Here is a 56634-nt window from a genome sequence, read left to right as displayed (position 1 = left end):
TGCCTGAGCTCGATCATGCGCTGGAATGGTGCGAGAACGAGATCATCGCCAGGCACCGGGGGCAGACGGAGGAACAGGCGGACCTGCGCGACTGGTTCACGCAGATGCTCGGCAACGAACACGATGCCGAGGAGCTGATGCACCGTTGCGAGCGGCTCGAGGTCGCGGAGGGCGACGTCGTCGTAAGTGCGGGCGCGGCGGCCGATTCCATGCACTTCATCCTCGACGGCCGCGTCGGCGTGATGATCCCGGGCGAGAGGGGTAGGCTGACGCGGGTGCGCAGCCTCGGCCGCTACACCACGATCGGCGAGATGGGGCTCGTCTCCGGCGCGCCGCGCAGCGCCACCATCCAGGCCGAGGTGGCGAGCGTGCTCTATGTACTGAGTACGCCCCATTTCGAGGCGATAAAGACCGAGCAGCCGCAGCTCAGCCAGAAGCTGCTGACTTATTTCATGAGCGTGATGGCGGAGCGGCTGACCTTCGCCAACCGGATGATCGCCGTGTTACGGAGATAGCCGCGTTCAAACAATTGACGGGCTGTGGTTATGGATCCCGGATCGCGCTCGCTACGCTCGCTTGTCCGGGACGACAGTTGAGAGTGCCGCGATGACGGAGCTACACCCCCGCCATCATCACGTATTTGATCTCGACGTATTCTTCCATGCCGTGATGCGAGCCTTCGCGCCCCAAGCCCGATTCCTTGACGCCGCCGAACGGGGCGACTTCGGTGGTGATGAGGCCGGTGTTGACGCCGACCATGCCGGTCTCCAGCGCTTCCGCCACGCGCCAGACGCGGCCGAGGTCGCGGGAGTAGAAGTAGGACGCAAGCCCGAACGGCGAATTGTTGCACATCGCGATCACGTCGGCCTCGTCCTTGAAGCGGAACACCGGCGCGAGCGGGCCGAAGGTCTCTTCATGCGCGACCAGCGCGTCCGCCTTGACGTTGGCCAGCACCGTCGGCTCGAAGAAGCTGCCGCCGAGCGCATGGCGCTTGCCGCCGGTGACGATCTTCGCGCCGCCCTTCACGGCGTTATCGATGTGCTTCTCGACTTTCAGCACCGCATCCATGTTGATCAGCGGGCCCTGCACGACGCCGGCCTCGGTGCCGTCGCCGATCTTCATCGCCGCGACCTTCTTCGAAAGCTTCTCCACAAACTCGTCGTAGATCTTGTCCTGCGCATAGAGGCGGTTGGCGCAGACGCAGGTCTGGCCCATGTTGCGATATTTCGAGACCATGGCGCCTTCCACCGCGGCATCGATGTCGGCATCGTCGAACACCACGAAGGGCGCGTTGCCGCCGAGTTCCAGCCCAAGCTTCTTCACGCCGACGGAGGCCTGCTGATACAGGATCTTGCCGACCTCGGTGGAGCCGGTGAAGCCGACGAAACGCACGGCGGGATGCTCGCACAGCACCTTGCCGATCGCGGACGAATTGCCGGTCAGGATGTTGAACACGCCCTTGGGCACGCCGGCCTTTTCGGCGAGCGCAGCCAGCGCCAGCGCGGTGAGCGGCGTTTCGTTGGCGGGCTTGATCACCACGGGGCAGCCGGCGGCGAGCGCGGGCGACACCTTTCGGGTGATCATCGAGCAGGGGAAGTTCCACGGCGTGATGGCGCCGCAGACGCCGATCGGCTGCTTGATCGCCAGGAGGCGCGCGTCCGGCCGCTGCGTCGGGATGGTCTCGCCATAGACGCGTCGGGCTTCCTCGGCAAAGAACTCGACATAGGCGCCGCCGATGTCGACTTCGCCGAGCGCCTCCGCCAGCGGCTTGCCCTGCTCGGAGGTGAGGATCAGCGCGAGGTCCTCGCGGTTGGCGGCGATCAGCTCGAACCATTTGCGCAGGATATTGGAGCGCTGCTTGGCGGTGAGCTTGGCCCATGCCGGGAAGGCGCGCTCGGCGGCTTCGACGGCGTGGGTCGTCTCGGCCGTGCTCATGACCGGCACTTTTGCCAGTTCGACGCCGTTGACGGGATTGGTGACGGGGCGCGAGGGCGTGCCGACCCAGGCGCCATCGATGTAGCAGCGGTCTTTCAGGAGCGAGGGGTCCTTCAACCGGTCGCGCAGCGAGGGGGCGGAGGTGCGGGCGCGGGCGGCGGTCGGGGTCATGGGCTTCTCCTCGGATTTTCTTGAAGGTTGGTCCGAGTATAGGCGCAAACGGCCGGCAGCGCATCGGCCGCCAAGGGGCGGCCATTTCAAGCATTTTTGAAATTTGTCGCTGTCATTCCGGGATGGTCCGAAGGACCAGACCCGGAATCTCGAGATTCCGGGTTCTCGCTTCGCGAGCCCCGGAATGACGGCCTACGCCGCGCCGCTCATATACGTTTCGCGGCGGCCGATCATGCGCTCGGCGGCGGCCTTGGCGTCGGCGCGGGTCGAAGTGGCGCAGGTGCGGTATTCGAGCTCGGGGAGCGAGGCGGGATCGCGGCGGCCGAACCAGGAGCGCGAGCCGACCTGCAGCATCGCGAGCGCCATGGCGACGTTGTCGACCGCATCGAACGAATGCAGCGCGCCAGAGCCGGCGATGCGGACTTCGTAGATGCCCGGCGTGATCGGGGCTTCGATATTCTCACCGCGGCCGGGCCGCGGGTAGCGCTTCCATTCGCTCCACTTCGAGATCATGGCCTAACCCCTGTAACAAAAAAATCATTGCCGCTGAACGCGCGCGCCGGGCGTTCGCGCCTCGGCGTTATTTGCACTGCAATTGTAATGCTTTACGCAACAAACTCTGGCCGGTTTTCGGTACGCTGAAGATACCGCCTCGGAAAAGCCGATGTCACCGATCTTGCCCGCCATCCACCGCAGATTGTGGCGAAGTGTTGCAGATTGGTCTCGCTTCGGCCCACCCCGGCCCGTCCTTCCCGTCGGCTCATCACGAAATCGCGACCTTGGGCCCGCGCGAATGGCGCGCGCTTGCCGGACGAAAGAAGCGGGAGGAGGATCGCCGCGCTCTAAAACAATAGTCTTACGGAGGCGACCCCATGCAGACTAAGTCCGAAATCGACCAGCTGTTGCGCCAGAAATGCGACGCCAGGGAAATCCCCGGCGTCGTTGCGATGGCGGCCACCGCAAGCGAGACCATCTACCAGGGCGCGTTCGGCAAGCGCGACCTCGGCAAGGACGATGCCATGACCGCCGACAGCGTGTTCTGGATCGCCTCGATGACCAAGGCGATCACGACGGCCGCCGGCATGCAGCTGGTCGAGCAGGGCAAGCTCGCCCTCGACGAGCCGATCGGCAAATTGCTGCCCGATCTCGCCTCGCCGCAGGTGCTGGAGGGATTCGATGCCAGCGGCAACCCGAAACTGCGGCCGGCCAAGGGCGCGATCACGCTGCGCCAGCTGATGACGCACACCGCGGGCTTCGTCTACGACATGTGGAACGGCAACATGGCGATGTATCTGGAGAAGACGGGAACGCCGGGGATCATCACCTGCCAGAACGCCGCACTGAAGACGCCGCTCGCGTACGATCCCGGCACACGCTGGGATTACGGTACCAACATCGACTTCGTCGGCAAGGCAGTAGAAGCAGTATCCGGCAAGAAGCTCGATGCCTATCTGCGTGACAATCTGCTCGCGCCGCTCGGCATGAACGACACCGCCTTCAAGATCAGCGATTCCATGCGCAAGCGTCTGGTCGGCATGCATGCGCGCGCCCCGGAAGGACTGGGACCGATTCCGTTCGAGCTGGAGCAGAATCCGGAATTCCACATGGGCGGCGGCGGCCTGTACGGTACGGCAGCCGACTACATCAAGTTCACCCAGATGATCCTGGACAAGGGCAAGGGTAACGGCAACCAGGTGCTGAAGCCCGAGACCGTGGCGCTGATGAGCCAGAACCACATCGGCGCGATCGAGGTGGGCAAGATGACGACGGTGGCGCCGGTCTACACCAACGACGTCGACCTCTATCCCGGCATGTCGAAGAAGTGGGGCCTGAGCTTCCTGATCAACACCGCGCAGACGCCGGAAGGCCGCAGTCCGAACAGCCTCGCCTGGGCGGGCCTCGCCAACACCTATTTCTGGATCGATCCGTCGCGCAACGTCGCCGGCGTGATCCTGATGCAGCTGTTGCCATTCGCCGACAAGGCGTGCCTGGAAGCCTTCGCCGGATTCGAGCGCGGCATCTATGCCGGGCTCGGCGCCGGCAGCGGACAGAAGGCGGCGTAATTTGCTTTTCCCTCTCCCCGCTCTTTCGCGGGGAGAGGGTTAGGGTGAGGGGAGGTGCGGCATCGGCGGTGATTTCGGATACTTGCACGCACCGGCTTTGCGGATGCTCCCCTCACCCGAAATTCGCTTCCGCGAATTTCGACCCTCCCCGCAAGCGGCAGGGCTATCGCATATGCGCTTGGCGGCCGCGAAGGTCCTCGGCCTCCTTGGTTCGCCGCGAGCGGCGCTCCTCACCATGAGGGTCTAAGATCTCGCCGCGAAAAAGGCCTCATCCTGCGGAGCCCGCCAAAGGCGGGCGTCTCGAAGGATGGGCCGCAAAGGCACCGCCCGTCGCGTTCTCTTTCATATGCGATTGCCCTGCCGCACGCGGAGCGAGGTAAACAGATAGCGCCGGGACTTCTTTTGAACATGGGGTATAGTGGTTCCCGAGCCACGAGGCAGGGAGAAACGACGGTGCCAGATACAGCCGACAGCTATGTTTGCGGCATCTCCGACGCTCCGCTGCTGGGCGAAACCATCGGGCGCAGCCTGGACAGGGCGGTATCGCGCTGGGGCGACCGGGAGGCGCTGGTGTCGCCGAGCCATGGCGTGCGCTGGACATGGAAGGAATTTGCCGGGCGCGTCGATGCGCTCGCCGCCGGCTTCCTCGCGCTCGGGCTGGAGCGCGGGGCGCGGATCGGCATCTGGTCGCTGAACCGCCCGGAATGGGCGCTGACGCAATTCGCGGCCGCCCGTGCCGGGCTGATCCTCGTCACCATCAATCCCGCCTACCGTCTCAGCGAGCTCGAATTCGCGCTGGCCAAGGTCGGTTGCTCGGCGATCGTGGCGGCGACCGCCTTCAAGACCAGCAACTACATGGAGATGCTCAACACGCTGCTGCCTGAGCTTGCAGCGTCGCAGCCCGGAAACCTGCGCGCTGCAAGGCTGCCGAACCTGCGCGCGGTGATCCAGATCGGCGGGCCGCTCTGTCCCGGCGCGCTGGCCTTTGACGAGGTCGCCGCCATGGGCGGCGCGCGGCACCGCGAGCAGCTTGCCGCGCTCGGCAAGGCGCTGCAATTCGACGATCCCGTCAACATTCAGTTCACCAGCGGCACGACGGGCTCGCCCAAGGGCGTGACGCTGACCCACCACAATATCCTCAACAACGGCTATTTCGTCGGCCGCGCGATGCGCCTGACCGAACGCGACCGCATCTGCATCCCGGTGCCGCTCTATCATTGCTTCGGCATGGTGATGGGCAATCTCGCATCCGTTACGCTCGGCGCCGCCATGGTCTATCCCGGCGAGGGCTTCGATCCCCTGGTCACGCTGCAGACCATCGAGCAGGAGAAGTGCACGGCGCTCTACGGCGTGCCGACCATGTTCATCGCCGAGCTCGATCATCCCGAGTTCTCGCGCTTCGACCTGAAATCGCTGCGCACCGGCATCATGGCGGGAGCCCCCTGCCCGGTCGAGGTGATGAAGCGCGTCAACAACGAGATGAACATGGGCGAGGTGACGATCGCCTACGGTATGACCGAGACCAGCCCGGTGAGCTTCCAGAGCGCGGTGGACGATCCGCTGCAGCGCCGCGTCTCCACCGTCGGGCGCGTGCATCCCCATGTCGAGGTCAAGGTCGTCGACCTCGAGGGCCGGATCGTGCCGCGCGGCGAGCGCGGCGAGCTCTGCACCCGCGGCTACAGCATCATGCTGGGTTATTGGGACGAGCGCGAGAAGACCGCCGACGTGCTGGACGCCAACGGCTGGATGCACACCGGCGATCTCGCCGTCATCGACGCGGAGGGCTATTGCAACATCGTCGGCCGCATCAAGGACATGGTGATCCGCGGCGGCGAGAATCTCTACCCGCGCGAGATCGAGGAATTCCTCTATCGCCATCCGAAGATCCAGGACGTGCAGATTTTCGGCGTCGCCGACGACCGCTATGGCGAGGAGCTGTGCGCCTGGATCAGGACGCGGCCGGGCGAGAGCCTGACGGCGGAAGAGGTCCGCGCGTTCTGCCAGGGCCAGATCGCGCACAACAAGATCCCGCGCTATGTCGAATTCGTCGACGAATTCCCGATGACGGTGACCGGAAAGATCCAGAAATTCATGATGCGCGATGCCGTCGAGGCGCGGCTCGGCCTGAAGGCGGCGAAGACGGCGTGAGAGATTGTTCGTCATGCCCGGGCTTGACCCGGGCATCCACGCCTTAACTTCCTTGCCGCCGCAAAAGACGTGGATGGCCGGGCATAGGCGAGCGGAAGCGACGCCGTCCTTCGGACGGCTATGCCCGGCCATGACGAGTTGAGAGAGCGCGCGCTCGGCAATCCTACACCGGCAATCCCTGCTGCTGCGCCAGCTCCTTCAACGAGACCAGCGGCCGGGCGCCGATGTGCTGGATCACTTCGGCAGCGGCGAGCGCGCCGAGCCGGCCGGCCTTGTGATGGCCGGCGTTGCGGACGAGGCCGAACAGGAAACCGGCCGCGAAGAGATCGCCGGCGCCGGTGGTGTCGACCATCTCCTCGATCGGGAAGGCGGGCACGGCGACGACGCCGTCGGCTGACACAACCACGCAGCCCTTTTCGCTGCGGGTGACGACGGCGAGTTTGGTGTCGGCACCGAGCTGCTTCAGCGCCGTATCGAAGTCCGACGTCTGATAGAGCGAATGCAATTCCGATTCGTTGGCGAAGATCAGGTCGACCGTGCCCTTGCGCATCAGGTCGAGGAATTCTTCGCGATAGCGATCGACGCAGAAGGAATCCGACAGCGTCAATGCAACCTGGCGGCCGGCACCATGCGCAATCGTCGCCGCCTTCACGAAGGCTTCCTTGGCGCTCTTCGGATCCCACAGATAGCCTTCGAGATAGACGATGCGCGAAGCCTCGATCTGCGCCGCGTCGATGTCGGCGGGCGTCAGGTCCTGCGCGGCGCCGAGATAGGTGTTCATGGTGCGCTCGCCGTCCGGCGTCACCAGGATGTAGGAGCAGCCGGTGGCGGCACCATCGGCAGCCGGCTTCGTCTCATAGGCGACGCCGGCGGCGCGGATGTCGTGGGTATAGAGTTTGCCGATCTGGTCGTCCTTGACCTTGCCAACATAGGCGGCGCGCGCGCCGAGATTGGCGACGCCGACGATGGTGTTGGCAGCCGAGCCGCCGGACATTTCGGTGGCCGGGCCCATGTCGCGGTAGATTGAGGCCGCCCGCGCCTCGTCGATCAGCGCCATGCCGCCCTTGGTCATACCGTGGTCGGCCAGAAACTTCTCGTCGGTGCGCACCAGCACGTCGAAGATCGCATTGCCGATCCCCAGCACGTCGTACTTCGCCTCAGCCATTAACCGTATCCCGCTTTGAAATGGTGGCCCGCGGTTATCACGTTCCCCCGCGTGGCATCAAGGCAAGCGGCCTCGTTTGCGCATGATCCGGTCGGAAAACCGGTGCCCACTTTTCCGGACATGCCGGCGCGGCAGCAGGCTATTGGCGCCGAGCGCACCTGACCGTGAAGAGATAAACCAGAAACAGCGGCGCCAATCGCGGCGCGATCCTAAGCAGTCCGCGCCGGATCGCGTTCTTGACCGTTCCTCGCACATGGCCATAGAGGTGCCGCTCATAGGCTGACGAAGAGGTCGTGATCAAATCCTGCACCGGCTGGAGACCGGCCGTTTCCAGCAGGAATAGAAATCCCCTCGGCGTGTAGTGATTGATGTGCCCATACCTGGCGGTTTGGCGGATGCTCTTGGCGATGTTGAAGCCGCCCTCCAGCGGCACCTCCAGGATGACCTCCCTGGCGACGCGAGCCAGTTCACGCAGCAGTATGCGCTCGTGCTCGACGTGTTCAAGAACGTGAATGCAAATTGCCAGATCGAAAAACCCGTCCGGGTATGGAATATGATAACCGTCAAACACCGTGGCCTGTTTGAGACGTTCAAGGCCAAGCCTGGAGATCGCCTCTACGCCGCTTTCCGATATCTCAACTGCATGTAGCTCATCGGCCAGATCTGCTTTCTCGAGACCGGACAGAACCGAGCCGTTGCCGGCTCCAACATCCAGGACAACACGCCAGCGGGCATTGTTCGCGACCGACCTGATGTGCTCTACGGTCGACTCTGCCGAAAGGTTGCGCTTGTGCTCGAGCGCACTGTCCTTGCGGTAATAGCCTGAATACAGGTCCTTGTACTCTTGGTTGAGCAGAGACATATCAACACCGGATCGCGCGCGGCGCCTTCCTGATCGTCCACAATCAAACCGAGCAGCGGGGCGAGCATAACAAGGGGCGACTTCTGGCGCAATTCTCCCCGGGATTGCGGGTCGGCGACCCCGGCAGCGACCTCGTTGACGGCAAGACCTGGGAGCCGTTGCGTCGGCGTCAAACACACCCTCCCGAAACGTTAGCCTCCAAGGACGCTGTCCCGATAGGCATGAAGCGCAACGATCTCTATAGAGATCGGAATGATTCGCGCTTTCCTCACGGTCTCCACGGGCACGCTGGCCTCGCGGCTGCTCGGCTTCGCACGCGATTCCATGGTTGCGGCGCTGCTCGGCGCCGGCCCCGTGGCGGATGCCTTCCTGGTGGCGTTTCAGCTCGTCAACGTGGTGCGGCGGCTACTGACCGAGGGCGCGCTGAACGCGGCGCTGGTGCCGGCCTGGCTGCGGCTGCGGGAGACCGAGGGCGCCCTCGCCGCGGCCGCCTTTGCCGGGAAACTGCTGGGCACGGTGAGCGCGGTGCTGATCGCGGCGACCGCGTTGATCGCGCTTGTCATGCCGCTGATCATCACGGCGCTGGCGCCGGGGTTTGCCGGCAGCGAGGCGCTCACGATGGCCGTCGCCGATGCCCGGCTGATGCTGCCTTATCTCGCTTTCGCGGGACCGGTGACCGTGCTGATGGCCATCACGAACGCGCAAGGCCGCTTTGCGCTCACCGCCTTCTCGCCACTGCTGTTCAACATCGCGCTGCTCGCGGTGATGGTGGCGCTGCTGTTGTGGCGACAGGATGCGGCGCGCGCGGCGCCGATCCTCGCCGCCGTCGTCGGCCTTGCCGGGCTGCTGCAACTGTCGATCCTCGTGCTGCGCCGGGGCGAGGCCGCCGCCACGCCCTTGCGCGTGTCGTTCGATGCACAGATGCGCGGCTTCTTCGCCAATGCCGTCCCCGGCATGATCGCCAGCAGCGGGCCGCAGCTCCTGATGGTGGCGGCGGCGGTGATTGCGTCGTCCGCGCCGTCGGCGGTGTCGCGGCTCTATTTCGCGGGTCGGCTGATCGAGCTGCCGCTGGGACTTGTCGGCGTCGCCATGGGCACGGTGCTGGTGGGAGAATTGACGCGCGCGGAGAGAAGCGGCGATGCGGCCGCCGTGGCGCATGCGCAATCGCGCGCGATCGAGCTGGCAGCAGGCCTCGCGCTGCCGGCCACGCTGGGGCTGATGGTGCTTGCCGAGCCGATCGTGCGGCTGTTGTTCGAGCATGGCGCCTTCACCGCGGGCGACGCGACTGCCACCGCCCGCGCGCTGACCTGGCTGGCGCTGGGCCTGCCGGCGCAGGTGCTGTTCAAGGCGCTGGCGCCGGCCTTCTTCGCGCGCGGAAACACGGCCACGCCGCTGCTCGCCGTGCTCAAGGGCATTTTGCTGGCGCTGGCGACCGCCTACCTGTTCGGCCGCTTCTTCGGCGCGGAAGGCATCGCCGCCGGCATTGCGCTCGGCGCCTGGGGCAGCGCGCTCTCCCTGATCCGCGAGGGCGCCACCCGGTTCGGATTTTCGGTCGACGCCGCCGCGCGCCGCCGGCTGCCGCGCATTGCGGCGGCGGCGCTGGCGATGGGCGCGGCGCTCTGGCTGGTGCCGATCGCAAGGCTGAACGGCGCCGTCCAGGCGGCTTGCCTCCTCGGCCTGATCGCCGCCGACGTCGTGCTCTACGGCCTGCTCTTGCAGCTTTTCGGCGTCACCTCCTGGCGCGAGACGGTTAACGCGCTCAAAGGCTCCCGGCCCGACTTGCGCGGCTGAAATCCCCGTGGCAAACGACGCGGCGAATACAGACGGGAACGAGAACCATGGCGTTCGCACAACGGGTTTTTTCAGGCGTCCAGCCGACGGGCAATCTGCATCTCGGCAACTATCTCGGCGCGATCGTCAACTTCGTGAAGCTGCAGGAAACCCATAACTGCATCTATTGCGTCGTCGACATGCACGCGATCACCCAAGGCGTCGAGGTCTGGGGCGGGCCGGCGGAACTGGCGCGCAGCACCCGCGAGGTCACCGCGGCGTTCATCGCGGCCGGCATCGACCCGAAGAAGCACATCGTGTTCAACCAGAGCCAGGTCTCGGGCCATGCGGAGCTTGCCTGGATATTCAACTGCGTCGCCCGCGTCGGCTGGCTCAGCCGCATGACCCAGTTCAAGGAGAAGGCCGGCAAGGACCGCGAGAACGCTTCCGTCGGGCTCTACGACTATCCGGTGCTGATGGCCGCGGACATCCTGCTGTATCGCGCCACGCATGTGCCCGTCGGCGAGGACCAGAAGCAGCATCTGGAGCTTTCGCGCGACATCGCGCAGAAGTTCAACAACGACTTCGCCGATTCGATCCGCAGCCAGGGCTTCAACGACGGATTGTACTTTCCGCAGCCGGAGCCGCTGATCACGGGGCCGGCGACGCGGGTGATGAGCCTGCGCGACGGCACCAAGAAGATGTCGAAGTCGGATGCGTCGGACAATTCGCGCATCAACCTCACCGACGACGCCGACCTCATCGCGCAGAAGATCCGCAAGGCCAAGACCGATCCGGAGCCGCTGCCGACGGAGGAAGATGGTCTCGGTCCCCGTCCCGAAGCCGACAATCTCGTCGGCATCTATGCGGCGCTCGCCGGCGTCTCCAAGCAGGCGGTGCTGAAGGATTTCGGCGGCGGGCAGTTTTCCAGCTTCAAGAACGCGCTGGTCGAGCTGTGCGTCGCAAAATTGTCGCCGATCGCCGGCGAGATGAAGCGCCTGGTCGCCGATCCCGGCCATGTCGATGCGATCCTGATCGACGGCGCCGGCCGCGCCCGCGCCATCGCCGACGAGACCATGCGCAAGACCAAGGATATCGTCGGCTTCATCCACCAGCGCTGACTTCGCCGGAGCCGGGAACTCCGAAACAGTCATTCTTGCCTTGATGGTAGAATTCGTGTATGGTTCTACCACGAGGCAGCGATGCACTTGAACATCAAGAACGACGAAGCCCACAAGCTGGCAACCGAGCTCGCCGAATTGACCGGCGAAAGCCTGACCTCGGCCGTGACGCTGGCCTTGCGGGAGCGCCTGGCGCGCGAGCGCCGCCGTCGGCAAACGGACCGCATCGCGGCCCGATTGATGACGATCGGAAGCCGGTTTGCCGCTCTCCCCGATACCGGGCGCAGCCCAGACGAAATCCTCGGCTACGATGACGATGGCCTGCCGACATGATCGTGATCGATAGTTCGGCGATCATCGCCATCTTCCGCCAGGAGGAGGACGCCGAACACTATGCCCGAAGCATCGCCGGCGACGACGATCCGGTCATATCCGCCGCCAATCTGGTGGAGACGTCAATTGTATTGCGCGGGCTGAAAAAGATCGCGCCGGAAAAGGCCGAGCGATGGCTCGACGATTTCCTAAAGACCGCGGGCATTCGCATAGAACCGGTGACACCCGATCAGGCACAAGCGGCTCGCTCGGCACACCTGCGATTCGGCAAGGGAACCGGGCATGGCGCGTCGCTGAACTATGGGGATTGCTTCGCCTACGCACTGGCAAAGGCGATGGACGCGCCGCTGCTATGCAAGGGGGACGACTTTCCGTTGACCGACATCGGCATTGCGCAGGGCGCCTAGTCTCCGAAACTCCACGCTCCCCCTACCCAAAGCCGCAGCGAGTATGGCAGCATGCGCCGGTTTGGCAGCACCGGGACATGCATGACCAGTCAGCGACACGCTTACGAATCGGGTCACAAGCCAAAATGCCTTGTCATCGTCGACGACACCGCGGAATGGGACCGCGCGGTCTACTATGCCGCGCGCTGGGCGATGCGGGTCGGCGGCGGCGTGGTGATGCTGCGGGTGATCGAGACCGAGGATGCCAACCAGCAATGGCTGGGGGTCGCCGAGGTGATGCGCGCGGAGGCCTATGAGGCCGCCAACGAAGCGCTCGACCGCGCTTCCGGCCGCGCCAACGGGGTTGCCGCCATCACGCCGGAGCGGGTGATTCGCGAGGGCAGTCCCGGTGAGCAGATCCTCGACGTGATCGACAAGGATCCCGACATTTCCATGCTGGTGCTGGCCGCCAATCCCGGCCCCGAGGGCCCGGGCCCGATCATATCGACCATGGCCAAGACGGTCGGCTTGTTCCCGATCCCCCTGATGGTCATCTCGGGCGCGCTGAGCGACGCCGAAATCGACGGCCTGTCTTGAGCCCGCCTGGTGGGCCTGCCCGCCTTGCGCCAGCGCAAGGCGCACCTGCCGGAACCATGCTGTAAGTCCTTGACGCAATGCGGAAACGCCGTCGTCGCGCCCTTGACCGTGCGCCGCGCGACGCCATCTGCTAAGGAGACCTCACGCGCCGGCCTTGAACCGGCGACGCCGGAGAAGATCATGTTCATCCAGACCGAAGCCACCCCCAATCCCGCCACGCTGAAATTCATCCCGGGCCGCGTCGTGCTCGATGCCGGCACCCTGGAATTCACCAGCCGCGATTCCGCCCACCGCTCGCCGCTCGCCGCGCGCCTGTTCGAGGTGCCCGACGTGACCGGCGTGTTCTTCGGCTACGATTTCATCACCGTGACCAAGGCCGGCGGCGACTGGCAGCACCTGAAGCCCGCCATCCTCGGCTCCATCATGGAGCACTACATGTCCGGGGCGCCGCTGCTCGCCGACGGCTCCGCCGCCAACGACGAGGAGGCGGACGAAGCCGACGAATTCTTCAGCGAGGCGGACGCCGACACGGTCGCGCAGATCAAGGACCTGATCGAGACGCGCGTGCGTCCGGCGGTGGCCAATGACGGCGGCGACATCACCTTCCGCGGCTTCAGGGACGGCATCGTCTATCTCAACATGAAGGGCGCCTGCGCCGGCTGCCCGTCCTCGACCGCGACGCTGCAGCACGGCATCCAGAACCTGCTCCGGCATTTCTTGCCCGACGTGGTCGAAGTCCGGCCGATGTGATGAGCGGGCGAATGGCGAACAGGGAGTGGCGAATAGGGATCAACTCGAATATTCCATTCGCCATTCGCTACTCGCCATTCGCTTGCCTCCCATGCTGATCCTCGCCATCGATACCGCGCTCGACGCCTGCGCCGCTGTTGTGCTCGACACCGACAGCGGCAAGATGGTCGCGCAGGAATCACAGGCGATGAAGCGCGGCCATGCCGAGGCGCTGATGCCGCTGGTCGCGCGCGTGATGAAAGAGTCCGGCCTCGGTTTCGCCGCGCTCGACCGCATTGCCGCCACCACCGGCCCCGGCAGCTTCACCGGATTGCGCGTCGGCCTGTCCGCGGCGCGCGGCATCGCGCTGGCCGCCAACAAGCCGGCGGTCGGCATCACCACCCTCGCCGCATACGCCGCGCCGCATGTCAGCGAACACGGCCAAAATCCGATCGTCGCCGCGATCGATGCCCGCCACGACCACGTCTATCTGCAGGTCGTGACCGGCCACGGCGAAGCGCTGCTGACGCCGCGCCTGGCTTCGATGGAGGAAGCGCTCGCCGCCTCGCGCTTCGGGGCGCCGCTCCTGGTCGGCAACGCCGCCGATCTTCTCGCCGAGCGTTGGCCGAAGGATGCGAGTCCGCCGGTCAAGGTCGATCAGCAGGCCGCGCCCGACATCGTCTGGGTGGCGTGGCTTGCCGCTGCGGTCGATCCGGCCGTGGCGACGCCGCGGCCGTTCTACCTGCGCGCGCCGGACGCCAAGCCGCCGGCCGATCGATTGCCGCGCGCCACGGAAACGCAGGCGACGTGATGGGATGGCTATCGGACTGGTGGGGCGGCGGCGCGGCCGTGGTCGAGCCCGCAACGCCCCGCGACGCAGCGCGGCTGGCGCAGCTGCATGGCGCGTCATTTCATCGCGGCTGGGGCGAAGGCGAGTTCGACGTGATGCTGCGCGAGCGCAACACGCTGGTGCACCGCCTGAGGCAAGGCCGCAACGTGATCGGCTTTGCGGTGTCGCGCATGGCCGCCGATGAAGCGGAGATCCTGTCGATTGCGGTCGACGAGCGCCATCGCGGCCGCGGCCTGTCGCGCAATTTGCTGCTCACCCATCTCGGCCACCTCGCCGGGAGGGGCATCAGAAAGATATTTCTGGAGGTCGAGGAGAACAACCTGCCGGCGCGAAGGTTGTACGAACGCATGGGATTTGCCGTCGTCGGCCGCCGCGAAAGGTACTACCAGCAAGCCGGCGGGGAACAGCTGAATGCGCTTCTGATGCGGCGCGACTTGTCGTAAGCTGCGTAAGATGGCAAACCACCGCCGTCTCCGTTCAGGGCCAAACCATGACCGCACTGAAACCCTCCTCCGCGCCATTACCGTCGGCCAAGGCATCCGGCATCGAGGCGCGTTGCGCCGCCACCGGGATGCGCATGACAGAGCAGCGCCGCGTGATCGCGCGCGTGCTGGCGGAAGCGGAAGATCACCCCGACGTCGAGGAACTGTATCGCCGCTGCGTGGCGGTGGACGATAAGATCTCGATCTCGACGGTGTATCGCACGGTCAAGCTGTTCGAGGATGCCGGCATCATCGAGCGGCACGATTTCCGCGAGGGCCGCGCCCGCTACGAGCAGATGCGCGACAGCCACCACGACCACCTGATCAACCTGCGCGACGGCAAGGTGATCGAGTTCACCTCGGAGGAGATCGAGAAGCTGCAGGCCGAGATCGCCCGCAAGCTCGGCTACAAGCTGGTCGACCACCGGCTGGAGCTGTATTGCGTGCCGCTCGACGACGACAAGAACTGACCTCGTCGCAATTGCCCATAGCGTTTTCAAGCGAAGTGGAAACCGGTTCGCGTGAAGAAAACGCGTCAAACAAATAACGTGAACCTCGATCTCGTCATCTTCGACTGCGACGGCGTGCTGGTCGACAGCGAGGTCATTTCCTGCCGCGCGCATGCGCAGACGCTGACGAGGCACGGCTATCCGATTTCCGAAGAGCAGGTGCTCGAGCGCTTTCTCGGCCGCTCGATGCGTCAGTCGATCCACGAAATCGAGGCGGAATTGGGCAGCCGCCTGCCGGATGACTTCCACTCCCAAGTGTATGCGGAGATTTTCCGGCTGTTTGCGACTTCTCTGCAAGCAACACCTCACATCGCCGAGGCGCTGACCGAGATTGCAACACCCGTTTGCGTCGCGTCGAGCGGGCCGCCCGAGAAGATCAGCACCAGTCTCAATCACGTCGGTCTGTACGAGCGCTTTGCACCGCACATCTTTTCTGCGGTGCAGGTACGGAATGGCAAGCCGGCGCCGGACCTGTTCCTGTTCGCCGCCGAACAGATGCGGGCTGCGCCTGCGCGATGCCTCGTCATCGAGGACAGCCTGGCCGGCATCGAGGGCGCCCTCGCCGCCGGCATGACCGTGCTCGGTTTCCATGGCGGCAGCCATTGCGGCCAAGGCTATGGCGACCGGCTGCTCGCAGCCGGCGCGGCTGCGGTGTTCGACGATATGCGGCAATTGCCGGATCTGGCTCAGCGGGTTGCAGCCGAAGTCGCAGGCTAGCCAATCCTTTGTAATCCGACGATCCTGAGCAGTGCGCCATCAGGCAGGCTCAGATGCTGGCGGAGACTTTGTGATGATCAAGACGACACGATTTGATGCCGCCGATTATCTCGACACCGAAGAACGTCAGGTTGCCTATATCTCAGCAGCGCTCGAAACCGGCGATGCTGATTTCGTGCGTGACGCGCTTGGTCTCGTTGCGCGTGCACGCGGATTGGGAGAGGTCGCAAAAAATGCGGGCCTGAACCGTGAGAGCCTATATAAGGCGCTCGGGGAATCCGGTAATCCAGAATTCGCCACGGTCATGCGTATCGTCCGCGCGCTGGGCCTCACGCTCTCGGCGCGGCCCGCGGCGAGGGGACGAACATCAAGGCGGCGCCGGGTCGCTTGATGGAGCGGAGCCAGGTCTCACCGTTCGGTGGTGTCTCAGTTTGAAAACTGCGCTCAACCTGACCTTGTCGAAGGCGCCCCAGCGCGCACCCTTCGACAAAGCTCAGGACGAGCGGGACCTGTTCCATTGAAAGTGAGATATACTGCCCTTGATCTCGTGCCGCTTTCTTTACTCGGGCATGAATGGAGGTCGGGTGATGGCAAAGCGGGGAAAGTGTCTTTGCGGTGCTGTGTCTTTCGAGTTCTCCGGGGCGGAGAACTGGCGCGGGCATTGCCACTGCGAAAGCTGCCGCCGCAACACCTCGTCCCCGTTCACTACATGGTTCGGTGTTCCCAACGAGGCCCTTTCCTTTACCGGAAAGATGCCGAAAGTCTATGCTTCGTCTCCCGGTGCGCGTCGCATGTTTTGCGGCGATTGCGGAACCCCGATCGCCTTTGAGCATGACAAGTTTCCGTATGAGATTCATCTGTATGCGGCGAGCCTAGAAAATCCCGAGGATTTTCAGCCGGATTTTCATATGCATTGGAACGAGCGGCTGCATTGGCTGCACTGGAGCGATGGTCTCCCCAAATACGCGACCACACCGGTTGGAGCACAGCCTATGATGGAGCCCTGATCGCTGCTCTGTCGTCCGAAAATTCAAACTGAGACACTACCCACCGTTCGTCATTCCGGGATGGTCCGAAGGACCAGACCCGGAATGACGCGCTAAACGACGGCTATTCCACTGGATTTCCGGCCCCTTAGGCTATATTTGAGCCCTGCGCCAAGAATGGCGCCGCTAGCTCCCTTACAGGTTCCATGACGCCGCCGCGCAAGCTGCACATCAAATCCTATGGCTGCCAGATGAATGTCTACGATGCGCAACGCATGGTGGACACGCTGGCGCCTGAAGGCTTTGTCGAAACGGCGAGCGCGGAAGACGCCGATCTCGTCATCCTCAACACATGCCACATCCGCGAAAAGGCCTCGGAAAAGGTCTATTCCGAGCTTGGGCGGCTGCGCGTGATGAAGGAAGAAGCCGCGGCAAGCGGGCGACAGGTCAGCATCGCGGTGGCCGGCTGCGTGGCGCAGGCCGAGGGCGAGGAGATCATCCGCCGCGCGCCCGTGGTCGATGTCGTGGTTGGACCGCAGAGCTACCATCATCTGCCGCAGCTGCTGGCGCGCGCGAAACGCGACGGGCGCGCGCTGGAGACCGAGTTTCCGGTCGAGGACAAGTTCGGCTTCCTCGCCGCGCCGAAGCCGGATGCGATCCGCGCGCGCGGCATTTCCGCTTTCGTCACCGTGCAGGAAGGCTGCGACAAGTTCTGCACCTTCTGCGTGGTGCCGTATACGCGTGGCGCCGAGGTGTCGCGGCCGGTCGAAAAGATCGTCGACGACGTCAAGCGGCTCGCCGATAACGGCGTGCGCGAGATCACGCTGATCGGACAGAACGTCAACGCCTATCACGGCGAAGGACCGGACGGGCGGAGCTGGCCGCTTGGCAAGCTGCTCGACCGCCTTGCCGAGATCGAAGGCGTGCTGCGCCTGCGTTATTCGACCAGCCATCCGCTCGATGTCGAGGACTCCCTGATCTCGGCGCATCGCGACAACCCGGCGCTGATGCCGTTCGTGCACCTGCCGGTGCAGTCCGGCTCCGACCGCATCCTCGCCGCGATGAACCGCAGGCATACCGCTGCCGAATACCTCGATGTCGTCGAGCGTTTCCGGCGCGCGCGCCAAGACATTGCATTTTCATCGGATTTTATCGTCGGCTTTCCCGGGGAAACCGCACAGGATTTTGCCGCCACCCTCGCGCTGGTCGGGCAAATCGGTTACGCTGCGGCTTATTCGTTCAAATATTCGCCGCGGCCGGGAACGCCGGCGGCGGACTTGCGGGAGACGGTGTCACAGGCCGATATGGACGAGCGATTGGAGCGCCTCCAGCAACTGATCGACAGCCAGCAATCGGCCTTCAACCTGGCTGCGATTGGCACGACGGTCGATGTGCTGTTCGAGCGGCCCGCGCGCAAGGACGGCCAGATCGTCGGCCGCACCGCCTATCTGCAACCCGCGCATGTGATGGCTTCGCCCGACATCGTCGGCAAGGTGCTGCCGGTGCATGTCGAGAGCCTCGAGCGTTACAGCCTGCTCGGCCATCTCGCCGCGCCCGCCGCGCCGCCCGCCGAATCCCGAATGACCACTGGAGCCTGAGCCCTTGGCCAAAAGCGCATCGGATTCGCCTTCGCTCGCTCCCAGCCGCAAACTCGACCGCGACATGCAAATTCCGCCTGAGACGCAAGTCGTCATCGACTTCGACGAGAACCGCGCCGTTTCCGCCCTGGTCGGTCCCTACGGCCAGAACCTGGCGCTGATCGAGCGCCGGCTCGGCGTCGTCGTCGATTCCCGCGGCAACCACATCACCATCGCCGGCACAAACGACGGCTGCGACGCCGCGCGGCGCGTGCTCGAAACGCTCTATGCGCAGGCAAGCCAGGGCCACGACCTTGACCAGGGCGAGGTCGAAGGCGCCATCCGCGCGGTGATCGCGCAGGGCTCGCTGTTCGAATACGACGCAAAGGCGGCGAAGTCGCAGTTCGAAACCATCAATCTGCGCAAGCGCCCGGTGCGCGCGCGCACCGCCGCGCAGGATTCCTACATCCGCGCGCTGAAGCGCCACGAGCTGGTGTTCGGCGTCGGCCCCGCCGGCACCGGCAAGACCTGGCTTGCGGTCGCCTATGCGGCGCAGCTGTTCGAGCGCAAGGAGGTCGACCGCATCATCCTGACGCGTCCGGCGGTGGAAGCCGGCGAGCGGCTCGGCTTCTTGCCCGGCGACCTCAGAGAGAAGGTCGATCCATATCTGCGCCCGATCTACGACGCGCTCTACGACCTGATGGATGCGCGCATCGTCGAGCGCGCGCTGCAGGGCGGCGAGATCGAGATCGCGCCGCTCGCCTTCATGCGCGGCCGCACGCTGACCAACGCCGTCATCATCCTCGACGAGGCGCAGAACACGACCTCGATGCAGATGAAGATGTTCCTGACGCGCCTCGGCGAGAACAGCCGCATGATCGTCACCGGCGATCCCTCGCAGATCGACCTGCCGACCGGGCAGGCCTCGGGCCTTGCCGAAGCCTGCAAGCTGCTCGACCGCGTCGAGGGCATCTCGCAAGTGAAGTTCACGGCCGAGGACGTCATCCGCCACGAGCTGGTGGCGCGGATCGTCGCTGCCTATGAGGGATTGCCGGCACGGCCGGCAACCGGAAAATCTTGACCCAACAAACTGCCGCCGGAAACCCGAGGCAATCGGGTTCCGGCCGTCTCCAAGTTCCGAGAACGATGGCGCGCCCCGCCCTGCCCCAGACCGAAGTCCTCGTCACCGCCCCCTGCTGGCAGGCGGAGCCGGGCGCGGAAGCCGTGATTCATCGCGCCATCGCGGCGGCCGCCGACATCGCCGATGCCGACACCGGCGATGCCGAACTCGCGGTGATGCTGACCGATGACGGCGGCATCCGCACGCTGAACGGCAACTGGCGCGGCATCGACAAGCCAACCAACGTGCTATCCTTTCCGGCGCTGCAGCCGGCCGGCGAGGCGCCCGACGACATGCCGCGCATGCTCGGCGACATCGCGATAGCCTATGAGACGACGCGGCGGGAGGCCGATGAGGAGCAGAAGCCGTTCGACCATCATTTGAGCCATCTCGCGGTGCACGGCTTCCTGCACCTGGTCGGCTACGATCACGAGAACGACGACGACGCCGAGGCGATGGAGGCGCTGGAACGCGAGATCCTCGCCCAGCTCGGCATTCCCGATCCGTATGCGGGAAGCGGGAACGGGTGAACTGAAATGCCGGACTCCGAACCCAGCCCAGAGAAACCTGCGGAAAGCCAGCGCGCCCCCGGCAATCTGCCGGCCGTCGTGCAGCAAGGCGAGGTGCTGCGTCCGGCCGCAGAAAGCTGGCTGCTGCGCGCGATCCGCACGCTGTTCGGCTGGAAGGCCGGCTCCGTGCGCGACGACCTGAAGGTGGTGCTGGACGCCACGACGCCGGAGGACGTCGGCTTCTCCGTCATCGAGCGCACCATGCTGCGCAACATCCTCTCGCTGCACGAACGGCGCATCGCGGACGTGATGGTGCATCGCGCCGACATCGTCGCGGTCAAGCGCGACATTCCGCTCGGCGAGCTGATGACCCTGTTCGAGAGCGCTGCGCATTCACGCCTCGTGGTCTACAACGAGACGCTCGACGATCCCGAGGGCATGGTGCACATCCGCGACCTGCTGGCCTTCGTGACGGCAAAGGCCCGCGTCGGCGATGCGACCAAGACGCGGCGCAAGAAGCCGTTTCCCGCCGGGCTCGACCTGCGCACGGTCGACCTCGCGCTGCCGCTGTCGGAAGCCAACATCACGCGCAAGCTGCTCTATGTGCCGCCCTCGATGCGGGCGATCGACCTGCTGGCCCAGATGCAGGCCTCGCGGGTTCATCTGGCGCTGGTCGTCGACGAATATGGCGGCACCGACGGGCTGGTGTCGATCGAGGACATCGTCGAGCAGGTGGTCGGCGAGATCGACGACGAGCATGACAGCGACGAGCCGCCGGCGATCGTGCGGCAGGCCGACAACTCCTTCATTGCGGACGCCCGCGCCAGCCTCGACGACGTTCGCAAGCTCATCGGCGCGGAGTTCGTCACCGGCGAAGCCGGCGAGGACGTCGAAACGCTGGGCGGCTATCTGGTTTCCCATGTCGGGCGGCTGCCGGTGCGTGGCGAACTGATTGCGGGTCCCGGCAATTTCGAGATCGAAGTGCTCGACGCCGATCCGCGCCGCGTCAAGCGGCTGCGGATCGCGCCGCGCAAGGAGCGCCCGGCGCCGCGCAAGGAGCGCGATCGTAGCCGGCGCGAAGCCGCCTCCGACCCGAGCCAGCCGCAGGCCGGCGAACCGGGCAGCGATACGACGGCGCGCTCCGGCGATGGAGCCGCTTCGCAGTGAGGATCAGCGACAAGCTCCGCGCCGCCGCGCTTGCCATCATCCTCGCCTGGGGATGGACCCGCGCGGCGATTGCGCTCGCGGCCGGAAGCCTGTCGGCGCTCGCCATGGCGCCGTTCAATGCCTGGCCGATCCTGTTCCTGACCTTTCCGGTTCTGGTCTGGCTGATCGACGGCGCCGCGGCCGGCAAATGGCGCGGCGTGCCGGCGGCGGCATTGTCCGGCTTCTGCTTCGGCCTCGGTTATTTCGTGCCGGGCCTGTACTGGACCGGCTACGCCTTCTTCGTCGACGCACCGACCTTCGCATGGCTGTCGCCCTTCGCCGTGCTGGGGCTGCCCGCCTATCTCGCGCTCTATCCGGCGCTGGGCTTTGCGCTGGCGCGGCTGCTGTGGACCAGGGATGCCTCGCGGATCATCGCCCTCGCCGTGACGCTGACGGCGAGCGAATGGCTGCGCGGCCATCTGCTGACCGGCTTCCCCTGGAACGCCTATGGCCACGCGCTGTCGGCGCCGCTGGCGCTGGCGCAGATCGCTTCGGTGATCGGGCTGTGGGGCATGACGTTCCTGTCAGTTGCGATCTTCGCAAGCCCCGCAACGCTGATCGAGGGCAAGACGCGGCGCAGGCCGTGGATCGCGCCGGCCGCCGCACTCGCGGTCCTGCTGGCGCTGGGAATTTTCGGCGCGGTGCGGCTCTCGCTGTTGCCGACCAGGATGGTGTCGCACGTCAAGCTGCGCATCATGCAGCCGAACCTGCAGCAGGACGTCAAATTCAACTATTCCGCCAAGCAGCTTGTGATGCAGAAATACTTGGCGCTGTCGGATCGCGCCTCGGGGCCGCAGTCCACCGGGGTGCGCGACGCCAGCATCCTGATCTGGCCGGAATCCGCTTTCCCATTCTTCCTGACCCGCGAAGCCGATGCGATGGCGCAGATTGCGGAGCTGCTGCCGAAGGGCACGGTGCTGATAACAGGCGCGGTGCGCGTGCCCGACGATGCGCCGCAGGGCCGGCCGGTCAGGCGCGCCTACAACTCGATCTATGTAATCGACCACGACGGCAGCGTGCTGTCGGTCTATGACAAGCTGCATCTGGTCCCGTTCGGCGAATTCCTTCCGTTCCAGAACTGGATGGAAAAGCTCGGCTTCAGCCAGCTCACCAAGGTTCAGGGCGGTTACATTCCGGGCACCCGGCGGCGTCCGCTCGACATTCCGAATGCGCCGCGCGCGCTGCCGCTGATTTGCTATGAAGCGATTTTTTCCGGCGAAGTGGCCGACGGCACCGATCGCCCCGGTTGGATCGTCAACCTGACCAACGACGGCTGGTTCGGAATTTCGACCGGGCCCTACCAGCACTTGCAGCAGGCGCGATTGCGCGCGATCGAAGAAGGCCTGCCGGTGGTGCGCGCCGCCAACACCGGAATATCGGCGGTGATCGACCCGATGGGACGAATCGTCGCGCAGCTCGGTCTCGGCATCGAAGGTGTCTTGGATGCCAATCTTCCATCGGCGATTGCTCCGACGATATATGCACGGTATCCGAACATTCCTGCCGCGACTTTGCTGCTGATTGCCCTGATTTTCGTCATGTACCGGCGCGCGAAGCAGCAAAATTTCTGAAATCGGTTTCGGAGCTCGGTCGCTGCAAGAATTTAGAATACGTCGAAGTTCCAAAGGTTGACAGGTCGCCATGTCACTTCGCATTGTGCGGCCCGAATTCAACCAGTCAGTTCATTGTTCGAAGCGCTCCTTCCTCCGAGCAGAATGTGACGGTTTTCGCGTTGGGTGCATCTCCAGCGCAAAATCCAAGGAGAGTTGGAGATGTCGACCAAAGCGCCGAACCCTGTTGACAAATATGTCGGCAGCCGGGTGCGGATGCGCCGTATCATGCTGGGGATGAGCCAGGAAAAGCTGGGCGAAGCCCTCGGCCTTACCTTCCAGCAGATCCAGAAATACGAAAAGGGCACCAACCGCGTCGGCGCCAGCCGGCTGCAGCAGATTTCCGAAGTGTTGCAGGTGCCGGTGTCGTTCCTGTTCGACGGCGGCCCGAGCGGCATTGCGCTGAGCGAGAGCTCCGCGGAGAGCGCATCGCCCGCCTATATCTCCGATTTTCTCGCGACTTCCGAGGGACTTGCGCTGACGCGCGCGTTCACCCGCATTCACGACTCGAAGCTCCGTCGCAGCATCGTCGACCTGGTCGAGCAGATTGCGGACCGTGAAGCCGGCGTAAACGGCGAGAAATCGGCGAAAATCCCATGAAGCGGCGGGATTGACGCCGCGCGGCACGTCGTCGCATGACAATGGCCTGATTTCGCAAACCAGCGACGGCCAATGGCAGCGACACCCAGGAATCGTTTCGACGCTTCAGTCATCCTCGACGGCACTCGCCGCTGGCTCGGCGAGCTCATAGCCGAAGGCGCGCATACCCATTACGAGCAGATGTACATCTCCTCGATCGAGCCGCGGGCCCGGCTGTTCCAGACGCTGCGATGATGCGACCCTCCAATCCCGACCGCGAGCACAAGCACGGGCAAGCCTCGTTCTTCGGCCGACGCAAGGGCCACAAGCTGCGCGCCTATCAGGCCGACCTGATCGGGACGCTGCTGCCGCGGCTGGCACTGGACATTTCCGCGCCCGCGCAACTCACCGGGATCTTCGACCGGCCGCGCGACGATGTCAGGCTCGAGATCGGCTTTGGCGGCGGCGAGCATCTGGTCACCGAAGCGCTGGCCTTTCCGAACGTCGGCTTCATCGGCTGCGAGCCCTATGTCAACGGCATGGCAAAAATCCTCGCGCAGATCGAGACGCACAACATTTCAAACATTCGCCTGTTCGCCGGCGATGCAGTCGAGCTGCTGGCGTGGGTGCCGGCGGCTTCGCTGGCGCGAATCGACCTGATCCATCCCGATCCCTGGCCGAAGCGGCGGCACTGGAAGCGGCGCTTCGTGCAGGACGCCACCGTTGCGGCGATGGCGCGGGCGATCAAGCCAGGCGGCGAATTCCGCTTCGTCAGCGATATCGCCGATTACTGCGCCTGGACGCTGGCGCATCTATCGCGCGCGCCGGATTTCACCTGGCTAGCCGAGCGCGCGGTCGACTGGCAGCAGCCGTGGGATGGCTACACCATGACACGCTACGGCCGAAAGGCCGAGCGCGAGGGACGGGTGTCGGCGTATTTGCGATTCCGGCGGACCTCATCCTGATGAGGAGGCCGCGAAGCGGCCGTCTCGAAGGATGGGCCACGGGCTCTCATGGTTCGAGACGGCGCAAGTGCGCCTCCTCACCATGAGGGGAGAGAGTCACTGCCCCGCCATCCGCGCCTTCTTCACGTCGGTCGCCTCCCACACCATGCGCTTGCCCCGCTCGCGGACGCAGCTACGCCGCCTGGCGCGTCTTCCAGAACGTCACCACCCGCTCGGCGGTGGAGGGCATCAGCCGTGCGAAGTTGACGCGGGCGCCCTCGATGTCGGCCTGCGAGGGCACGCGGTTGGGCCCGATGCGCAGCAGGATCAGCGCGCGCACGGTCGCCCATTCGAGCCCGATGACCTTGCTGACGATCAGGATCGGATCGTAGCGGTCGCCCGAGATCAGGCGGTCGAGGGTAGCGATCTTCACGCCCGACATCGCCGAGAGCGTTGCGATCGATTCCTCGTATTTGTGCGCCTTGGCAAACTCGAGCAGCGCGCTTTCGTTGAGCTTGCCGGCGGCATGCAGCGAAAGCACCGCGAGCTGCGCCGCCTCGAAATTGCGCCGGCCTTCGACCGGCGCCATCATGCCGGAGATATCGCTCATCGCCTGCCTGATCCGGGCCTGCCGCGCCGGCTTGGCCGCCTCGAGCAGGCGGCGCCGGATCGCATCGATCGAGCCGGCGAGCAATTCCTTGAGATTATCGTCGGAGATGTCCTCGCGCTGGCCGATGGCAAGCGTCAGCACGCCGTCCTGGCCGGCGCGCCTGACCAACGCCGAGTAGCCCGACGAGGAGAACGCGGCGCCCGCATTGCCCGCGGTGCGGCGCACCACCTCGCGGTCGCCGCGGCGGACGATGACGTCGGTGAGGCCGGTCGAGAGCGTCGGCCGCTCGGCCATCGCCAGCAGATGCTGCTGACCTTTTTCGCGCGCGATTTCGACCAGCAGGTTTTCGCCGATGACGGGCGAGTGGCGCAGCAAGGGGCCGGCGATGGCGATCTCGTCCTCGCGCGCGAGCTGGCCGACCAGGTTGCGCGGCGCGTTGGCGAGGCAGGCCAGCCGTTCGGCGATGTCGGCGCGGATGGCGAGCCCGGTGCGCGGCACCAGCCCCGTCAGGATACCGTCGAAAATGTCGACATGTTCGGGCCGGAAGCCGGCCGCACCTTCGAGAAACATCTCGGCGATTCGCCGTGCCGCATCGGCACGCCGGTTCGGATCGTCACCCCTGACGATTTCATCGAGCCCGGGGATCAGTGAAGTCGCGAAAGCCATCCAACCTACTCGACCCGGCCGCACATTGCCGGGCTTGCCGGCAATCTAGGCAGGCGAGGTGAACGAAGGGTTTTCGTGACAAATCGGCTTTGACGGGCTCATTTTCTTGCTTAACGGGCCGCTCCGGGAGCCTTTGCAGCCTGTAGGGCCTTGCCGGAGGGCGGCAAAACCGCTATATCGGCAGCAACTTACATGTCTCATACGATCGCGTATTGAGAGTGGGCCCCCCGGGACCCGCTCTTTTTTATTACCTGAACGAGGCCCGCCCGAAAATGGGCTCGGGCAGCGTTTCGGGGAAGCCGACCGGACCTGAGCTAAGCTCCTGTCAAACCTGCATAAACGAGCGAACTTGAACCTGGTGATGACCGATCGAACCGCGCCTTCCGTGGATGCCGGATTGCTGGCCGAGCCGCGCCTCGTGGTCGAGCCGGGCCTGGCGGCGCGGGTGTCGGCGATCGCCGAGCCGGTGCTGCAAGGCATGGGTTATCGGCTGGTCCGCATCCGCGTCTCGGGCGAAGCCGGCTGCACCGTGCAGGTCATGGCCGAACGGCCCGACGGCACCATGCTGATCGAGGATTGCGAGGCGGTGTCGCGGGCGCTGTCGCCGGTGCTCGACATCGCCGACCCGATCGAGCGCGCCTATCGCCTCGAAATCTCCTCGCCGGGCATCGACCGGCCGCTGGTGCGCCGTTCCGATTTCGAGCGCCACGCCGGCCATCTCGTCAGAATCGAAATGTCGATTGCCGCTCACGGCCGCAAGCGTTTTCGCGGTACAATCATGGGCGTCGAAGGCGATGCCGTGCGGCTGAAGCGCGACGACGTCAAGGCCGGCGAAGAGCCCGAGACATTGCTCGTCATGGAGGAGATCGCGGATGCGCGGCTCGTCCTGACCGACGAGTTGATTGCGGAATCGATGCGGCGCGGCAAGGCCGCCGAGCGCGAGATGCGCAGGGATCTCGGGCTCGAGCCACCGCTGCCCGAGCATGCCAAGCGCGACCTGTCGAAAGGTCACAAACCGAAGAAGAAGCCGCCACCCGAGAACACCAAGCAACATCGCCTCGCCGCCGAGCGCGCGCGCAGGGGCGAAATCGATCCTACCGAAGGAGACTAGACCATGGCAGTCAGCGCCAACAAACTCGAACTGCTGCAGATCGCAGACGCCGTTGCGCGCGAAAAGTCGATCGACCGCGGCATCGTGATCGCCGCGATGGAGGACGCCATCGCCAAGGCGGCGCGCGCCCGCTACGGCAGCGAGACCGACGTGCATGCCGAGATCGACGCCAAGAAGGGCGAGCTCAGGCTGTCGCGCCACATGCTGGTGGTCGAGAACGTCGAGAACCACGCCAACCAGATTTCGCTGGCCGATGCCCGCAGAGCCAATCCGGGCGCCCAGATCGGCGACACCATCGCCGACACCCTGCCGCCGCTGGAATACGGCCGTATCGCCGCGCAATCCGCCAAGCAGGTGATCGTGCAGAAGGTGCGCGAGGCCGAGCGCGACCGGCAGTACCAGGAATTCAAGGACCGCATCGGCGACATCGTCAACGGTGTGGTCAAGCGCGTCGAATATGGCAGCGTGATCGTCGATCTCGGCCGCGGCGAGGCCATCATCCGCCGCGACGAAATGCTGCCGCGCGAGGTGTTCCGCAACGGCGACCGCGTCCGCGCCTATATCTTCGACGTCCGCCGCGAAACCCGCGGGCCCCAGATCTTTCTGTCCCGCACCCATCCGCAGTTCATGGCCAAACTGTTCGCGCAGGAAGTGCCGGAAATCTATGACGGCATCGTCGAGATCAAGGCGGTCGCCCGCGATCCCGGCTCGCGCGCCAAGATCGGCGTGGTGTCCCGCGATTCCTCCGTCGACCCGGTCGGCGCCTGCGTCGGTATGCGCGGCTCGCGCGTGCAGGCGGTGGTGAACGAGCTGCAGGGCGAGAAGATCGACATCATTCCGTGGTCGCCCGACATTGCGACCTTCGTTGTCAACGCGCTGGCGCCGGCCGAAGTCGCCAAGGTCGTGATCGACGAGGACCGCGAGCGCATCGAGGTCGTGGTGCCCGATACCAACAACCAGCTGTCGCTGGCGATCGGCCGCCGCGGCCAGAACGTCCGCCTCGCCTCGCAACTGACCGGCTGGGATATCGACATCCTGACCGAACAGGAAGAGTCCGAGCGCCGCCAGGCCGACTTCGAGAATTCGACCCGCGTCTTCATGGAAGCGCTCAATGTCGACGAAGTCGTCGGCCAGTTGCTGGCTTCCGAAGGCTTCACCTCGGTCGAGGAACTGGCGCTGGTCGACGTGCGCGAGCTTGCCGGGATCGAAGGCTTCGACGAAGAAACCGCCACCGAGCTGCAGAACCGCGCCAAGGAATATCTCGAGGCGCTGGAGGCCGAGCTGGAAGGCCGCCGCAAGGAGCTCGGCGTCGAGGACGACATGAAGAACGTCCCCGGCATCAATTCCAGGATGCTGGTCAAGCTCGGCGAGAACGACGTCAAGACGGTCGAGGACCTCGCCGGCTGCGCCACCGACGACCTCGTCGGCTGGACCGAGCGCAAGGAAGGCAGCGAGCCGGTCAAGCACGCCGGCTTCCTCGATGGCATCGAGGTTTCCCGCGAGGATGCGGAGGCCCTGATCCTGCAGGCGCGCGTCAAGGCGGGCTGGATCACCGAGGAAGAGCTCGTCAAGCAGTCTGCGGAGACCGAGGCCTCCGAAGACCAGCCGGCCGCTTAAAGAGCGTCAGGGAGATGCCCCGCGCATGCTCGCCACCGCCGATCCCGAACTCGATAACGGGCCGCGGACCGACAGGTCCGCGACGATGCGGATGTGCGCGGTCAGCCGCGAGGTGCGGCCGGTCGAGGAACTGATCCGGTTCGTCCTCTCACCGCAGGGCGAGGTGGTTCCCGACCTCAAGCGCAAGCTGCCCGGCCGCGGTCTCTGGATCACGGCCTCCCGGACCCGGGTTGCGGAGGCGGTGCGGCGTAGCCAATTCAGCCGTGGGTTCAAACGGGACGTCCGCGCCGCCCAGACCTTGGCCTCCGATACCGAAAACCTGCTGGTGCGCAGCGCCGTCGAGGCGCTGGCTATGGCGGCCAAGGCCGGCCAGGTGGTTGCGGGCTTTGCCAAGGTCGAAGAGGCCCTGACCGGGGGTCAGGCAAGGTCCCGGGTATTGGCCTTGATCCACGCTTCGGACGGGGCGGCGGACGGAATCCGCAAATTGGACGCCATGGTGCGGCAAAGGGGCGGGAATCATGGTGAATCCCCGCCTTTCCCTGTTGTCACCGCGCTGACATCGGCAGAATTGGATTTGGCACTAGGGCGGGCAAATGTGATACATGCTGCGCTGCTCGCGGGCCCGGCGGGCAAGACCTTCCTGTCGCGTAGCCAGATCCTGGTCCGATACCGGATGGCGGACGACGACAAGACGGCCGGGGCGGCAAAGAATTCTGGCTGACGACACGAATTCTGGCTGACGACACGCTGGCTGACGACACACTGCAATCAATGTGCGCGATGCGCACAAGGTAACGAGATTAGGACTGCTGAATGGTTGATACCAAGACGCCTGGCGACAAGTTGAGCATGCCGAGCAAGACCCTGTCGCTGAAGCCGCGGGTCGAGACCGGCACCGTGCGCCAGAGTTTCAGTCACGGCCGCAGCAAGCAGGTTGTGGTCGAGAAGCGCGGCAAGCGCCGCCTGCCCGGCGAGACCGCCTCGCCTGCCGACGCACCCGCGCCCGAACCCGTCGCCAAGGCTGCGCCCGCCAGGCCCGCGCCGGGCGGACGTTCCGCTCCGGCCGCGCCGCGCTCAGGTTCCGGCGTCGTGCTGCGGACGCTGACGGAGGATGAGCGTTCCGCCCGTGCCAGCGCGCTGGCCGACGCGAAGGTTCGCGAGGAGGAAGAGCGCCGGATCGCCGAAGAGGAAGCCAAGCGCCGCGCCAGCCGCGAGGGCATCGAACAGGCCGAGCGCGAGGCCGCCGAAGCCCGCCGCAAGGCTGAGGAAGAGCGCCATCGCCAGGAAGAAGAGGCCAAGCGCAAGGCCGAGCAGGAAGCCAAGCGCCGCTTCGGCGAAGCCGAGGCCGCAGCAGCCAAGCCGGCGGCAGCCGCCAAGCCCGCCACCACGACCGCCCGCGCGCCAGCCGCCGTCAAGGCGCCGGGCGTTGCAGTGGAAGCCGAGGAAGATGAAGGCCCGCGCCTGGTCCGCCGCGGCCCCGGCGGCGCGGTGCGCCCGGTGGCTGCGCCGAAAACCACCCACAGGCCCGGCCCGCAGAAGCAGCGCGGCCGCCTCACCGTCACCACCGCGCTCAACGCCGACGAGGTACGCGAGCGTTCGATCGCCTCGTTCCGCCGCCGCACCCAGCGCTTGAAGGGCCATGCCTCGAACGAGGCGAAGGAAAAGTTGATCCGCGAAGTGATTATTCCCGAAGCGATCACCATCCAGGAACTCGCCAACCGCATGTCGGAGCGCGCGGTCGAAATCATACGCATGCTGATGAAGCAGGGCGCGATTCACAAGATCACCGACGTGATCGACGCCGACACCGCGCAGCTGATCGCCGAGGAACTTGGCCACACCGTCAAGCGCGTTGCCGCCTCCGACGTGGAAGAGGGCCTGTTCGACGTGGTCGACGATTCCACCGACACCGAGCCGCGTTCGCCTGTCGTGACCGTGATGGGCCACGTCGACCACGGCAAGACCTCGCTGCTCGACGCGCTGCGCCACGCCAACGTGGTGTCCGGCGAAGCCGGCGGCATCACCCAGCATATCGGCGCCTATCAGGTGACCTCGCCCGAGAGCGGCAAGAAGATCACCTTCATCGACACGCCAGGCCACGCCGCGTTCACCGCGATGCGCGCCCGCGGCGCCAAGGTGACCGATATCGTCGTGCTGGTCGTGGCGGCCGATGACGGCGTCATGCCGCAGACGGTGGAAGCCATCAACCACGCCAAAGCCGCGAAAGTTCCGATGATCGTGGCGATCAACAAGATCGACAAGCCCGATGCCAAGCCCGAGCGCGTGCGCACCGAGCTGTTGCAGTACGAAGTGCAGGTCGAATCGCTCGGCGGCGAAGTCGTCGACGTCGAGGTGTCCGCCAAGAACAAGACCAACCTCGATCGCCTGCTGGAAATGATCGCGCTGCAGGCCGACATCCTCGAGCTGAAGACCAATTCGCAGCGCCCGGCCGAAGGCACCGTGATCGAAGCCAAGCTCGACCGCGGCCGCGGTCCGGTGGCAACCGTGCTGGTCCAGCGCGGCACCTTGCGCATCGGCGACATCATCGTGGCCGGCGCCGAAATGGGCCGCGTCCGCGCGCTGATCTCCGACCAGGGCGAGAACCTCGAAGAGGCCGGCCCGTCCGTGCCGGTGGAAGTCCTCGGCTTCAACGGCCCGCCGGAAGCCGGCGATCGTCTCGCCGTGGTCGAGAACGAAGCCCGCGCCCGCCAGGTCACCAGCTACCGCGCGCATCAGAAGCGCGAGAACGCCGCTGCCTCCATCTCCGGCATGCGCGGCTCGCTCGAGCAGATGATGTCGCAGCTCAAGACCGCGGGCCGCAAGGAATTCCCCCTGATCGTCAAGGCCGACGTGCAGGGCTCGCTGGAAGCGATCCTGGGCTCGTTGGAGAAGCTCGGCACCGACGAAGTCGCCGCCCGCATCCTGCATGCCGGCGTCGGCGGCATCTCCGAATCCGACGTGACGCTCGCGGAAGGCTTCAACGCCGCGATCATCGGCTTCTCCGTCCGCGCCAACAAGGAAGCGGCGGCTGCGGCCAAGCGCAACGGCATCGAGATCCGCTACTACAACATCATCTACGATCTCGTCGACGACATCAAAAAGGCGATGTCGGGCCTGCTCGCGCCGACGCTGCGCGAAACCATGCTCGGCAACGCGCAGATCCTGGAAATCTTCAACATTTCCAAGGTCGGCAAGGTCGCGGGCTGCCGCGTCACCGACGGCACCGTGGAGCGCGGCGCCAACGTCCGCCTCATTCGCGACAACGTTGTCGTGCACGAGGGCAAGCTGTCGACGCTGAAGCGCTTCAAGGACGAAGTGAAGGAAGTGCAGGCCGGCCAGGAATGCGGTATGGCGTTCGAGAACTACGGCGACATGCGCGCCGGCGATGTCATCGAGTGCTATCGTGTGGAGACGATCCAGCGCTCGCTGTAAGTCCGAATCTTACAAAGCGACTGGATTTTTTCGAAGTGAACTAAAGGCGCCATGGCCGGACCTGTTCCGGCCATCCACGCCCTGTCCCGATTGAACGAGAAAGACGCTGTCGCCCGCGAGCCGCGCGGGCCATGGCGGTTTTGAGAAGACGATAATGCCTCGCCATCACCAGAAAAAAGGCGCCGCGCCCGGCGGCTCGCAGCGGCAGTTGCGCGTCGGCGAGACGGTGCGGCATGCGATCGCCGACATTCTCAGCCACGGCAGCGTGCACGATGCCGACCTCGAAGGCCACATCGTCACCGTGCCGGAAGTGCGGATGTCGCCGGACCTCAAACTCGCGACCATCTACGTGATGCCGCTCGGCGGACGCGACACCGAGCGTGTGATCGCCGCGCTCGACCGCAACAAGAAGTATCTGCGCGGCGAGATCGCGCGTCGCGTTAACCTGAAATTTGCACCTGACATTCGATTCCACGCCGACGAGCGATTCGACGAAGCGGAACGGATCGAGAAATTACTGCGAACACCTGCGGTGCAGAGAGACCTCGCACCCGGACAGGACGAAGAAGAATGACCGTGACCACGGCGAATGGCGCGATCGACGCGCAGTCGCGCGACGCGAACGAAAATATTTTTTCCGACCCGCGCAGCGAGCCGCGCCGCGCCAACAACGATCCGCGCGCCAACAAGCAGCAGCAGACAAAACGCGACCGCCGCGACGTCCACGGCTGGGTGGTGCTCGACAAGCCGATCGGCATGACCTCGACGCAGGCCGTCGCCGTGGTGAAGCGCCTGTTCAACGCCAAGCGCGCCGGCCACGCCGGCACCCTCGATCCGCTGGCCTCCGGCGGCTTGCCGATCGCGCTGGGCGAGGCCACCAAGACCGTCCCCTTCGTGATGGACGGCCGCAAGCGCTATCGCTTCACGGTATGCTGGGGCGAGGAGCGCGACACCGACGACACCGAGGGCCGGGTCATCCAAACGAGCGAGCTGCGCCCGACGGCCGAGGCGATTTCTGCCCTGTTGCCCCGCTTCACCGGCCTGATCGAGCAGATCCCCCCGCAATATTCGGCCATCAAGGTGCAGGGTGAGCGCGCCTATGACCTCGCCCGCGACGGCGAGAAGGTCGAGCTGGCCCCCCGCCCGGTCGAGATTCACCATTTATCCCTTGTAGAACAAGTAGATAGCAATCGATCGGTGTTCGATGCCGAATGCGGCAAGGGCACCTATGTCCGGGCGCTGGCCCGCGATATCGGCCGAATTCTGGGCTGTTTCGGCCATATCTGCGCGCTGCGCCGTACCCTGGTCGGGCCGTTTACGGAAGCGGACATGATTCTGCTGGAAGAATTGGAGGCTTTGTGTAATAGAGCCGCGTCCGGCGAGGGAAGCCTCGCCGACGCGCTTTTGCCCGTTGAGACCGCGCTGGACGACATCCCGGCACTGGCCGTCACACGGGCGGACGCGGCAAGGCTCCATCGGGGCCAGGCCGTTTTGTTGCGCGGACGGGATGCGCCCAATAGTAGCGGCACAGTCTATGTCACGGTGGCAGGCCGGCTTTTGGCGCTTGCCGAGCTTGGCAATGGCGAACTCATCCCCAAGCGCGTGTTCAACCTGACCGGGCTGGTCGCCAGCTCCGGTCGCAACGATGAAAGAGTTTGACGATGTCGATTGCCGCAGAGCGCAAAGCGGAAGTCATCAAGACCAACGCCACCAAGGCCGGCGACACCGGCTCTCCCGAGGTCCAGGTCGCGATCCTGTCGGAACGCATCAACAACCTCACCGAACATTTCAAGACCCACGTGAAGGACAATCACTCCCGCCGTGGCCTTTTGAAGCTCGTGTCGACGCGCCGTTCCCTGCTCAACTACCTGAAGAACAGGGACGAGGCGCGTTACAAGGCGCTGCTCGAAAAGCACAACATCCGTCGCTGAGCACGTCACGACGCACGCCGCTGGCGTGCGTTTTCGCATGATCTTTACGGAAGACCCGGCTTTCGATTCCCGAAAGACGATCATGCACAAGGCCATGATCCCGAATTGAGTGAAGGATCATGCGAAGTAACGTCCAGCAGCAATCCGGCCGCTGGGCAGGGCAAGATGCCCGAGACTGACGAGAGGATGGACGCCATCCGAAACATCAAGACCATGGCAGGATCGCCGGATGCTGATCGGCATTTTCGATCAGCGTCTCGCCATCTTGCGCATGGTCTTTTTGTTTTAGGTCGCGCCGTTCGCTCGTGAACCCATGAAAGAAGACCGATATGTTCAACAAGCATTCCGTGGAAATCGACTGGGGTGGACGTCCCCTCAAGCTTGAGACCGGAAAGGTGGCCCGGCAGGCCGATGGCGCCGTGGTCGCGACCTATGGCGAGACCGTCGTGCTCGCCACCGTCGTTGCGGCGAAGACGCCGCGCGAAGGCGTCGACTTCCTCCCGCTGACCGTCGACTACCAGGAGAAGACCTATGCCGCGGGCCGCATTCCCGGCGGCTATTTCAAGCGCGAGGGTCGTCCGAGCGAAAAGGAGACGCTGGTCTCCCGCCTGATCGACCGCCCGATCCGCCCGCTGTTCGTCGACGGCTGGCGCAACGAGACCCAGGTGATCGTCAACGTGCTGTCGCACGACATGGAGAACGACCCCGATATCGTGGCAATGGTCGCGGTGTCAGCCGCGCTGACGCTCTCGGGTGTTCCCTTCAAGGGCCCGATTGGCGCTGCCCGCGTCGGCTTTGCCAATGACGAGTTCATCCTCAACCCGACGCTTGACGAGATGGTCGACACTCAGCTCGACCTCGTCGTCGCCGGCACCGCCGACGCCGTGCTGATGGTGGAATCGGAAGCCAAGGAGCTGAACGAAGACATCATGCTCGGCGCCGTGATGTTCGGCCATCGCCACTTCCAGCCGGTCATCAACGCGATCATCGGGCTCGCGGAAAAGGCGGCGAAGGAGCCGCGCGAGATCACGGTCATCGACAACTCCGCGATCGAGAAGGAAATGCTTGGCCTCGTCGAGCAGGACCTGCGCAAGGCCTATGCGATTGCCGTGAAGCAGGAGCGCTATGCCGCCGTCGGCGCCGTCAAGGAAAAGGCGATGGCGCACTTCTTCCCCGAAGGTCAGGAGCCGAAATACGACAAGCTCCGCATCGCCGGCGTGTTCAAGGAACTGGAAGCCAAGATCGTCCGCTGGAACATCCTCGACACCGGCAAGCGCATTGACGGCCGCGACGCCAAGACGGTGCGCAACATCGCCGCCGAAGTCGGCGTGCTGCCGCGCGCCCATGGCTCGGCGCTGTTCACCCGCGGCGAGACCCAGGCGCTTGTCGTGGCCACCCTCGGCACCGGCGAGGACGAGCAGTACATCGACGCGCTGTCGGGGACGTATAAAGAGACGTTCCTGCTGCACTACAACTTCCCGCCCTTCTCGGTCGGCGAGACCGGCCGCGTCGGCAGCCCGAAGCGTCGCGACATCGGCCATGGCAAGCTCGCCTGGCGTGCGATCCATCCGATGCTGCCGCCGCACCACGAGTTCCCCTACACCATCCGCGTGGTGTCGGAGATCACCGAGTCGAACGGCTCCTCGTCGATGGCGACCGTCTGCGGCTCGTCGCTGGCGCTGATGGATGCCGGCGTGCCGCTGAAGAAGCCGACCGCCGGTATCGCCATGGGCCTGATCCTCGAAGGCCAGCGCTTTGCCGTGCTGTCCGACATCCTCGGCGACGAGGACCATCTCGGCGACATGGACTTCAAGGTGGCCGGCACCGAGGGCGGCATCACCTCGCTGCAGATGGACATCAAGATCGAGGGCATCACCGAGGAGATCATGCGCGTTGCGCTTGGCCAGGCCAAGGAAGGCCGCGTGCATATCCTGGGTGAAATGGCCAAGGCGCTCACCGTTGCCCGCGCCGAGCTCGGCGAATACGCGCCGCGCATCGAGACCTTCAAGATCCCCACCGACAAGATCCGCGAAGTGATCGGCACCGGCGGCAAGGTGATCCGCGAGATCGTGGAAAAGACCGGCGCCAAGATCAACATCGAGGACGACGGCACCGTGAAGGTCGCCTCCAACGACGGCGAGGCCATGAAGGCCGCGATCAAGTGGATCAAGTCGATCGCCTCCGATCCGGAGGTCGGCCAGATCTACGAGGGTACCGTGGTCAAGGTGATGGAGTTCGGCGCCTTCGTGAACTTCTTCGGCGCCCGCGACGGTCTGGTCCATATCAGCCAGCTTGCTTCGGCGCGCGTGCAGAAGACCTCCGACGTCGTCAAGGAAGGCGACAAGGTCAAGGTCAAGCTGCTCGGCTTCGACGACCGCGGCAAGACCCGCCTGTCGATGAAGGCGGTCGATCAGGCTACCGGCGAGGACCTCGAAGCCAAGCCCAAATCCGACGCTCCCGCGCCGCGGGAAGCTGCCGGCGAGTAAGCATCGCGAGAGGCGTGAACAATGAGGGGCGGCTTTTCAGCCGCCCTTTTTGTTGGCCTGAAGGACTGTCCTGACGGCGCGCATGTAACGGTCACCAATGCCCTGAGACCTGTTGTCTGCGCAGCTTCTATGCGCCGGCCCCTTGCTGGCTTGCCGGCGAAGCCAAAAAGCTCCATTCTGACGCCCGCAAGGCTGGTCGTCTGGGAATGTCGACTACGGTCAGATTAGCCAATGGAGCGCCCTTTGTGTTTAATCAGTATCCGCGGATGCTGACGAGCGAGCGGAACGCGTGGCGGGCGCCGTCAGTTGGAAGCAATACCGGAAAAGAGCGGCTGTCGCTCAGCCGTACCCCTATACTCGCTTTGACGTTGGCCCTCGCCATCGCGGTGAGCGAGAGACCGGCCGGTGCGCAGCACGCCGATGCTCCGCCACACGATGTCACTCCAAAATCCGAGGTCACCCCTCACCCCATGGAGCCAGCAGGCGTGCCGGCCATCGCACACGTTCCGCCGCGGCGCGACCTGGATGGTCAGGTCGCCCCCAAGCTGCACCAACTCACCGTGGTCGCAAGAAAAGCGGCGGACGGGAGTTTAACTTACAACGGTACGGTTCCCGGACCGACGATTGAAATCTATGAAGGGGACAAGGTCGAGCTGACGCTTGTCAATGAACTCGACGTTCCGGTGAGCGTCCACGTGCACGGCGTGCATTACGAAATTGATAGCGATGGGACGAAGATGACCGGCTCCTTCGCGCCGCCAGGGGGAAAGTACCTCTATAGGTGGACTGCCGCGCCGGGCACCGCTGGCTACTGGCATTATCACGACCACGTCGTCGGGCCCGGCATGGATGGCGTGCGGGGTATCGAACAGGGCTTGTATGGGGCGCTTATCGTGCGCAAGCCGGGCGATCGGCTGCCCGACAAGACTTTCGTACTGGTGATGCAAAGTGTGTGGTTCAACAACAAGCGATATCCCAACACACCGCTGCTGGAAGCCAAGCTAGGGGAGCGGGTTGAGTTCATCGTGATCACGCATGGCGCTCGGTTTCACACCTTCCACATCCACGGGCACCGCTGGCGAGACCTAGGCACGAACCGCATCATCGACACTTTCACCCAAAACGCGGGAGAGAGCACCGGCTTTCAGGTCATTGCAGGGGAAGGCGTCGGTCCGGGCGCTTGGATGTACCATTGCCATGTGCACGACCATCTAGAGGATGGTATGCTAGGCTTCTTCATCGTGCGGCCATAGGCACACTTGGGAGGAGAAACACCATGAAGACCAAAACAAGGTCAAGAAATCTGGTGGCTTCACTATGCGCGTTTGGAGTCGCTTTTGCCACGGCCTGGGCTATGGCACAGGGTGGTCCTGCGCTGACCATCACATCGCCGAAAATGGGGGAGACCATCGCCGGCGACAACGTTACAGTTTCCTGGGAAGGGACCGGCGTGAAGATCGTACCAGCCGCGGATGCCAAGGTACGGGAGGAAGGGCACTACCACCTGTTCCTCGATCGAGAGGACTTCCGATCCGGCGCAGAGATTCCCCGCGATATGGAGAAGGAGGGAATCTACCACACGGCGGCAAATCACCTCGAACTCAAAGGATTAAAGCCGGGATCCCACAAGGCGATCGTGGTCCTAAGCTACAACAACCATGTGCCATGGGAGCCTCCCGTGACTGCAACGGTGACGTTCACGACGAAATAGACGAATTAAAAAGTCTAGGAGCTACGTGAAAGAGATCGATTTGTGTCGACCGGCATATCCATTGGCCCCTAAGAGTTATGCGTAAAGGCCCAGACAGAATCTGACCCTTTTTGTTTGTGATTCACCCGCGAAGGCGGGTGATCCAGTATCCTGAGACGTTGATGATCGAACCGAGAAGCCGCGGCGTACTGCGGGTATGACGACTGTTGAGCCTCAGCTCTGTCTCTTCGCCATCTCCGCAGCAGAGACATCCACACTCTCCTTCACCACCTTACCCGCCTTGCGATCGAGACGCGCCCCAACCAGGACAATCCGATCATGGACGGCAAGCGCGCTTTGATCGGCAACGACGTGTGGGAGCACGCCTATTACCTGAACTACCAGAATCGCCGCGCCGATTATCTCAAGGCCTGGTGGAATACGGTGAACTGGAAGGCGGTCGGCGCACGCTTTGCTGCGGCCAAGGCCGGCACGCTCGGCGTTTAGCCGACAAGGCGACGGTGCCGAACTCCCTCGCCCCGCTCTTCGCGGGGAGAGGGTTGGGGTGAGGGGTGGAACGGCTGTGGCGGTCTCAATTGAGAGACCTGTACCCCCTCACCCGGATTGCATTGCATGCAATCCGACCTCTCCCCGCAGGCGGGGAGAGGTAAGGACTCGTCGGCCTCCGGTCAGCTTTACTGGCGCTTGGCCTTGGCGGCGATGTCGTAGCGGTCGAGGTTCATCACCTTGGTCCACGCCGCCACGAAGTCCTTGACGAACTTCTCCTTCGAATCCGCGCAGGCATAGACTTCGGCGAAGGCGCGGAGCTGCGAGTGCGAGCCGAAGATCAGATCGACGCGGGTCGCGGTCCACTTCGCCGCCCCGGTCTTGCGGTCACGGCCTTCGTACAGGTCTTCGCCCGACGGCTGCCATTCCCTGGCCATGCCGAGCAGGTTGACGAAATAGTCGTTGCTGAGCGTGCCCACCTTCCTGGTGAAGACGCCGTGCTTCGACCCGCCGGCATTGGCGCCGAGCACGCGCAGGCCGCCGACCAGCGCGGTCATTTCCGGCCCGGTCAACCGCAGCAACTGCGCGCGATCCACCAGCGCCTCTTCGGGCTTCATGTACTGCCGCTTGCTGCCGACAAAATTCCGGAAGCCGTCGGCACGCGGCTCGAGCGGCGCGAAGGAGTCGACGTCGGTCTGCTCCTGCGAAGCGTCCATGCGGCCCGGCGTGAAGGGCACCTTCACGTTGACCCCGGCCGCGTTGGCAGCCTTCTCGACCGCGGCGACACCGCCGAGGACAATAAGGTCGGCCAGCGAGACCTTCTTGCCGCCCTTGGCCGATTTGTTGAAATCGGCCTGGATCGCTTCGATCTTCTTCAGCACTCTTGCGAGCTCCGCGGGATTGTTCACTTCCCAATCCTTCTGCGGGCTGAGGCGAATGCGCGCGCCGTTGGCGCCGCCGCGCTTGTCCGATCCGCGGAACGTCGAGGCCGAAGCCCAGGCGGTCGAGACCAGCTGCGGCACCGAGAGGCCGGCGAGGAGCTTCGCCTTCAGGGCCGCGACATCCTTGTCGTTGATCAGCGGATGATTGACCTTCGGGATCGGGTCCTGCCAGATCAGCGTCTCCTTCGGCACCAGCGGGCCGAGATAGCGTTGGATCGGGCCCATGTCGCGGTGGGTGAGCTTGAACCAGGCCCGCGCGAACGCGTCCGCAAACTGGTCCGGATGCTCGTGGAAGCGCCGCGAGATCTTTTCGTAGGCCGGATCGAAGCGCAGCGACAAATCGGTCGTCAGCATGGTCGGCCGATGCTTCTTCTGGGGATCGAAGGCGTCGGGAATGGTGGCTTCCGCGCCTTTCGCCACCCATTGCGGCACGCCCGCCGGGCTCTTGGTCAGCTCCCATTCGTTCTCGAACAGGTTCGTGAAGAAGTGATTGCTCCATTTGGTGGGCGTCTGCGTCCAGGTGACTTCCGGGCCGCCGGTGATGGCATCGGCTCCAATGCCGGTGCCATGCTTGCTCTTCCAGCCGAGGCCCTGTTCTTCGAGCGCGCCTGCTTCCGGTTCCGGCCCGACCAGCGACGGATCGCCGGCGCCATGGGCCTTGCCGAAGGTGTGGCCGCCGGCAATCAGTGCGACGGTCTCTTCGTCGTTCATCGCCATGCGGAAGAAGGTCTCGCGGATGTCCTTCGCCGCCGCGACCGGGTCGGGATTGCCGTTCGGTCCGGCCGGATTGACGTAGATCAGGCCCATCTGCACGGCGCCGAGCGGCTCGGAGAGCTGGCGCTCGCCGCTGTAGCGCTCGTCGCCCAGCCAGGTTCCCTCCGGGCCCCAATAGAGCTCCTCGGGCTCCCAGACGTCGGCCCGCCCGCCCGCAAAGCCAAAGGTCTTGAAGCCCATCGATTCCAGCGCGACGTTGCCGACCAGAACCATCAAATCGGCCCACGAGATCTTGCGGCCGTACTTCTGCTTGATCGGCCACAGCAGGCGGCGCGCCTTATCGAGATTGGCGTTGTCCGGCCATGAGTTCAGCGGCGCGAAGCGCTGCTGTCCGGTGCCGGCGCCGCCGCGGCCGTCGGTGATGCGGTAGGTGCCCGCCGCGTGCCAGGCCAGGCGAATGAACAATCCGCCGTAGTGACCGAAGTCGGCCGGCCACCACGGCTGCGAATCCGTCATCAGCTTGCGCAGGTCCTTGACCAGCGCATTGAGGTCGAGGGACTTGAATTCCTTGGCGTAATCATACGCCGCGTCCATCGGATCGGACAAAGTGGAGTTGCGGTGGAGCACCGAAACGTCCAGCGCATCCGGCCACCATTCGCGATTCGAAAAGCCGCGCGTGCCCGTGAACGGGCATTTTGTTCTGTCATCCATAATTGCCTCCTTGGCGGTCGCTCCGACCGGATTGGAAGCAATCTAAGCAGCGCCTTCCATCAGGGGAAGTTGATTTTAATGATCGAAGCGATAAGATTATCTGATGATAAACCTGACCCTGCGCCAGCTCCGGTATTTCGACGCGCTGGCGCGACATGGCCATTTTGGGCGCGCGGCGGAGGCCTGCGCGATCTCGCAGCCGGCGCTGTCGATGCAGATCAAGGAAATGGAGGCGGCACTCGGCGGCCAGCTGCTGGAGCGCAATGCGCGCCAGATCGCGCTGACCCGTTTCGGCGAAGAGTTGATCGGGCGCGTGCGCGACATCCTGCGCTCGGTCGACGAGCTCGGCGACTTCGCGCGCGCCTCGCGCGACCGCTTTGCGGGACGGCTGCGCATCGGCATGATTCCGACCGTTGCGCCCTATCTCTTGCCCCGCGTCATCGGCAACCTCACGCAGGTGCATCCGGAGCTCGACATCCAGGTGCGCGAGGCGCTGACGCCGCGGTTGATCCAGGAACTTTCCGAGGGCCGGCTCGACACCGCGATCGTCGCGCTGCCGGTGTCGGAGCCGTCGCTGACCGAGGTCGCGCTGTTCAGCGAGGATTTCTTGCTGGTGCGTCCCCTCAAGGACGAGGGCACGCCGGTGCCCAGCCGCGAAATGCTGCGTGAGATGCGGCTGCTGTTGCTGGAGGAAGGCCATTGCTTCCGCGACCAGGCGCTGTCGTTCTGCAAGATGCAGTCCTCGCCGCGCGAATTGCTCGACGCCAACTCGCTCTCCACGCTGGTGCAGATGGTAAGCGCCGGCGTCGGCGTCACCCTGATTCCGGAAATGGCCGTATCCGTGGAAACGCGCTCAGCCGCCGTCTCGGTCGCGCGGTTCAAGAAGCCGCAGCCCTCGCGCACTATTGGCATGGTCTGGCGCAAGACCAGCCCGCTGGCGCGGCAACTGACGCAAATCTCCGACGTGGTATTGTCGGCCAGCAAGGCGCGGGGGAAGCAGGCTGCGTCCTCGCGCAACTCTCGCCCGAACGGCAGGCCCGCGTGAAGCTTGCGTCCCGGGTGCGCCTGGCCGAGAACGTTCCGATGTCATCCCCTGTCATCCGTCCCGCGCTGCCGCATGAGTATGACGAGGTTGCCCGCGTCTGGATGGCGAGCTGGGTATCGACGGGCCTTGCAGAGGCCAGCAATTTTCTGCTCGCTAACTTGCGGGCGCGCGTGAGGCAGGAGATCGACGGCGGCTGGAGCCTGTTCGTCGCCGAGGACGACGGCCGTTTCGCCGCCATGCTGGCGCTGCATCTGCCCGACAAATATCTCGACCAGCTGTTCGTCGCGCCGGAACACCAGGGCAAAGGCATCGGCCGGCAGCTGCTGGCCTTCGCGCGGCAACAAATGCCCGACGAAATCTGGCTGCGCTGCGCGCGCGAGAACGAAAAGGCCTGGCGCTGGTACGAGCGGGAGGGTTTTGTGTACGAGAAGGAAGAGGTCGCGAGCGCGACCGGATTCATGATGAAATATTATCGATGGAAGAGGGAAACGGTCCGATGATGAAACTCTACTGGTCGCCGCGCTCGCGCTCGTTCACCGCGCTCTGGTTGATGGAAGAAACCGGGCAGCCCTATGAGCGTGTGCTGATCGACATCACGACCGGTGCGCAGCGTGCGCCGGATTATCTTTCGATCAATCCGATGGGCAAGGTGCCGGCATTGCAGGATGGTGACGCCACCCTGGCGGAAGCCGCCGCGATCTGCGCCTATGTCGCCGAGCGCTATCCGGAGGCGAAGCTGGCGCCGCCACCAGGCGATCCCGCGCGCGCGAAATATCTCTACTGGCTGTTCTTCGCGCCAAGCTGCATCGAGCCCGCGATCGTGCAGCTCGCCACCAAGATCGAGATGAACCCGGTCGCCGCCGGCTGGGGCGATGCGCAACGAGTGATCGACGTGCTCGATCAGGCCTTGCAGAAGGGACCGTGGCTGTTGGGGGAGAATTTCTCCGCCGCCGACATCGTGATCGGCGCGGGGCTGAACTTTGGCGTTCGCCTGTTCAAGATGATCCCGTCGCGGCCGTCGTTCGACGCCTACATCGCGCGCTGCATGGCGCGGCCGGCGTTCCAGCGCGCCGAGAAGATCGCGGCGGGCTAACTCTGGCGTGTCATGCCCCGCGAAGGCGGGGGCATCCAGTACGCCGCGGCCTATCGAGTTATCTCTCACGTCTCTGGAATTCTGGATCACGCGCATTCGCGGGTGATGACAGTTCCGCTCAATCCTGCTCCGGCTTCAGCGTTTCCGGCCGCGGCATCGAGATGATGTTGTAGCCGGAATCGACGTAGTGCACCTCGCCGGTGACGCCGCCGGACAGATCGGAGAGCAGATACAGCGCCGAGCCGCCGAGCTCCTCCAGCGTCACGCCGCGGCCGAGCGGCGAGTTCTTCTGCTGGAACGCGAACATGGTGCGGGCATCGCCGATGCCGGAGCCGGCAAGCGTACGGATGGGGCCTGCGGACAGCGCGTTGATGCGGATGTTGCGCGGGCCGAAATCGGCGGCGAGGTAGCGCACGGAAGCCTCCAGCGCGGCCTTGGCGACGCCCATCACGTTATAATTCGGCATCACCCGCACCGAGCCGCCGAAGGTGAGCGTGATCATGGTGCCGCCGCTCGGTGGCATCAATTCCGCCGCGCGCTTGGCGAGCTCGGTGAAGGAGAAGCAGGAGATCACCATGGTGCGGGAGAAATTCGCGCGCGTGGTATCGGCGTAGCGGCCCTTCAGCTCGTTCTTGTCCGAGAACCCGATGGCGTGGACGAGGAAATCGAGACCGCCCCATTTGGCGCGCAGCGCCTCGAACACGGAGTCGACACTGGCGATGTCCTCGACGTCGCAAGGCAGCACGGTGTCGACCTTGAGCTCTTCGGCGAGCGGCTTGACGCGCTTGCCGAGCGACTCGCCCTGATAGGTGAAGGCGAGTTCCGCGCCCTGGGCCTTGACCGCCTGGGCAATGCCCCATGCGATGGAATGATCATTGGCAATGCCCATGATCAGACCGCGTTTTCCTTGCATCAGGCCCTGCATCGTTTGCTCCACCCTATGTCGTCATCACCCGCCTTGTGCGCAATTGCGCACTGGAGCGGGTGATCCAGTATTCACAGGCATTCGTGAGAATCACAAGGGCCGCGGCGTACCGGATGCCCGCTTGCGGGGAGCATGACAGATCACGTCACGCATCCATCCGCTTGAACACCAGCGTGGCGTTGGTGCCGCCGAAGCCGAAGGAGTTCGACAGCACGGTGGCGAGCTTGGCGTTGTCGATGCGCTTGCGCACGATCGGCATGTCGGCGAACACGGGATCGAGCTCCTGGATATGCGCGCTCTCGCAGACGAAGCCGTTGTTCATCATCAGGAGCGAATAGATCGTCTCCTGCACGCCGGTGGCGCCGAGCGAGTGACCGGTCAGCGCCTTCGTCGCGGAGATCGGCGGGCACTTGTCGCCGACGCCGAACACCTTGCGGATCGCCTCGATCTCCGGCGGATCGCCGGCCGGCGTCGAGGTGGCGTGCGGATTGATGTAGTCGATCGGCGTCTTCACTGTCTCCAGCGCCATGCGCATGCAGCGCTCGGCACCCTCGCCTGATGGCGCGACCATGTCGTAACCGTCCGATGTCGCGCCGTAGCCGACCATTTCGGCATAGATGCGCGCGCCGCGCGCCTTGGCGCGCTCCAACTCTTCGAGCACGACGACGCCGGCACCGCCGGCAATGACGAAGCCGTCGCGGCTGATGTCATAGGGGCGCGAGGCGGTGGCGGGCGTGTCGTTGTATTTCGAGGACATCGCGCCCATGGCGTCGAACAGCACCGACAGCGTCCAGTCGAGTTCCTCGCAGCCGCCGGCGAAGATGACGTCCTGCTTGCCCATCTGGATCGTCTCATAGGCATTGCCGATGCAATGATTCGACGTCGCGCAGGCCGAGGAGATCGAATAGTTCACGCCCTTGATCTTGAACCAGGTCGCAAGCGTGGCAGACGCCGTCGACGACATGCCCTTGGGCACGGCGAACGGGCCGACGCGTTTCGGGCCCTTGGTGCGCGCGATGTCGGCGGCTTCCACCAGCGTGCGCGTCGACGGCCCGCCGGAGCCCATGATGATGCCGGTGCGGACATTGGAGACCTCGGTGGGCTCGAGACCTGAGTCCTGGATCGCCTGCTCCATCGCGACGTGATTCCACGCAGCACCCTCGGCCAGAAAGCGCATGGCTCGGCGGTCGATCACCTCGGCTGGATTGAGGGTCGGCGCACCCTGGACCTGCGAGCGGAACCCGAGCTCCTTGTACTTCGCGGCGTGAGTGATGCCGGACTTCGCCTCATGCAGGCTCGACAGCACTTCCTGGGTGTTGTTTCCGATGGACGAGACAATGCCCATCCCCGTGATGACAACCCGCCTCATGTTCGCCTCGCCCTGTCCATTCGCCTTGGTGTGACGGCTAAAATATAAGTTCAGTTGCCGGGCTGCGTGCCCTGCTTGAACAGTCCGACCTTCAGATCCTTCGCGCGATAGATAATCTCGCCATCCATGGAAAGCCACCCGTCGGCGATGCCGAGCACCAGCTTTCCACGCATCACGCGCTTGATATCCGTCTGGTAGACGACCTTGCGGGCCTGCGGCAGCACCTGCCCGGAAAACTTCAATTCGCTCAGCCCCAGCGCGCGTCCGCGGCCCTCGCCGCCGGTCCAGCCGAGGTAGAACCCGACCATCTGCCACAGCGCGTCGAGGCCGAGGCAGCCGGGCATCACGGGGTCGTTCTTGAAATGGCAGCCGAAAAACCAGAGGTCCGGCTTCACGTCGAGCTCGGCGCGGACCAGGCCCTTGCCATACTCGCCGCCGGTGTCGGCGATCTCGCTGATGCGATCGAACATCAGCATCGGTGGCAGCGGCAGCTGGGCGTTGCCGGGCCCGAACATCTCGCCCCGGCCGCAAGCCAGCAGATCCTCATATTCGTAGCCGTTGCGCCGATTGAGCATCGTCTCAAATACCTTTCGAGTTCCCGATTGCGCGTTTTGAGCGGGATGGCAACCCCGCGGGCGACGCGCACCTGCCCCGGCAGGCCGCAAATAGCCCTGAAAAGCCCTGCGGAGACCGGTATCGGCCATTGCCGAAATCGCATGGCTCGGATTGGGCCGCTCTGTAACATAGCGATCCACAGCCGGCAAAGCGCCGATGCGGGGTAAATCGCCGCGTCTTCCGCAACGTTCCCCTTAACCCTGGTCAAGTTCTAGTTGCGAAAAACTTGCATCTAGTGCAATTCCTTCTATATTCCAGTTAAGTAATGCTGGAAGTACGAGTACGGGCCCGACCTTGGATATCAACGACGCAACGACCCGCAACGACGACGCCGACACCACCGCAGCACGCCCGGCTGGGCATCAGCCGGCGCTGACCGGTTGCCCGTGGCACGACGTCAACGAAATGCTGCAGGCGGCGGGATTGCGCCCCACCCGCCAGCGCATGGCTTTGGGCTGGCTGCTGTTCGGCAAGGGCGCGCGTCACCTCACCGCGGAAATGCTTTACGAGGAAGCGACGCTGGCCAAGGTTCCGGTGTCGCTCGCGACCGTCTACAACACGCTCAACCAGCTCACCGATGCTGGTCTCTTGCGCCAGGTCAGCGTCGACGGCACCAAGACCTATTTCGACACCAACGTGACGGCGCACCACCACTTCTACCTCGAGAACAATCACGAGCTGGTCGATATCCCCGACCCGCACCTCGTGCTCTCGAAAATGCCCGACGTGCCCGAGGGCTACGAGATTTCCCGCGTCGACATGGTCGTGCGCCTGCGCAAGAAGCGCTGAGTTTCGCCACAATAATGGTTGTCATGCGCGGGCTTGACCCGCGCATCCATCGTTCTTGAAAGAATCGCTTTTTCGAAGTGGATAGATTGCGGGGTCAAGCCCGGCAATGACAAGCTATTCCACCTTCTCGCCTTCGTAGACACCCCACAGGCGCTGCTGCTCGATCCAGCCATCGAAGCCGCTGCCGATGACGCGACACCAGCCGTTCGCACATTTCTTCACCTGCGCGACGACGCCGGCCTGCAGCCGCGCCGCGACCGCGCTGGTCGGATCGGCGCTGTCATGGAGCGGGGCGAGTTCGCCCTTGCTCTTCATGGTGACGACCGCAGTGCGGCGGCCGGACAGCATGGAGTGATAGACCCAGCCTTCGGAGCCTTCGGAATCGCGCACCCGGCGCCAGTTCTCGAATTCGGCCGTGACCTCCACCGGCAGGCCCGCGCGGGTATAGACCCAGGCCACGTCATTGTCCTTGGTCGGACCGGCCCTGACATTCACATGATCGGACTTGAGGCTGACATAGCGCGGAATCGGTAAACCGCTCGTGGCCGTCGGCGAATCCTTTGCCGCATGGCCGATACCTCCCAGCGCTCCCAGCATCGCCGCTGCCAGGACCGCCACTGCACCGAAACGCACCCACCCCATCCAACTCGTCTCCCGCCGGAAACGCGGCAACTCAACCGCCTTGTGCCGGTCCCGCTTGTCTTGACGCCAAAACCCCAAATCCCCTGTGCAGTTGCGGAATCGAAGCCCTTGTCGATTTCCTTGCTTCTTGTCTTGGCCCGGCCTTCTGCTAGAGAGGACGGAACAACACGAGAGCCGAATTTTCCCGGCGAAATCCGGGTTAAATATCGGGGAACCCAAGGAAATGCCGGGGACCGCGCTGCAAGAATGCAGTGTCGAACAACCGGGTTAATGAGGTCTGAACGGCAGGCTTTCGTTAAGCTCAGCCTCATGAAAGCGGAAAATGTCGGTTAAGAAAAAGCCTCTCGTCGTCGTCACACGCAAGCTGCCGGACTCCATCGAGACCCGGATGCGCGAGCTGTTCGACGCGAAGCTCAATCTCGACGACGTTCCGATGACGGGCGAGCAGATCGCGGAAGCCGTGCGCACCGCCGACGTGCTGGTGCCGACCGTCACGGATGAAATCAAAGAAGAAATCCTGAAACAGCCCGACTGCAAGCTGCGCCTGATCGCCAACTTCGGCAACGGCGTCGACAACATCGACGTCGCCGCGGCGCATGCCCGCGGCATCACCGTGACCAACACGCCGAAGGTGCTGACGGAAGATACCGCCGACATGACCATGGCGCTGATCCTCGCCGTGCCGCGCCGGATGATCGAAGGCGCCTCGATCCTCACCGAAGGCAAGCACTGGGCGGGCTGGTCGCCGACCTGGATGCTCGGCCACCGCATCGGGGGAAAACGCCTCGGCATCGTCGGCATGGGCCGCATCGGGCAGGCGGTGGCGCGCCGCGCCCGCGCCTTCGGCCTGCAGATCCATTATCACAACCGCCGCCCGGTGGCGCCGCAGATCGCCGAGGAGCTGGGCGCGACCTACTGGGAGAGCCTCGACCAGATGCTGGCGCGGATGGACATCATCTCGGTGAACTGTCCGCACACGCCGGCGACCTATCATCTGCTGTCGGCGCGCAGGCTGAAGCTGATCCGCAAGGAAGCCTATATCGTCAACACCGCGCGCGGCGGGGTGATCGACGAAGACACCATGGTCAAGCTGATCGAGAGCGGCGAGATCGGCGGCGCCGGCCTCGACGTCTACGAGCACGAGCCGGCGGTCAATCCCAAACTTGTACGGCTGGCGAAGGCCGGCAAGGTGACGCTGCTGCCGCATATGGGCTCGGCCACCATCGAAGGCCGCGTCGACATGGGCGAGAAGGTGATCATCAACATCCGCACCTTCCTCGACAACCACAAGCCGCCGGACCGCGTGCTGCCGAGCATGCTGTGAGTGCGGCGGCAGGGCCGGAGCCAAAACTTCGAAAACAACCCCATGCAAAGTAGAAATGGGGTGTCCTGCCGGTTACCTGTTACCGGGCATGCGCCGAGCATGGCAGCGTGAGCGAGACTCGTACCGCGCTGCTGGATCGTCTCGCTGTCACCATTGCGACCTTGCATCCGGACCGGCGCATCCGCGCGAGCGTCGATGATTTCCACAATCCGCGCACCGCTCGCTACGCCCGCGGACGCGGGGCGGGGTGCGACGGCACCGTGGTTCGTCTTTCAACCCCCGGGGCCGTCCCTCATGATGAAGCCCATCAGGTCGTCCACGTTGTGCTCCAAATCCCGGATGATGTTCTTGACGACGTCTCCGACCGAGATCACGCCGACGACCTTGCCAGCATCCAGCACTGGCAGATGGCGAAAACCGCGCTTAGCCATCATTGCCATGCAGCCGTCCAGCGGATCGTCCGGCTTGACGGTCACCGGGTTGCCCGTCATCACTTGGCCCACCGGCGTCTGCTTCGCATCGAGCCCTGGCAGCAGCACCTTGATCGCGCAGTCACCCTGGGTCACGATACCGACCAGCACGTCGTCGTCGATGACCAGCACCGACCGGACCCGGTGTTCGCGCATCCGGTGCAAGGCATCGACGACCATGTCGCCGGAACGAACATGGATCAGGGCGCCGCTCTTCTGGGCCAGAGCGCTTTTTACTGTGCTCATCGATCTCTTCTCGTCGGCCCTGTCCTGCACCGCCTTGGTGGTGCGCATTGAAGGCTAGTCGAAATATCGTGCCTTGTCAGCACCGCGCCGAACTCGCCCAGTCTGGCGGTATGGCCGAGTCTGTGAGCTTCCGAAACGACGAGACTTTCATTACCGGATGAATGAGACGCCATCCAACTTCACTTGGATGGTGGTTCATGTGTGGTAACCGAAGCCAGCGCGGAGTCCGCTTGGGGTCAGTCGCGTCAGTTTGACGGTCGGCCGGCGACTTCCGGTCCACCCCAATCAACGGACCTATGCAGACCGGCCCGGTTGGTCAGTTTCGGGCCAAAACTCGACATCAACAGGACAATGGCAAAGTCATGTCGCTTGTCGGCGGCCATAGCCCGATGCACTTTTTCGCTTTGCGTTGATCGCGGCGCTTCAAACCCGATTCACTGTCCCGGCCATAACGCCAATAAACGATCCGGTGAAGAAAGAGGCACTAAGCATTATTAGACTGCCCGTCACGGAGAGAACAAGCTTGTCTTGAACAAAATGAAATACGATCCACTCCAGCAGCATGCAAATTAGCCCGCAGCCTGCCGGCCAAATCGCACGCCGCCGAACTGCGAGCCGCTGGGCCGGGCCAAGCAGCTCAGAGTTCCGTGATAGAGTCCAGGATCGGCGAAACGATACCTCGAAACTCAAGGCTACCACGATCAGACAGGCAGTGAGGAAGTAACCAGACATTAGCCTTGGTGCCAACCGTTACCATCTTGAAGGACACAGACGAGACAATAGCGTGGATTGATTGCCTCGACCTTAAGGAGATAGCGAAGAAACAGTGTATCGGAGCACTATTCCAAACTCGTCAGCGAAGTCCGCTCTGGGGTCATTTGCAGACGTTCCCGGCCGATCAGAGTCTTGTCCGCCTTACCTGGGAAGCGGACAATCCGGAATCTTCATCTGAAAGTACGCGCCCTCAGCGATGCCCGCTCAAATCCACGATGGTCGGCGCCTCGCCGTTGAGCGGGTTTTGCGGGTCGCGCTTGTAGCGCAGCGTCTCGAAGCGCATCGACAGCGCATCGATCATCAAGAGGCGGCCGACGAGGCCTTCGCCGAAGCCGACGATCTCGCGGATCGCCTCCATCGCCATCATCGAGCCGAGCACGCCCGCCAGCGCGCCCATCACGCCGGCTTCCGCACAGGTCGGCACGGTGCCGGCGGGCGGCGGCTCCGGAAACAGGCAGCGATAGGTCGGGTTCAATTCGCCATCGGCATTGCGCTCATGGGCGCGAATGGTGGTGAGCGAGCCGTCGAACATGCCGAGCGCGGCCGTGATCAGCGGCTTGGCTGCGAGATAGCAGGCATCGGAAACGAGATAGCGCGTCTCGAAATTGTCGGAGCCGTCGAGCACGAGGTCGTAGCCGCCGATGATGCTCATCGCGTTGGCCGCGTTGAGCCGGACCGCGTGGGATTCGAACAGCACATGCGGATTCAGGCTGCGGATCTGCTCGGCCGCGCTGTCGACCTTGAGCCTGCCCACCTCGGGCGTCGTATGGATGATCTGGCGCTGCAGGTTGGAGAGCGACACCTTGTCGTCGTCGACCACGCCCAGCGTGCCGACGCCGGCGGCGGCGAGGTACATCAGCGCCGGCGCGCCGAGCCCACCCGCGCCGATCACCAGCACGGAGGCCTCCTTCAGCGCCGCCTGGCCGGGGCCGCCGACCTCGCGCAGCACGATGTGCCGGGCGTAGCGTTCGAGTTCCTTGTCGCTCAGCATTCAATCTGGCCCTGTCTCGCCCGTGGCCATCCTTCGAGACGCGGCTGCCGCCGCTCCTCAGAGAATGTGAATCTATTCGACTTTCGCGATTTTCGACGACTCTAAGTCTTTGATTTGACTCATGTCGAAAATTGCCGGAATCGAAAGATTCACAGCCTCTCAGGATGAGGCCTGTTCCTGAACCGGCATCCGGTTGTTGCCTACCAAGCAGATGTGCATAATCGGCGATAGCTGCAATCCCGGGATTTGTCATGAGAACGGCGCTTTCGGCAACCTTGTTGGTCGCGGTGATGGCATGGCCGGCCGGTGAAGGCGCCGTTGCGCAGGCGCCGGCCGCCGCGCCCGCGCGGCCCAAGCCGGCGACGGTGCGCCCGCCCAGGACGCAAACTCCCGCCGATACCGCCAATGCCATGGCGCAGGCCGAGCGGTTGGCGCTGCAATCGGACCTTGCCTGGGTCGGCGAGTATAACGGCGCGATCACGGGCGAAGTCTCAGAGCGCATGGTCAACGCCATCAAGGAATTCCAGAAGAGCCGCGGCGCGCGGCCAACCGGCGTGCTCAACCCGCAGGAGCGCGGCGTCCTCGCCGACACCGCCAAGAAGCGGCAGGAGAATGTCGGCTGGAAGATCGTCTCCGATGCCGGCACCGGCGTGCGACTCGGCATCCCCCAGAAACTGGTGCCGCAGCAGAGCAGCGACGCCAATGGCAGCAAGTGGACGTCGCCGACCGGCACGGTGCAGATCCTGCTGACCCGGCGCAAGGAAGCCACTCCCACCACCGCCAGGCTGGCCGAGCAGGAGAAGAAGTCGAACGGCCGCAAGGTCGACTACAACGTCGTCAAGCCCGACTTCTTCGTGCTGTCGGGCCTGCAGGGGCTGAAGAAATTCTACGTGCGCGGCACGTTCAAGGGCGACGAAGTCCGGATCATGACGATCCTGTACGACCAGGCCGTCGAAAACACCGTCGAGCCCGTCGTAATCGCGATGTCGAGCGCGTTCACGCCGTTCCCGGCCGGGGCGCAGGCGGGGCCGCCGCCGCGCAAGACGGTGGAGTATGGCACCGGCATCGTGGTCGCCGGGGACGGCAGCATCGTCACCGACCGCCAGCTGATCGAGGCCTGCGTCGCCATCGCGATTGCCGGCTTCGGCAATGCCGAGCGCATCGCCGAAGACAAGGAGCGCGACCTCGCGCTGCTGCGCATCTATGGCGCGCGCGGACTGAAGCCGCTCAACCTTGCCGGCGGCGGCAAGGCCGCGGTCGAGCTCACCGGTATCGCCGATCCGCAGAGCCAGGGCGGCGGCAATGCCGTCAGCAGCATCAAGACGTCCGTCAACGGCACTGAACTCGTGCCAGCGCCGGCGATCGGCTTCTCCGGCGCTGCCGCCACGGATGCCGACGGCAAGTTCGCAGGGCTCGCGCAGCTGAAGCCCGTGCTGGTCGCCGGACCCGCCAACGGCACAGCTGCTCAGGCCGCACTCGTGCCGGCCGACGCCATCAGGGATTTCCTGAAGGCGAACGGTGTCAACGCAACGGGCACGTCGTCGGACGCCAAGGCCTCCGTCGTGCGCGTGATCTGCGTGCGGAAGTAGACACGCATTCGGTTGTCATCATCCGCGAAGGCGGATGATCCAGTATTCCAGAGCCATCGCGATAGACCGAGAGGCCGCAGCGTACTGGATACCCGCTTTCGCGGGCATGACAAGTTATGTTGCCGTGTGAGTATCCCGTTTCAGCGCAATCCGAACCGCACGCCGGCACGCGCAAGGCCGCCTGACATCCCGATCGGTGTGCCGTCGGCGCGCCAGCAGGCGGCACCCGACATCCCGCCGTCCTCGTCGAACGCGATGCCGTTCATGCCGCCGCCGACCGTGGACATCGCCACGACCTCGTGGCCCATCGCCCGCAGCTTTTCGCGCACGCTCTCCGGCACCGCCGGCTCGACCTCCAGCGCATTGCCCTCGGTCCAGACCCGCGGCGCCTCGACGGCCTCCTGCAGCGTCATGCCGTGGTCAATCAGGTTGACCAGCGCCTGCATGGCGCTCGGGAAGATGCGTTTTCCCCCGGGCAGGCCCAGCGCATAACGCAGCCTGCCGTCGCGCAGCGCCATCATGGGCGACATCGAGGTGGTGACGCGCTTGCCGGGCGCCAGCGACAGCGCATGACCCGGCCGGGGATCGTAGAGATTCATGTAGTTGTTCGGGATGGTGCCGAGCCCAGGAATGAGAATTTTGGCGCCGAACAGATTGTTGATGGTCTGCGTGGTGGCGACCACGTTGCCGAAGCTGTCTGCCGCCGTCATGTGCGTGGTGTGCGCGCTTTCGAGCTGCGCGACGCCGGCGCCCCAGGCCTGCGCCCTGGCGTCGTCGATGCTGCGGCGGCGTTCATCGGCATAGGCTTTTGAGGTGAGCCGCTCGACGGGCACATTGATATAGGCGGGATCGCCGCTGGCGGCCTCGCGATCCGCGAACGCGATCTTCATCACCTCGGCAAGATAGTGAATGGTCTGCGCGGTGCCGAAGCCGAGCGAGGCGATGTCGTAACCTTCAAGAATGTTCAGCATCTCCGCGATGTGCACGCCGGACGCCGCGGGCGGCGGCGGACCCATGATCTGCCAGCCCCGATAATCGGCGCGGATCGGCTGCCGCTCGACCGTCTCGTAGGTCTTGAGGTCTTCGTGCGCGATGAACCCGCCCTTGGCTTTCATGTAGTCGACGAGGACATTGCCGAGCAGGCCGTTATACAGCGCGTCCGGACCATGCTGCGCGATATAGGTCAGCGTCTCCGCATATTCGGCCTGCACGACGCGCTCGCCCGGCTTCAGCGGCACACCCTTCGGCAGGTAGATCGCCGAGATCGGCTCGTCCTTCAGCATGACGGCAGCGCCGTCTGTGATGCATTCGTGCAGGTAAGGCGTCGCCGCAAAGCCGCGCGCGGCATGCTTGATCGCAGGCTGCATCACGTCGGCAAGGCTCATGGTGCCGAAGCGTGCCAGCGTCTCGCACCAGGCCTTCAGCGAGCCGGGAACGGCGACGGCCTTCGGCCCATTCAGATTCTCGTCATCGACCGTGTCGAACACGTCGTGCGGCGAGCCCGGCTTCGACGTGTACGTTTCCGGCTTAACCGCCAGCGGCACGGTGCTCTGGCCGTCGATGAAACGGTGGCTGCCGTCGGCAGTGCGAATATGCGCCATGCCGCCGCCGATGATGCCGACCATCATCGGCTCGACCACGGTGAGCGCGAACAGCGTCGCGATCGCCGCATCCACCGCGTTGCCGCCCGCGGCCAGCATCTCCGCGCCCGCAGCCGAGGCCAGCGGATGATTGCTCACCACCATGCCGCGGCTGGAAGTGGCCGGTTGCTTTTCGCACTCGAAGGCCGTCGCTGCGCGGTCGCGCCAGATTCCGCCGATCGCCATTGCTTTTCTCGTTCTGGGAAGCGATGAACGCGATGTTCCCTTCCCTTGCGCGCGCGGTCAAGCCATTCCGATTTTCCTCGTGACGGCTATGCCTTGAGGTAAGTCTCAGCCCTCCCGGCGATTTCACGGGCCTTCACTGCAGCGGCACCGGTATAAGTCTCCGGCTTGCCCAGCATATTGATCGTCTCCGGCGGGATTTTGCGCCACACTTGGTCTGCCGACTCCTGCGCAAGCGCCCATTGCGTCGCTTCAAGAAGCGAGACTCCACCCTGTCGTGAATGTGGCATAGCGACGTGATTCACCAGCTCGTGAGCGTCGCCTTCATAGCCTGCCATCTGGAGGGCGATGTAGATCGGCTCGGCAAGAATGGCATCGCCTTGCGCTTCGAAGTTTCGCTTGAGTGATGCTTCGTCGACCGCGATGCGTGAGATGAACGGTTTCCCATCCGCTTCGCGCAACAGGATGTTGAGTTGATTGACCAGATTGACCACGATGACAGGCAAATCCCGGGCGATCGGGCTGCCGACCAGGTCACGCTGATGCTCGCTGATCATCGTCGCCAGAACCTTGCCGAATTCGATCTGGTTCTTGATCCATGTCGCCTCGAGGTTCTCGAAATTGATCGGGTTTCTCTTGTGCGCCATGGTTGACGATCCGACCTGTCCTTTCTCGAAGGGCTCGCCGAGCTCGGCAATTTCCGTCCGCATCAGGTGCCGGCCATCCCGGCCAAGCTGGCCGAAGGCGGCGGAAAGTTTGACGCAGGCGAACAGGTAGTCGGCCAGCGGTTCTGGCGAAAGAATCTGCGTACTGATCGGAGCCGGCTTGAGCCCGAGCTTTTCCAGCACACGCGCCTCAAAGGTCTTGTCACCACAGCGAGCTGCGATGCCGAGACCCACTTGCGCGTTGTAGACGCCGACAGCGCCGGAGATTTTCCCCACCAGTTTTTCCGCGGCGCTGTTGGCACTCTGGATGTTGGCGAGAATCCGGCTGAGGATCGTTGCGAACCAGAAGCCGACGGTGATGGGCAGCGCGTGCTGTCCATGCGTCCGGCCGATCTGGGGCTGAACCGCAAATAAGTTGACCTGCTCGACGAAGTGACGAACCACGTTGTCGGTCAATCGCCTTACCACCTCGTGTCCACGCACGAACTGCAGCGCCCTGGCCGTGTCGAGCGCATCGTAGCTCGTGAGCGGAACGTGAATCCAGCGCCGAAGCCCTGGGTCCACCTTGCTCTGGGCAATTCGCACCCATGCGCGAATATCGTGCTTGGTCACCGTACGCTCGACATCATCGACTTCAGTTGTCGTGATGGCGAGAAGCTCCTGCTCAACGGCAGGCGTGAGCGATGCGATATTGGCCTTAGGGATGATCCCGATATCGGCCAACGTTTTCATCGTCGCGATTTCCACTTCGGCAACGGCCCGAAACAGGTTGTCGTAGCCGAAGACTGATTGCAGGTCTTTCGGCTGATACCGGGGGTTCCCTGGAAGCGAGTGATTTCCCATAGTTGCTCCTGACGGGCGTTCGTCGACCTACTTCTGGCACTTCGGGCACCAGAAGGTCGAGCGGCCGTTCTGGTTGAAGCGGCGCACCGTGCCGCCGCAGCGCTTCGTCTGGCACTTTTCGCCCTCGCGGTCGTAGACCTGGAACGAGTGCTGGAAATAACCGAGCTCGCCCGAGGTCTGGCGATGGTCGCGCAGCGACGAGCCGCCGGCCTTGATCGCCAGATTCAGCACGGTATGAATTTCCTCCACCAGCCGCCGCGCATGATCGGTGGTCTCGCCCTTTTTGGTCGAGAGCGTCGCGGCAAGCCGGCGCGGGGATAGGTGGGCGCGATAGAGCGCCTCGCAGACATAGATGTTGCCAAGTCCCGCCACCACGCGCTGGTCGAGCAGCGCGGCTTTGAGACTGGTCTTCTTGTTGTGGCAGGCGCGCGCCAGCATGTCGGCGTCGAACTCGTTGCCGAGCGGCTCGGGCCCCAGCCCGGCCAGCAGCGGCTCGTCCTCCAGCTCGCCCCGGGCGATGATCTTCATGTAGCCGAAGCGGCGCGGATCGTTGAAGATGACAGACGCGCCCGACGACATGTGAAACACGACATGGTCGTGGGCGCGGTCCTCGCTGCGGGGGTAGTGAAATTCGCCGGGCACCGAA

At 64.4% G+C, this 56634-nt stretch carries 55 protein-coding genes and 1 pseudogene (1 of these 56 only partly in view); 40 read left to right on the top strand and 16 right to left on the bottom strand.

Translation table 11 applies throughout. The features are described 5' to 3' along the window. A protein-coding gene (locus ACT4OC_RS11460; protein WP_444839097.1) for an SLC26A/SulP transporter family protein crosses the window boundary here: on the top strand, window positions 1-515 show its 3' end. 1684 nt of this gene lie to the left of the window's left edge; 515 of the gene's 2199 nt are visible here — the last part of the coding sequence; its start codon lies beyond the left edge, outside the window; its stop codon occupies window positions 513-515. Between the two features lie 100 nt (window positions 516-615). Here the strand turns inward: ACT4OC_RS11460 and ACT4OC_RS11455 are convergent, their stop codons facing one another. Both ACT4OC_RS11455 and ACT4OC_RS11450 read right to left on the bottom strand, forming a co-directional pair. Further along, window positions 616-2106 (bottom strand): NAD-dependent succinate-semialdehyde dehydrogenase, encoded by a 1491-nt coding sequence (locus tag ACT4OC_RS11455; RefSeq protein WP_444839096.1) that lies wholly within the window; start codon window positions 2104-2106, stop codon window positions 616-618. Window positions 2107-2298: 192 nt separating this feature from the next. Beyond that, window positions 2299-2619 (bottom strand): hypothetical protein, encoded by a 321-nt coding sequence (locus tag ACT4OC_RS11450; protein WP_444839095.1) that lies wholly within the window; start codon window positions 2617-2619, stop codon window positions 2299-2301. A gap of 359 nt (window positions 2620-2978) precedes the next feature. On the opposite strand from ACT4OC_RS11450, the gene ACT4OC_RS11445 reads away from it, so the two are divergent. Both ACT4OC_RS11445 and ACT4OC_RS11440 read left to right on the top strand, forming a co-directional pair. Beyond that, complete coding sequence (locus ACT4OC_RS11445) at window positions 2979-4169, top strand: serine hydrolase domain-containing protein (RefSeq protein WP_444839094.1); 1191 nt, start codon at window positions 2979-2981, stop codon at window positions 4167-4169. 453 nt (window positions 4170-4622) lie between these two features. Further along, window positions 4623-6317, top strand: a complete 1695-nt coding sequence (locus tag ACT4OC_RS11440) for an AMP-binding protein (RefSeq protein ID WP_444839093.1) — start codon at window positions 4623-4625, stop codon at window positions 6315-6317. A gap of 163 nt (window positions 6318-6480) precedes the next feature. Here ACT4OC_RS11440 and ACT4OC_RS11435 read toward each other — a convergent pair whose 3' ends face one another. Continuing rightward, window positions 6481-7482, bottom strand: coding sequence for an adenosine kinase (locus ACT4OC_RS11435; protein ID WP_444839092.1), 1002 nt, complete (start codon window positions 7480-7482; stop codon window positions 6481-6483). A 139-nt stretch (window positions 7483-7621) separates the two neighbouring features. Continuing rightward, window positions 7622-8344, bottom strand: a complete 723-nt coding sequence (locus tag ACT4OC_RS11430) for a class I SAM-dependent methyltransferase (RefSeq protein WP_444839091.1) — start codon at window positions 8342-8344, stop codon at window positions 7622-7624. Between the two features lie 252 nt (window positions 8345-8596). Between ACT4OC_RS11430 and murJ the strand changes: the two genes are divergently transcribed. The 20 genes from murJ (at window position 8597) to trmB (ending at window position 24390) form a co-directional block, all read left to right on the top strand. Continuing rightward, on the top strand, window positions 8597-10135 hold the full coding sequence (gene murJ / locus ACT4OC_RS11425) for a murein biosynthesis integral membrane protein MurJ (RefSeq protein ID WP_444839090.1): 1539 nt from the start codon (window positions 8597-8599) through the stop codon (window positions 10133-10135). Between the two features lie 47 nt (window positions 10136-10182). Continuing rightward, the gene (trpS, locus tag ACT4OC_RS11420) at window positions 10183-11235 is read left to right on the top strand and encodes a tryptophan--tRNA ligase (protein ID WP_444839089.1); all 1053 of its coding nucleotides are present in this window, start codon (window positions 10183-10185) and stop codon (window positions 11233-11235) included. Window positions 11236-11316: 81 nt separating this feature from the next. Continuing rightward, the gene (locus tag ACT4OC_RS11415; RefSeq protein WP_444839088.1) at window positions 11317-11568 is read left to right on the top strand and encodes a type II toxin-antitoxin system VapB family antitoxin; all 252 of its coding nucleotides are present in this window, start codon (window positions 11317-11319) and stop codon (window positions 11566-11568) included. Then, on the top strand, window positions 11565-11975 hold the full coding sequence (locus ACT4OC_RS11410) for a type II toxin-antitoxin system VapC family toxin (RefSeq protein ID WP_444839087.1): 411 nt from the start codon (window positions 11565-11567) through the stop codon (window positions 11973-11975). Before ACT4OC_RS11415 ends, ACT4OC_RS11410 begins: the two co-directional genes overlap by 4 nt. Before the next feature lie 81 nt (window positions 11976-12056). Further along, window positions 12057-12551, top strand: a complete 495-nt coding sequence (locus ACT4OC_RS11405) for a universal stress protein (RefSeq protein WP_444839086.1) — start codon at window positions 12057-12059, stop codon at window positions 12549-12551. Window positions 12552-12731: 180 nt separating this feature from the next. Beyond that, window positions 12732-13301: a NifU family protein gene (locus ACT4OC_RS11400; RefSeq protein ID WP_444839085.1), complete on the top strand. Its 570-nt coding sequence runs from the start codon at window positions 12732-12734 to the stop codon at window positions 13299-13301. A gap of 91 nt (window positions 13302-13392) precedes the next feature. Then, window positions 13393-14091, top strand: coding sequence for a tRNA (adenosine(37)-N6)-threonylcarbamoyltransferase complex dimerization subunit type 1 TsaB (tsaB, locus tag ACT4OC_RS11395; RefSeq protein WP_444839106.1), 699 nt, complete (start codon window positions 13393-13395; stop codon window positions 14089-14091). Next, entirely contained in the window at window positions 14091-14573 is a 483-nt protein-coding gene (rimI, locus tag ACT4OC_RS11390; RefSeq protein WP_444839084.1) for a ribosomal protein S18-alanine N-acetyltransferase, read from the top strand. Before tsaB ends, rimI begins: the two co-directional genes overlap by 1 nt. 47 nt (window positions 14574-14620) lie before the next feature. Then, on the top strand, window positions 14621-15082 hold the full coding sequence (locus ACT4OC_RS11385) for a Fur family transcriptional regulator (protein WP_444839083.1): 462 nt from the start codon (window positions 14621-14623) through the stop codon (window positions 15080-15082). 78 nt (window positions 15083-15160) lie between these two features. Then, the gene (locus tag ACT4OC_RS11380) at window positions 15161-15838 is read left to right on the top strand and encodes an HAD family hydrolase (protein ID WP_444839105.1); all 678 of its coding nucleotides are present in this window, start codon (window positions 15161-15163) and stop codon (window positions 15836-15838) included. Between the two features lie 73 nt (window positions 15839-15911). Continuing rightward, complete coding sequence (locus ACT4OC_RS11375) at window positions 15912-16229, top strand: addiction module antidote protein (RefSeq protein WP_444839082.1); 318 nt, start codon at window positions 15912-15914, stop codon at window positions 16227-16229. A 196-nt stretch (window positions 16230-16425) separates the two neighbouring features. Beyond that, window positions 16426-16845, top strand: a complete 420-nt coding sequence (locus tag ACT4OC_RS11370; RefSeq protein WP_444839081.1) for a GFA family protein — start codon at window positions 16426-16428, stop codon at window positions 16843-16845. Window positions 16846-17030: 185 nt separating this feature from the next. Next, window positions 17031-18422 (top strand): tRNA (N6-isopentenyl adenosine(37)-C2)-methylthiotransferase MiaB, encoded by a 1392-nt coding sequence (gene miaB / locus ACT4OC_RS11365; protein WP_444839080.1) that lies wholly within the window; start codon window positions 17031-17033, stop codon window positions 18420-18422. A gap of 4 nt (window positions 18423-18426) precedes the next feature. Next, entirely contained in the window at window positions 18427-19482 is a 1056-nt protein-coding gene (locus tag ACT4OC_RS11360; RefSeq protein ID WP_444839079.1) for a PhoH family protein, read from the top strand. 65 nt (window positions 19483-19547) lie between these two features. Further along, window positions 19548-20051, top strand: a complete 504-nt coding sequence (gene ybeY, locus ACT4OC_RS11355; protein ID WP_444839078.1) for an rRNA maturation RNase YbeY — start codon at window positions 19548-19550, stop codon at window positions 20049-20051. Window positions 20052-20057: 6 nt separating this feature from the next. Continuing rightward, window positions 20058-21197, top strand: a complete 1140-nt coding sequence (locus ACT4OC_RS11350) for a hemolysin family protein (RefSeq protein WP_444839077.1) — start codon at window positions 20058-20060, stop codon at window positions 21195-21197. Further along, a complete protein-coding gene (lnt, locus tag ACT4OC_RS11345; protein WP_444839076.1) occupies window positions 21194-22807 on the top strand; it encodes an apolipoprotein N-acyltransferase in 1614 nt (537 codons plus the stop codon). The genes ACT4OC_RS11350 and lnt overlap by 4 nt, the downstream gene beginning before the upstream one ends. A gap of 201 nt (window positions 22808-23008) precedes the next feature. After that, window positions 23009-23446 carry a helix-turn-helix domain-containing protein gene (locus tag ACT4OC_RS11340; protein ID WP_444839075.1) on the top strand — a complete coding sequence of 146 codons (438 nt, stop codon included), beginning with the start codon at window positions 23009-23011 and terminating at the stop codon, window positions 23444-23446. 72 nt (window positions 23447-23518) lie between these two features. Beyond that, window positions 23519-23680 carry a hypothetical protein gene (locus ACT4OC_RS11335; RefSeq protein WP_444839107.1) on the top strand — a complete coding sequence of 54 codons (162 nt, stop codon included), beginning with the start codon at window positions 23519-23521 and terminating at the stop codon, window positions 23678-23680. Continuing rightward, window positions 23677-24390, top strand: coding sequence for a tRNA (guanosine(46)-N7)-methyltransferase TrmB (gene trmB, locus ACT4OC_RS11330; protein ID WP_444839074.1), 714 nt, complete (start codon window positions 23677-23679; stop codon window positions 24388-24390). Before ACT4OC_RS11335 ends, trmB begins: the two co-directional genes overlap by 4 nt. A gap of 172 nt (window positions 24391-24562) precedes the next feature. Here the strand turns inward: trmB and ACT4OC_RS11325 are convergent, their stop codons facing one another. After that, a complete protein-coding gene (locus ACT4OC_RS11325) occupies window positions 24563-25645 on the bottom strand; it encodes a DUF2336 domain-containing protein (RefSeq protein WP_444839073.1) in 1083 nt (360 codons plus the stop codon). Window positions 25646-26006: 361 nt separating this feature from the next. Between ACT4OC_RS11325 and rimP the strand changes: the two genes are divergently transcribed. The 7 genes from rimP (at window position 26007) to rpsO (ending at window position 33736) form a co-directional block, all read left to right on the top strand. Continuing rightward, window positions 26007-26756: a ribosome maturation factor RimP gene (rimP, locus tag ACT4OC_RS11320; RefSeq protein ID WP_444839072.1), complete on the top strand. Its 750-nt coding sequence runs from the start codon at window positions 26007-26009 to the stop codon at window positions 26754-26756. A 3-nt stretch (window positions 26757-26759) separates the two neighbouring features. Beyond that, window positions 26760-28373: a transcription termination factor NusA gene (gene nusA, locus ACT4OC_RS11315; RefSeq protein WP_444839071.1), complete on the top strand. Its 1614-nt coding sequence runs from the start codon at window positions 26760-26762 to the stop codon at window positions 28371-28373. A gap of 25 nt (window positions 28374-28398) precedes the next feature. Continuing rightward, a complete protein-coding gene (locus ACT4OC_RS11310; protein ID WP_444839070.1) occupies window positions 28399-29094 on the top strand; it encodes an RNA-binding protein in 696 nt (231 codons plus the stop codon). A 92-nt stretch (window positions 29095-29186) separates the two neighbouring features. After that, window positions 29187-31805 (top strand): translation initiation factor IF-2, encoded by a 2619-nt coding sequence (gene infB / locus ACT4OC_RS11305; RefSeq protein ID WP_444839069.1) that lies wholly within the window; start codon window positions 29187-29189, stop codon window positions 31803-31805. A 154-nt stretch (window positions 31806-31959) separates the two neighbouring features. Continuing rightward, window positions 31960-32379 carry a 30S ribosome-binding factor RbfA gene (rbfA, locus tag ACT4OC_RS11300; protein ID WP_444839068.1) on the top strand — a complete coding sequence of 140 codons (420 nt, stop codon included), beginning with the start codon at window positions 31960-31962 and terminating at the stop codon, window positions 32377-32379. After that, the gene (gene truB, locus ACT4OC_RS11295; protein ID WP_444839067.1) at window positions 32376-33464 is read left to right on the top strand and encodes a tRNA pseudouridine(55) synthase TruB; all 1089 of its coding nucleotides are present in this window, start codon (window positions 32376-32378) and stop codon (window positions 33462-33464) included. The genes rbfA and truB overlap by 4 nt, the downstream gene beginning before the upstream one ends. Window positions 33465-33466: 2 nt before the next feature. Next, on the top strand, window positions 33467-33736 hold the full coding sequence (rpsO, locus tag ACT4OC_RS11290) for a 30S ribosomal protein S15 (protein ID WP_444839066.1): 270 nt from the start codon (window positions 33467-33469) through the stop codon (window positions 33734-33736). 205 nt (window positions 33737-33941) lie between these two features. Here rpsO and ACT4OC_RS11285 read toward each other — a convergent pair whose 3' ends face one another. Beyond that, window positions 33942-34073 carry a hypothetical protein gene (locus ACT4OC_RS11285; RefSeq protein ID WP_444839065.1) on the bottom strand — a complete coding sequence of 44 codons (132 nt, stop codon included), beginning with the start codon at window positions 34071-34073 and terminating at the stop codon, window positions 33942-33944. Between ACT4OC_RS11285 and pnp the strand changes: the two genes are divergently transcribed. The 4 genes and pseudogenes from pnp to ACT4OC_RS11265 form a co-directional block, all read left to right on the top strand. Beyond that, window positions 34066-36222, top strand: coding sequence for a polyribonucleotide nucleotidyltransferase (pnp, locus tag ACT4OC_RS11280; protein ID WP_444839064.1), 2157 nt, complete (start codon window positions 34066-34068; stop codon window positions 36220-36222). The two genes, ACT4OC_RS11285 and pnp, sit on opposite strands and share 8 nt — an antisense overlap. A 206-nt stretch (window positions 36223-36428) precedes the next feature. Continuing rightward, on the top strand, window positions 36429-37475 hold the full coding sequence (locus tag ACT4OC_RS11275) for a multicopper oxidase domain-containing protein (protein WP_444839063.1): 1047 nt from the start codon (window positions 36429-36431) through the stop codon (window positions 37473-37475). A gap of 23 nt (window positions 37476-37498) precedes the next feature. After that, window positions 37499-37933, top strand: a complete 435-nt coding sequence (locus ACT4OC_RS11270; protein ID WP_444839062.1) for a DUF4399 domain-containing protein — start codon at window positions 37499-37501, stop codon at window positions 37931-37933. Window positions 37934-38209: 276 nt separating this feature from the next. Next, window positions 38210-38419: pseudogene (locus tag ACT4OC_RS11265) on the top strand (superoxide dismutase); the annotation flags it as partial. Between the two features lie 188 nt (window positions 38420-38607). On the opposite strand, the gene katG reads toward ACT4OC_RS11265, so the two are convergent. Then, window positions 38608-40785: a catalase/peroxidase HPI gene (katG, locus tag ACT4OC_RS11260; RefSeq protein WP_444839061.1), complete on the bottom strand. Its 2178-nt coding sequence runs from the start codon at window positions 40783-40785 to the stop codon at window positions 38608-38610. A 103-nt stretch (window positions 40786-40888) separates the two neighbouring features. On the opposite strand from katG, the gene ACT4OC_RS11255 reads away from it, so the two are divergent. Genes ACT4OC_RS11255 through ACT4OC_RS11245 form a run of 3 tightly spaced genes read left to right on the top strand, consistent with a single transcriptional unit; the run spans window position 40889 to window position 42923 of the window. Beyond that, on the top strand, window positions 40889-41830 hold the full coding sequence (locus tag ACT4OC_RS11255; protein WP_444839060.1) for a LysR substrate-binding domain-containing protein: 942 nt from the start codon (window positions 40889-40891) through the stop codon (window positions 41828-41830). A gap of 38 nt (window positions 41831-41868) precedes the next feature. After that, on the top strand, window positions 41869-42330 hold the full coding sequence (locus tag ACT4OC_RS11250; RefSeq protein WP_444839059.1) for a GNAT family N-acetyltransferase: 462 nt from the start codon (window positions 41869-41871) through the stop codon (window positions 42328-42330). Beyond that, window positions 42327-42923, top strand: a complete 597-nt coding sequence (locus tag ACT4OC_RS11245) for a glutathione S-transferase family protein (protein ID WP_444839058.1) — start codon at window positions 42327-42329, stop codon at window positions 42921-42923. The genes ACT4OC_RS11250 and ACT4OC_RS11245 overlap by 4 nt, the downstream gene beginning before the upstream one ends. 118 nt (window positions 42924-43041) lie before the next feature. On the opposite strand, the gene fabI is transcribed toward ACT4OC_RS11245, so the two are convergent. The 3 genes from fabI to fabA all read right to left on the bottom strand — a co-directional run bounded on the left by fabI (window position 43042) and on the right by fabA (window position 45792). Beyond that, window positions 43042-43848 (bottom strand): enoyl-ACP reductase FabI, encoded by an 807-nt coding sequence (fabI, locus tag ACT4OC_RS11240; RefSeq protein WP_444839057.1) that lies wholly within the window; start codon window positions 43846-43848, stop codon window positions 43042-43044. A 145-nt stretch (window positions 43849-43993) separates the two neighbouring features. Beyond that, entirely contained in the window at window positions 43994-45217 is a 1224-nt protein-coding gene (fabB, locus tag ACT4OC_RS11235; RefSeq protein WP_444839056.1) for a beta-ketoacyl-ACP synthase I, read from the bottom strand. Window positions 45218-45267: 50 nt separating this feature from the next. Next, window positions 45268-45792 (bottom strand): 3-hydroxyacyl-[acyl-carrier-protein] dehydratase FabA, encoded by a 525-nt coding sequence (gene fabA / locus ACT4OC_RS11230; protein ID WP_444839055.1) that lies wholly within the window; start codon window positions 45790-45792, stop codon window positions 45268-45270. Window positions 45793-46132: 340 nt separating this feature from the next. On the opposite strand from fabA, the gene irrA reads away from it, so the two are divergent. Then, a complete protein-coding gene (irrA, locus tag ACT4OC_RS11225; protein WP_444839104.1) occupies window positions 46133-46621 on the top strand; it encodes an iron response transcriptional regulator IrrA in 489 nt (162 codons plus the stop codon). A 114-nt stretch (window positions 46622-46735) separates the two neighbouring features. Here the strand turns inward: irrA and ACT4OC_RS11220 are convergent, their stop codons facing one another. Further along, entirely contained in the window at window positions 46736-47263 is a 528-nt protein-coding gene (locus tag ACT4OC_RS11220; protein WP_444839054.1) for an SH3 domain-containing protein, read from the bottom strand. A gap of 322 nt (window positions 47264-47585) precedes the next feature. On the opposite strand from ACT4OC_RS11220, the gene ACT4OC_RS11215 reads away from it, so the two are divergent. Next, window positions 47586-48587, top strand: a complete 1002-nt coding sequence (locus ACT4OC_RS11215; protein ID WP_444839053.1) for a 2-hydroxyacid dehydrogenase — start codon at window positions 47586-47588, stop codon at window positions 48585-48587. Between the two features lie 272 nt (window positions 48588-48859). Here the strand turns inward: ACT4OC_RS11215 and ACT4OC_RS11210 are convergent, their stop codons facing one another. Further along, window positions 48860-49351 (bottom strand): CBS domain-containing protein, encoded by a 492-nt coding sequence (locus ACT4OC_RS11210; protein WP_444839052.1) that lies wholly within the window; start codon window positions 49349-49351, stop codon window positions 48860-48862. Window positions 49352-50267: 916 nt separating this feature from the next. Beyond that, the gene (locus ACT4OC_RS11205; RefSeq protein ID WP_444839051.1) at window positions 50268-51068 is read right to left on the bottom strand and encodes a HesA/MoeB/ThiF family protein; all 801 of its coding nucleotides are present in this window, start codon (window positions 51066-51068) and stop codon (window positions 50268-50270) included. A 251-nt stretch (window positions 51069-51319) separates the two neighbouring features. Here ACT4OC_RS11205 and ACT4OC_RS11200 point away from each other — a divergent pair, with 251 nt between their 5' ends. After that, window positions 51320-52657, top strand: a complete 1338-nt coding sequence (locus tag ACT4OC_RS11200) for a serine protease (protein ID WP_444839050.1) — start codon at window positions 51320-51322, stop codon at window positions 52655-52657. A 140-nt stretch (window positions 52658-52797) separates the two neighbouring features. Here ACT4OC_RS11200 and ggt read toward each other — a convergent pair whose 3' ends face one another. From ggt to mutM, 3 genes are all read right to left on the bottom strand, one after another. Next, entirely contained in the window at window positions 52798-54477 is a 1680-nt protein-coding gene (ggt, locus tag ACT4OC_RS11195) for a gamma-glutamyltransferase (protein ID WP_444839103.1), read from the bottom strand. Window positions 54478-54569: 92 nt separating this feature from the next. Then, on the bottom strand, window positions 54570-55988 hold the full coding sequence (locus ACT4OC_RS11190) for a lyase family protein (protein ID WP_444839049.1): 1419 nt from the start codon (window positions 55986-55988) through the stop codon (window positions 54570-54572). Between the two features lie 27 nt (window positions 55989-56015). After that, window positions 56016-56634, bottom strand: a 619-nt coding sequence (gene mutM, locus ACT4OC_RS11185) for a bifunctional DNA-formamidopyrimidine glycosylase/DNA-(apurinic or apyrimidinic site) lyase (protein WP_444839048.1), incomplete at its 5' end; no start/stop codon positions are given.

The sequence above is a fragment of the Bradyrhizobium sp. genome, assembly GCF_052389815.1.
GTDB lineage: Bacteria > Pseudomonadota > Alphaproteobacteria > Rhizobiales > Xanthobacteraceae > Bradyrhizobium.
The sequence above is the reverse complement of the archived record's forward strand: the minus strand, read 5'-3'. Positions and strand labels throughout refer to the sequence as shown.

Bases quoted from the DNA above. Each gene is read 5' to 3' on its own strand.
- tsaB (WP_444839106.1), top strand. From the start codon at position 13,393: ATGCTGATCCTCGCCATCGATACCGCGCTCGACGCCTGCGCCGCTGTT.
- ACT4OC_RS11325 (WP_444839073.1), bottom strand. From the start codon at position 25,645: ATGGCTTTCGCGACTTCACTGATCCCCGGGCTCGATGAAATCGTCAGG.
- ACT4OC_RS11375 (WP_444839082.1), top strand. From the start codon at position 15,912: ATGATCAAGACGACACGATTTGATGCCGCCGATTATCTCGACACCGAA.
- rimP (WP_444839072.1), top strand. From the start codon at position 26,007: ATGACCGATCGAACCGCGCCTTCCGTGGATGCCGGATTGCTGGCCGAG.
- rimI (WP_444839084.1), top strand. From the start codon at position 14,091: ATGGGATGGCTATCGGACTGGTGGGGCGGCGGCGCGGCCGTGGTCGAG.
- rbfA (WP_444839068.1), top strand. From the start codon at position 31,960: ATGCCTCGCCATCACCAGAAAAAAGGCGCCGCGCCCGGCGGCTCGCAG.
- ACT4OC_RS11450 (WP_444839095.1), bottom strand. From the start codon at position 2,619: ATGATCTCGAAGTGGAGCGAATGGAAGCGCTACCCGCGGCCCGGCCGC.
- ACT4OC_RS11250 (WP_444839059.1), top strand. From the start codon at position 41,869: ATGTCATCCCCTGTCATCCGTCCCGCGCTGCCGCATGAGTATGACGAG.
- trmB (WP_444839074.1), top strand. From the start codon at position 23,677: ATGATGCGACCCTCCAATCCCGACCGCGAGCACAAGCACGGGCAAGCC.
- ACT4OC_RS11245 (WP_444839058.1), top strand. From the start codon at position 42,327: ATGATGAAACTCTACTGGTCGCCGCGCTCGCGCTCGTTCACCGCGCTC.
- fabI (WP_444839057.1), bottom strand. From the start codon at position 43,848: ATGCAGGGCCTGATGCAAGGAAAACGCGGTCTGATCATGGGCATTGCC.
- ACT4OC_RS11350 (WP_444839077.1), top strand. From the start codon at position 20,058: ATGCCGGACTCCGAACCCAGCCCAGAGAAACCTGCGGAAAGCCAGCGC.
- ACT4OC_RS11215 (WP_444839053.1), top strand. From the start codon at position 47,586: ATGTCGGTTAAGAAAAAGCCTCTCGTCGTCGTCACACGCAAGCTGCCG.
- rpsO (WP_444839066.1), top strand. From the start codon at position 33,467: ATGTCGATTGCCGCAGAGCGCAAAGCGGAAGTCATCAAGACCAACGCC.
- murJ (WP_444839090.1), top strand. From the start codon at position 8,597: ATGATTCGCGCTTTCCTCACGGTCTCCACGGGCACGCTGGCCTCGCGG.
- pnp (WP_444839064.1), top strand. From the start codon at position 34,066: ATGTTCAACAAGCATTCCGTGGAAATCGACTGGGGTGGACGTCCCCTC.
- ACT4OC_RS11205 (WP_444839051.1), bottom strand. From the start codon at position 51,068: ATGCTGAGCGACAAGGAACTCGAACGCTACGCCCGGCACATCGTGCTG.
- nusA (WP_444839071.1), top strand. From the start codon at position 26,760: ATGGCAGTCAGCGCCAACAAACTCGAACTGCTGCAGATCGCAGACGCC.
- fabB (WP_444839056.1), bottom strand. From the start codon at position 45,217: ATGAGGCGGGTTGTCATCACGGGGATGGGCATTGTCTCGTCCATCGGA.
- ACT4OC_RS11455 (WP_444839096.1), bottom strand. From the start codon at position 2,106: ATGACCCCGACCGCCGCCCGCGCCCGCACCTCCGCCCCCTCGCTGCGC.
- fabA (WP_444839055.1), bottom strand. From the start codon at position 45,792: ATGCTCAATCGGCGCAACGGCTACGAATATGAGGATCTGCTGGCTTGC.
- miaB (WP_444839080.1), top strand. From the start codon at position 17,031: ATGACGCCGCCGCGCAAGCTGCACATCAAATCCTATGGCTGCCAGATG.
- ACT4OC_RS11255 (WP_444839060.1), top strand. From the start codon at position 40,889: ATGATAAACCTGACCCTGCGCCAGCTCCGGTATTTCGACGCGCTGGCG.
- ACT4OC_RS11445 (WP_444839094.1), top strand. From the start codon at position 2,979: ATGCAGACTAAGTCCGAAATCGACCAGCTGTTGCGCCAGAAATGCGAC.
- ACT4OC_RS11340 (WP_444839075.1), top strand. From the start codon at position 23,009: ATGTCGACCAAAGCGCCGAACCCTGTTGACAAATATGTCGGCAGCCGG.
- ACT4OC_RS11430 (WP_444839091.1), bottom strand. From the start codon at position 8,344: ATGTCTCTGCTCAACCAAGAGTACAAGGACCTGTATTCAGGCTATTAC.
- ACT4OC_RS11405 (WP_444839086.1), top strand. From the start codon at position 12,057: ATGACCAGTCAGCGACACGCTTACGAATCGGGTCACAAGCCAAAATGC.
- ACT4OC_RS11190 (WP_444839049.1), bottom strand. From the start codon at position 55,988: ATGGGAAATCACTCGCTTCCAGGGAACCCCCGGTATCAGCCGAAAGAC.
- ACT4OC_RS11275 (WP_444839063.1), top strand. From the start codon at position 36,429: ATGTCGACTACGGTCAGATTAGCCAATGGAGCGCCCTTTGTGTTTAAT.
- katG (WP_444839061.1), bottom strand. From the start codon at position 40,785: ATGGATGACAGAACAAAATGCCCGTTCACGGGCACGCGCGGCTTTTCG.
- ACT4OC_RS11220 (WP_444839054.1), bottom strand. From the start codon at position 47,263: ATGGGGTGGGTGCGTTTCGGTGCAGTGGCGGTCCTGGCAGCGGCGATG.
- ACT4OC_RS11410 (WP_444839087.1), top strand. From the start codon at position 11,565: ATGATCGTGATCGATAGTTCGGCGATCATCGCCATCTTCCGCCAGGAG.
- ACT4OC_RS11370 (WP_444839081.1), top strand. From the start codon at position 16,426: ATGGCAAAGCGGGGAAAGTGTCTTTGCGGTGCTGTGTCTTTCGAGTTC.
- infB (WP_444839069.1), top strand. From the start codon at position 29,187: ATGGTTGATACCAAGACGCCTGGCGACAAGTTGAGCATGCCGAGCAAG.
- ACT4OC_RS11415 (WP_444839088.1), top strand. From the start codon at position 11,317: ATGCACTTGAACATCAAGAACGACGAAGCCCACAAGCTGGCAACCGAG.
- ACT4OC_RS11335 (WP_444839107.1), top strand. From the start codon at position 23,519: ATGGCAGCGACACCCAGGAATCGTTTCGACGCTTCAGTCATCCTCGAC.
- ACT4OC_RS11385 (WP_444839083.1), top strand. From the start codon at position 14,621: ATGACCGCACTGAAACCCTCCTCCGCGCCATTACCGTCGGCCAAGGCA.
- ACT4OC_RS11400 (WP_444839085.1), top strand. From the start codon at position 12,732: ATGTTCATCCAGACCGAAGCCACCCCCAATCCCGCCACGCTGAAATTC.
- truB (WP_444839067.1), top strand. From the start codon at position 32,376: ATGACCGTGACCACGGCGAATGGCGCGATCGACGCGCAGTCGCGCGAC.
- ybeY (WP_444839078.1), top strand. From the start codon at position 19,548: ATGGCGCGCCCCGCCCTGCCCCAGACCGAAGTCCTCGTCACCGCCCCC.
- ACT4OC_RS11270 (WP_444839062.1), top strand. From the start codon at position 37,499: ATGAAGACCAAAACAAGGTCAAGAAATCTGGTGGCTTCACTATGCGCG.
- ACT4OC_RS11210 (WP_444839052.1), bottom strand. From the start codon at position 49,351: ATGCGCACCACCAAGGCGGTGCAGGACAGGGCCGACGAGAAGAGATCG.
- trpS (WP_444839089.1), top strand. From the start codon at position 10,183: ATGGCGTTCGCACAACGGGTTTTTTCAGGCGTCCAGCCGACGGGCAAT.
- ACT4OC_RS11435 (WP_444839092.1), bottom strand. From the start codon at position 7,482: ATGGCTGAGGCGAAGTACGACGTGCTGGGGATCGGCAATGCGATCTTC.
- ACT4OC_RS11200 (WP_444839050.1), top strand. From the start codon at position 51,320: ATGAGAACGGCGCTTTCGGCAACCTTGTTGGTCGCGGTGATGGCATGG.
- ACT4OC_RS11310 (WP_444839070.1), top strand. From the start codon at position 28,399: ATGCTCGCCACCGCCGATCCCGAACTCGATAACGGGCCGCGGACCGAC.